Origin of the sequence: Acinetobacter sp. 'aerobic (ED)' (assembly GCF_904886855.1) — a bacterium.
GTDB lineage: Bacteria > Pseudomonadota > Gammaproteobacteria > Pseudomonadales > Moraxellaceae > Acinetobacter > Acinetobacter courvalinii.
In genome coordinates, this window is sequence record NZ_CAJHGI010000001.1 from 633,537 (window position 1) to 691,207 (window position 57,671).

54 protein-coding genes and 2 pseudogenes (2 of these 56 cut by a window edge) are annotated in these 57,671 nt (G+C 43.1%); 18 read left to right on the forward strand and 38 right to left on the reverse strand.

The features are described from left to right. The 5 genes from JO943_RS03075 to tsaA form a co-directional block, all read right to left on the reverse strand. On the reverse strand, window positions 1–519 hold the 5' portion of the coding sequence (locus tag JO943_RS03075; protein WP_005230911.1) for a sensor histidine kinase. It extends 813 nt beyond the left edge of the window; only the first 519 of its 1,332 coding nucleotides appear in the window; the start codon lies at window positions 517–519; the stop codon falls past the left edge of the window. A 1-nt stretch (window position 520) separates the two neighbouring features. Next, window positions 521–1,183, reverse strand: a complete 663-nt coding sequence (locus JO943_RS03080; protein WP_032873018.1) for a response regulator transcription factor — start codon at window positions 1,181–1,183, stop codon at window positions 521–523. A gap of 101 nt (window positions 1,184–1,284) precedes the next feature. After that, on the reverse strand, window positions 1,285–1,650 hold the full coding sequence (locus JO943_RS03085; RefSeq protein ID WP_005230915.1) for a NirD/YgiW/YdeI family stress tolerance protein: 366 nt from the start codon (window positions 1,648–1,650) through the stop codon (window positions 1,285–1,287). 87 nt (window positions 1,651–1,737) lie between these two features. Then, window positions 1,738–3,516: a GspE/PulE family protein gene (locus JO943_RS03090; RefSeq protein ID WP_005286383.1), complete on the reverse strand. Its 1,779-nt coding sequence runs from the start codon at window positions 3,514–3,516 to the stop codon at window positions 1,738–1,740. A 47-nt stretch (window positions 3,517–3,563) separates the two neighbouring features. After that, window positions 3,564–4,277 carry a tRNA (N6-threonylcarbamoyladenosine(37)-N6)-methyltransferase TrmO gene (gene tsaA / locus JO943_RS03095; RefSeq protein ID WP_202739997.1) on the reverse strand — a complete coding sequence of 238 codons (714 nt, stop codon included), beginning with the start codon at window positions 4,275–4,277 and terminating at the stop codon, window positions 3,564–3,566. 118 nt (window positions 4,278–4,395) lie between these two features. Here tsaA and JO943_RS03100 point away from each other — a divergent pair, with 118 nt between their 5' ends. Continuing rightward, the gene (locus JO943_RS03100) at window positions 4,396–5,175 is read left to right on the forward strand and encodes a ferredoxin--NADP reductase (RefSeq protein ID WP_004772583.1); all 780 of its coding nucleotides are present in this window, start codon (window positions 4,396–4,398) and stop codon (window positions 5,173–5,175) included. Window positions 5,176–5,291: 116 nt separating this feature from the next. On the opposite strand, the gene JO943_RS03105 is transcribed toward JO943_RS03100, so the two are convergent. Next, the gene (locus JO943_RS03105; protein ID WP_199948409.1) at window positions 5,292–5,852 is read right to left on the reverse strand and encodes a TetR/AcrR family transcriptional regulator; all 561 of its coding nucleotides are present in this window, start codon (window positions 5,850–5,852) and stop codon (window positions 5,292–5,294) included. Window positions 5,853–6,301: 449 nt separating this feature from the next. Here JO943_RS03105 and JO943_RS03110 point away from each other — a divergent pair, with 449 nt between their 5' ends. Both JO943_RS03110 and JO943_RS03115 read left to right on the forward strand, forming a co-directional pair. Beyond that, window positions 6,302–7,156 carry a hypothetical protein gene (locus tag JO943_RS03110; RefSeq protein ID WP_202739944.1) on the forward strand — a complete coding sequence of 285 codons (855 nt, stop codon included), beginning with the start codon at window positions 6,302–6,304 and terminating at the stop codon, window positions 7,154–7,156. 165 nt (window positions 7,157–7,321) lie between these two features. Then, window positions 7,322–7,777 carry a DUF441 domain-containing protein gene (locus JO943_RS03115; protein ID WP_005230925.1) on the forward strand — a complete coding sequence of 152 codons (456 nt, stop codon included), beginning with the start codon at window positions 7,322–7,324 and terminating at the stop codon, window positions 7,775–7,777. 77 nt (window positions 7,778–7,854) lie between these two features. Here the strand turns inward: JO943_RS03115 and JO943_RS03120 are convergent, their stop codons facing one another. Further along, on the reverse strand, window positions 7,855–8,775 hold the full coding sequence (locus tag JO943_RS03120) for a LysR family transcriptional regulator (RefSeq protein ID WP_005230927.1): 921 nt from the start codon (window positions 8,773–8,775) through the stop codon (window positions 7,855–7,857). 282 nt (window positions 8,776–9,057) lie between these two features. On the opposite strand from JO943_RS03120, the gene JO943_RS03125 reads away from it, so the two are divergent. After that, window positions 9,058–9,753, forward strand: a complete 696-nt coding sequence (locus JO943_RS03125; RefSeq protein ID WP_032881556.1) for an epoxyqueuosine reductase QueH — start codon at window positions 9,058–9,060, stop codon at window positions 9,751–9,753. A gap of 52 nt (window positions 9,754–9,805) precedes the next feature. Here JO943_RS03125 and JO943_RS03130 read toward each other — a convergent pair whose 3' ends face one another. Next, entirely contained in the window at window positions 9,806–10,597 is a 792-nt protein-coding gene (locus tag JO943_RS03130) for a DUF4198 domain-containing protein (protein ID WP_202739945.1), read from the reverse strand. A gap of 264 nt (window positions 10,598–10,861) precedes the next feature. On the opposite strand from JO943_RS03130, the gene JO943_RS03135 reads away from it, so the two are divergent. Next, a complete protein-coding gene (locus tag JO943_RS03135; protein WP_202739946.1) occupies window positions 10,862–11,767 on the forward strand; it encodes a nuclear transport factor 2 family protein in 906 nt (301 codons plus the stop codon). A gap of 230 nt (window positions 11,768–11,997) precedes the next feature. Next, the gene (locus JO943_RS03140; protein ID WP_202739947.1) at window positions 11,998–13,212 is read left to right on the forward strand and encodes an MFS transporter; all 1,215 of its coding nucleotides are present in this window, start codon (window positions 11,998–12,000) and stop codon (window positions 13,210–13,212) included. A 21-nt stretch (window positions 13,213–13,233) separates the two neighbouring features. Here JO943_RS03140 and JO943_RS03145 read toward each other — a convergent pair whose 3' ends face one another. From JO943_RS03145 to JO943_RS03170, 6 genes are all read right to left on the reverse strand, one after another. Continuing rightward, window positions 13,234–13,842: a DUF2238 domain-containing protein gene (locus tag JO943_RS03145; RefSeq protein ID WP_202739998.1), complete on the reverse strand. Its 609-nt coding sequence runs from the start codon at window positions 13,840–13,842 to the stop codon at window positions 13,234–13,236. Window positions 13,843–13,935: 93 nt separating this feature from the next. After that, entirely contained in the window at window positions 13,936–14,889 is a 954-nt protein-coding gene (locus tag JO943_RS03150) for a siderophore ABC transporter substrate-binding protein (RefSeq protein WP_202739948.1), read from the reverse strand. Between the two features lie 9 nt (window positions 14,890–14,898). Continuing rightward, window positions 14,899–15,663 carry an ABC transporter ATP-binding protein gene (locus JO943_RS03155; RefSeq protein WP_202739949.1) on the reverse strand — a complete coding sequence of 255 codons (765 nt, stop codon included), beginning with the start codon at window positions 15,661–15,663 and terminating at the stop codon, window positions 14,899–14,901. Then, window positions 15,654–16,610 carry an iron chelate uptake ABC transporter family permease subunit gene (locus tag JO943_RS03160; RefSeq protein WP_202739950.1) on the reverse strand — a complete coding sequence of 319 codons (957 nt, stop codon included), beginning with the start codon at window positions 16,608–16,610 and terminating at the stop codon, window positions 15,654–15,656. The genes JO943_RS03155 and JO943_RS03160 overlap by 10 nt, the downstream gene beginning before the upstream one ends. Beyond that, window positions 16,600–17,556 carry an ABC transporter permease gene (locus tag JO943_RS03165; RefSeq protein ID WP_199973075.1) on the reverse strand — a complete coding sequence of 319 codons (957 nt, stop codon included), beginning with the start codon at window positions 17,554–17,556 and terminating at the stop codon, window positions 16,600–16,602. Before JO943_RS03165 ends, JO943_RS03160 begins: the two co-directional genes overlap by 11 nt. Window positions 17,557–17,838: 282 nt before the next feature. Then, a complete protein-coding gene (locus JO943_RS03170; RefSeq protein ID WP_202739951.1) occupies window positions 17,839–18,822 on the reverse strand; it encodes an ion transporter in 984 nt (327 codons plus the stop codon). Between the two features lie 269 nt (window positions 18,823–19,091). Here JO943_RS03170 and JO943_RS03175 point away from each other — a divergent pair, with 269 nt between their 5' ends. Beyond that, the gene (locus JO943_RS03175) at window positions 19,092–20,549 is read left to right on the forward strand and encodes a DASS family sodium-coupled anion symporter (RefSeq protein WP_202739952.1); all 1,458 of its coding nucleotides are present in this window, start codon (window positions 19,092–19,094) and stop codon (window positions 20,547–20,549) included. A gap of 107 nt (window positions 20,550–20,656) precedes the next feature. Here JO943_RS03175 and JO943_RS18490 read toward each other — a convergent pair. From JO943_RS18490 to JO943_RS03220, 10 genes and pseudogenes are all read right to left on the reverse strand, one after another. Then, window positions 20,657–20,884, reverse strand: a pseudogene (locus JO943_RS18490) (hypothetical protein). Window positions 20,885–20,924: 40 nt separating this feature from the next. Continuing rightward, window positions 20,925–21,446 carry a hypothetical protein gene (locus JO943_RS03180; RefSeq protein WP_202739953.1) on the reverse strand — a complete coding sequence of 174 codons (522 nt, stop codon included), beginning with the start codon at window positions 21,444–21,446 and terminating at the stop codon, window positions 20,925–20,927. Between the two features lie 3 nt (window positions 21,447–21,449). Further along, complete coding sequence (locus tag JO943_RS03185) at window positions 21,450–22,151, reverse strand: ImmA/IrrE family metallo-endopeptidase (protein WP_202739954.1); 702 nt, start codon at window positions 22,149–22,151, stop codon at window positions 21,450–21,452. 51 nt (window positions 22,152–22,202) lie between these two features. Next, window positions 22,203–24,842 carry a bifunctional aconitate hydratase 2/2-methylisocitrate dehydratase gene (locus JO943_RS03190; protein WP_005230954.1) on the reverse strand — a complete coding sequence of 880 codons (2,640 nt, stop codon included), beginning with the start codon at window positions 24,840–24,842 and terminating at the stop codon, window positions 22,203–22,205. A gap of 259 nt (window positions 24,843–25,101) precedes the next feature. Further along, window positions 25,102–25,461, reverse strand: coding sequence for a hypothetical protein (locus JO943_RS03195; protein ID WP_005230955.1), 360 nt, complete (start codon window positions 25,459–25,461; stop codon window positions 25,102–25,104). 104 nt (window positions 25,462–25,565) lie between these two features. Continuing rightward, window positions 25,566–26,024 (reverse strand): DUF4124 domain-containing protein, encoded by a 459-nt coding sequence (locus tag JO943_RS03200; protein ID WP_202739955.1) that lies wholly within the window; start codon window positions 26,022–26,024, stop codon window positions 25,566–25,568. Between the two features lie 184 nt (window positions 26,025–26,208). Further along, a complete protein-coding gene (locus JO943_RS18495; protein ID WP_265102654.1) occupies window positions 26,209–26,463 on the reverse strand; it encodes a DUF4189 domain-containing protein in 255 nt (84 codons plus the stop codon). A gap of 272 nt (window positions 26,464–26,735) precedes the next feature. Further along, window positions 26,736–27,215, reverse strand: a complete 480-nt coding sequence (locus JO943_RS03210; protein ID WP_202739957.1) for a DUF4189 domain-containing protein — start codon at window positions 27,213–27,215, stop codon at window positions 26,736–26,738. A gap of 396 nt (window positions 27,216–27,611) precedes the next feature. Next, window positions 27,612–32,117 (reverse strand): translocation/assembly module TamB domain-containing protein, encoded by a 4,506-nt coding sequence (locus tag JO943_RS03215; protein WP_202739958.1) that lies wholly within the window; start codon window positions 32,115–32,117, stop codon window positions 27,612–27,614. Between the two features lie 48 nt (window positions 32,118–32,165). Further along, window positions 32,166–34,625: pseudogene (locus JO943_RS03220) on the reverse strand (autotransporter assembly complex protein TamA); the annotation flags it as partial. Between the two features lie 414 nt (window positions 34,626–35,039). Between JO943_RS03220 and JO943_RS03225 the strand changes: the two are divergent. Further along, window positions 35,040–36,359: an MFS transporter gene (locus JO943_RS03225; protein ID WP_202739960.1), complete on the forward strand. Its 1,320-nt coding sequence runs from the start codon at window positions 35,040–35,042 to the stop codon at window positions 36,357–36,359. A gap of 3 nt (window positions 36,360–36,362) precedes the next feature. After that, on the forward strand, window positions 36,363–36,998 hold the full coding sequence (gene coq7, locus JO943_RS03230; RefSeq protein ID WP_009509536.1) for a 2-polyprenyl-3-methyl-6-methoxy-1,4-benzoquinone monooxygenase: 636 nt from the start codon (window positions 36,363–36,365) through the stop codon (window positions 36,996–36,998). Between the two features lie 74 nt (window positions 36,999–37,072). On the opposite strand, the gene JO943_RS03235 is transcribed toward coq7, so the two are convergent. The 6 genes from JO943_RS03235 to JO943_RS03260 form a co-directional block, all read right to left on the reverse strand. Next, window positions 37,073–37,525: a hypothetical protein gene (locus tag JO943_RS03235; protein WP_005230965.1), complete on the reverse strand. Its 453-nt coding sequence runs from the start codon at window positions 37,523–37,525 to the stop codon at window positions 37,073–37,075. Between the two features lie 134 nt (window positions 37,526–37,659). Further along, window positions 37,660–38,211 carry a DUF2799 domain-containing protein gene (locus JO943_RS03240; RefSeq protein ID WP_202739961.1) on the reverse strand — a complete coding sequence of 184 codons (552 nt, stop codon included), beginning with the start codon at window positions 38,209–38,211 and terminating at the stop codon, window positions 37,660–37,662. A 41-nt stretch (window positions 38,212–38,252) separates the two neighbouring features. Further along, window positions 38,253–38,687: a 2-amino-4-hydroxy-6-hydroxymethyldihydropteridine diphosphokinase gene (locus tag JO943_RS03245; RefSeq protein ID WP_202739962.1), complete on the reverse strand. Its 435-nt coding sequence runs from the start codon at window positions 38,685–38,687 to the stop codon at window positions 38,253–38,255. Beyond that, the gene (folB, locus tag JO943_RS03250; protein WP_202739963.1) at window positions 38,644–39,024 is read right to left on the reverse strand and encodes a dihydroneopterin aldolase; all 381 of its coding nucleotides are present in this window, start codon (window positions 39,022–39,024) and stop codon (window positions 38,644–38,646) included. The genes JO943_RS03245 and folB overlap by 44 nt, the downstream gene beginning before the upstream one ends. Window positions 39,025–39,050: 26 nt before the next feature. Beyond that, a complete protein-coding gene (locus JO943_RS03255) occupies window positions 39,051–40,349 on the reverse strand; it encodes an ABC1 kinase family protein (RefSeq protein ID WP_004772617.1) in 1,299 nt (432 codons plus the stop codon). Between the two features lie 56 nt (window positions 40,350–40,405). Continuing rightward, complete coding sequence (locus tag JO943_RS03260; protein WP_413814523.1) at window positions 40,406–41,134, reverse strand: HesA/MoeB/ThiF family protein; 729 nt, start codon at window positions 41,132–41,134, stop codon at window positions 40,406–40,408. 529 nt (window positions 41,135–41,663) lie between these two features. On the opposite strand from JO943_RS03260, the gene JO943_RS03265 reads away from it, so the two are divergent. Then, the gene (locus tag JO943_RS03265; RefSeq protein ID WP_199948444.1) at window positions 41,664–42,554 is read left to right on the forward strand and encodes an alpha/beta fold hydrolase; all 891 of its coding nucleotides are present in this window, start codon (window positions 41,664–41,666) and stop codon (window positions 42,552–42,554) included. Window positions 42,555–42,714: 160 nt separating this feature from the next. On the opposite strand, the gene JO943_RS03270 is transcribed toward JO943_RS03265, so the two are convergent. Further along, entirely contained in the window at window positions 42,715–43,749 is a 1,035-nt protein-coding gene (locus JO943_RS03270) for a lipase secretion chaperone (RefSeq protein ID WP_202739999.1), read from the reverse strand. Between the two features lie 74 nt (window positions 43,750–43,823). Further along, complete coding sequence (locus tag JO943_RS03275) at window positions 43,824–44,840, reverse strand: lipase family alpha/beta hydrolase (protein WP_005286486.1); 1,017 nt, start codon at window positions 44,838–44,840, stop codon at window positions 43,824–43,826. A gap of 429 nt (window positions 44,841–45,269) precedes the next feature. Here JO943_RS03275 and JO943_RS03280 point away from each other — a divergent pair, with 429 nt between their 5' ends. Further along, on the forward strand, window positions 45,270–45,845 hold the full coding sequence (locus JO943_RS03280; RefSeq protein WP_202739965.1) for a flavin reductase family protein: 576 nt from the start codon (window positions 45,270–45,272) through the stop codon (window positions 45,843–45,845). Between the two features lie 44 nt (window positions 45,846–45,889). Here JO943_RS03280 and JO943_RS03285 read toward each other — a convergent pair whose 3' ends face one another. Together JO943_RS03285 and JO943_RS03290 are read right to left on the reverse strand one after the other, a co-directional pair. Beyond that, window positions 45,890–46,456 (reverse strand): hypothetical protein, encoded by a 567-nt coding sequence (locus JO943_RS03285; protein ID WP_202739966.1) that lies wholly within the window; start codon window positions 46,454–46,456, stop codon window positions 45,890–45,892. Window positions 46,457–46,618: 162 nt separating this feature from the next. Beyond that, complete coding sequence (locus JO943_RS03290; protein ID WP_005286495.1) at window positions 46,619–47,389, reverse strand: SDR family NAD(P)-dependent oxidoreductase; 771 nt, start codon at window positions 47,387–47,389, stop codon at window positions 46,619–46,621. A 143-nt stretch (window positions 47,390–47,532) separates the two neighbouring features. Between JO943_RS03290 and JO943_RS03295 the strand changes: the two genes are divergently transcribed. After that, window positions 47,533–48,594 (forward strand): AraC family transcriptional regulator, encoded by a 1,062-nt coding sequence (locus JO943_RS03295; RefSeq protein ID WP_202739967.1) that lies wholly within the window; start codon window positions 47,533–47,535, stop codon window positions 48,592–48,594. 13 nt (window positions 48,595–48,607) lie between these two features. Continuing rightward, a complete protein-coding gene (locus tag JO943_RS03300) occupies window positions 48,608–49,240 on the forward strand; it encodes an FMN-binding negative transcriptional regulator (RefSeq protein WP_202739968.1) in 633 nt (210 codons plus the stop codon). On the opposite strand, the gene prmC is transcribed toward JO943_RS03300, so the two are convergent. After that, window positions 49,237–50,055, reverse strand: coding sequence for a peptide chain release factor N(5)-glutamine methyltransferase (gene prmC, locus JO943_RS03305; RefSeq protein WP_202739969.1), 819 nt, complete (start codon window positions 50,053–50,055; stop codon window positions 49,237–49,239). The two genes, JO943_RS03300 and prmC, sit on opposite strands and share 4 nt — an antisense overlap. Continuing rightward, entirely contained in the window at window positions 50,055–51,143 is a 1,089-nt protein-coding gene (gene prfA, locus JO943_RS03310; protein ID WP_004772635.1) for a peptide chain release factor 1, read from the reverse strand. The genes prmC and prfA overlap by 1 nt, the downstream gene beginning before the upstream one ends. Before the next feature lie 239 nt (window positions 51,144–51,382). Between prfA and yiaA the strand changes: the two genes are divergently transcribed. The 4 genes from yiaA (at window position 51,383) to JO943_RS03330 (ending at window position 54,283) form a co-directional block, all read left to right on the forward strand. After that, a complete protein-coding gene (yiaA, locus tag JO943_RS03315; RefSeq protein WP_005286509.1) occupies window positions 51,383–51,850 on the forward strand; it encodes an inner membrane protein YiaA in 468 nt (155 codons plus the stop codon). A gap of 241 nt (window positions 51,851–52,091) precedes the next feature. Then, window positions 52,092–52,520 carry a hypothetical protein gene (locus JO943_RS03320; protein WP_005230980.1) on the forward strand — a complete coding sequence of 143 codons (429 nt, stop codon included), beginning with the start codon at window positions 52,092–52,094 and terminating at the stop codon, window positions 52,518–52,520. Between the two features lie 145 nt (window positions 52,521–52,665). After that, entirely contained in the window at window positions 52,666–54,033 is a 1,368-nt protein-coding gene (gene yegQ, locus JO943_RS03325) for a tRNA 5-hydroxyuridine modification protein YegQ (RefSeq protein WP_202740000.1), read from the forward strand. 1 nt (window position 54,034) lies between these two features. Continuing rightward, complete coding sequence (locus JO943_RS03330; protein WP_202739970.1) at window positions 54,035–54,283, forward strand: YfhL family 4Fe-4S dicluster ferredoxin; 249 nt, start codon at window positions 54,035–54,037, stop codon at window positions 54,281–54,283. A 50-nt stretch (window positions 54,284–54,333) separates the two neighbouring features. On the opposite strand, the gene glyA is transcribed toward JO943_RS03330, so the two are convergent. After that, a complete protein-coding gene (glyA, locus tag JO943_RS03335; protein WP_005286522.1) occupies window positions 54,334–55,587 on the reverse strand; it encodes a serine hydroxymethyltransferase in 1,254 nt (417 codons plus the stop codon). A 162-nt stretch (window positions 55,588–55,749) separates the two neighbouring features. Between glyA and JO943_RS03340 the strand changes: the two genes are divergently transcribed. Then, entirely contained in the window at window positions 55,750–56,577 is an 828-nt protein-coding gene (locus tag JO943_RS03340; protein WP_199973094.1) for a DUF695 domain-containing protein, read from the forward strand. 53 nt (window positions 56,578–56,630) lie between these two features. Here JO943_RS03340 and JO943_RS03345 read toward each other — a convergent pair whose 3' ends face one another. Continuing rightward, window positions 56,631–57,671: the 3' portion of an alpha/beta hydrolase family protein gene (locus JO943_RS03345; protein ID WP_199973095.1), read on the reverse strand. The gene runs 198 nt beyond the window's last position; only the last 1,041 of its 1,239 coding nucleotides appear in the window; its start codon lies beyond the right edge, outside the window; its stop codon occupies window positions 56,631–56,633.

Consider the following 57,671-nt stretch of genomic DNA (forward strand, 5'->3'; position numbering starts at 1 on the left):
CCGTTTAATCAGGAAATGCAACATGATCCATTGCATCAGCCATACCAGCAGCAAGATCAAGCTATAACCTGCGAAATGATTCAGCAAATCTTTAAAACGTTCTCCTAGGGGTTGTAGAAGCAATACTTGCATAGGGGCATGCTCATCTTCGCCCGCATAACTCCGCCATAACTGACCTTTTTGCCAAATCAGGCCAAAGTTACCTTGGCTTGCTGTAATCAAGCTGTGATGCTGTGGATCAAGCTGAAAATCTGTGGACTGGGTCAACACCTGCTGCGAATTGCGCAACTGGTATTGGATATCAAATTCATCACTCAGTTCATCAATCTGCTGTCCTGAGGATTGGGTTAAGTCGGTTATCTGCAACATATCTGAAATCTCGTCCATGATCTCATCTTGCATCTGCATGGTTTGATACACCGAAATTACCGCGAACAAAAGTAAGGCCACACATCCAGCAATGATTGAACTGATTAATGAAGTTTTAACCAGTCTGGTTTGTAATGACACGACTTTCATTCTATTCCCCCTGATGCATGCGATAGCCTAGACCGCGAATGGTCTTGATATATTGCCCGCCAATCTTTTTACGAATCTGATAGATAAACACCTCGATGGCATTACTTTCAATTTCATCACCCCATGCATACAGGGATTCTTCCAGCTGCTCCCGTGTCACAATATGTTCAGGTTGCTGCATTAGCTTATATAGAATCTGAAACTCTTTGGCAGTAAGATTCACCGCTTTCCCCTCCTGAATCAGGGTCTTGGCTTGGGGATCCAGTTGCAAATTGGCAAAATAAAGATATTGACCGGCTTGGGCTTGATGCTGACGCAATTGGGAACGAACCCGGGCAGATAATTCTTCCAGATTAAATGGCTTGACCAGATAGTCATTCGCCCCTAGATCCAGCCCCTCTACCCGATCATGGATATGGTCTTTGGCGGTAATAAAAATCACCGGGGTTTTGCTATTTTGCCGGCGAATGCTTTTAAGAATTTCATCTCCTGACGCTTGCGGTAAGCCCCGATCCAGCAGAATACAGTCGTATTGATGCTGTTCGGCTGCCAGAATCGCATGATCGCCACGTTCCACCCAGTCAACGCTATAACCATCCATTTCCAGCCAGGCCTTGATACTTTCCGCCTGCGAGGCATCATCTTCAGCCAATAAAATTCGCATAAAACAGCCCACTGTGTTGATCTTTCACATGATCTTAAAATAAATCATCAACAAAAAACCACATGATGATCATGTGGTTTTTTATATTGATTCATCAATCTTTAGAATTGAACCTGATCCACATCTACTTCAACACGTTTCGCTGGCTTATAGTCGATGTCGATTTCACCAATTAAGGTCACTGGTGTTTTTGCTGATACCGGCTTACCTTGCCACAAGTCATCATCAATATCGACCGTCATTGAACCCGTCTGGTCACTAAACTGATATTTCTCATCACCCGTTGCTTTAACCACATAACCTTTCAACTTGACTGGGGTATCATCTTTTAAGGTTAAGGCTTGTTTGACTGTGGTAATTTGAGTCGGCGCCAATGCTTGCTGATTTACCGCAGTGGTATTTGCTACGGCAAAAGTAGTTGCACCAACCAAGCCAGCAACGACTGCACATTTAGATAATACATTCATCTTGTTTCCCCTCATCGTGGTTTCATCATTTCGATGCAGTCATTAAAACAAACCAAGATGAGGTGAATCTGAAGATAACACTATAGCTTAATTTAATGGCACCACGCGCAATACTTCTTCTAAGGTGGTTACGCCCTCAATCACTTTACGCGCACCCGCGATCCGCAAGGGCTCAACGCCTTCTTTTTTGGCTTGTGCTTTTAAATCATTGAGTGTGCCATGCGCACTAATCAGTGACTTGAGCTCCAGACTAACTGGCATAAATTCGTAAATCCCGACTCGGCCCTTATAGCCAGTATGTCGACAAGCTTCACATCCCACAGCTTTATACATGCTGGTCGGCATGTCCATCATATAATCAAAGGTCAGATGTTCCCACTCTTGCTCATTAATTGGCGTTTCCTGTTTACAATGCGGACAAAGGCGACGAACCAGACGTTGAGCCAGAACACCTAGAATTGTTGCAGCTGTCAGGAATGGTTGCACGCCTAGATCATGTAAACGCGTCAAACTGGACGGTGCATCATTGGTATGTAAAGTAGATAATACCAGATGCCCTGTTAATGCAGCCTGAATCGCCATATTGGCGGTGTCATGGTCTCGAATCTCACCGACCATGATAATGTCAGGATCTTGACGCATTAAGGCACGTACGCCATCTGCAAAGCCTAATTCAATGTTTGGATTGACCTGCATCTGGTTAAAACTCGGCTCCAGCATTTCAATCGGGTCTTCAATGGTACAGACATTGACCTGTTCGGTGGCCAGCTGCTTTAAAGATGAATACAGCGTAGTGGTCTTACCCGATCCTGTTGGTCCTGTGACCAGAATAATACCGTGACTGTGCTGCGTCAGCTGCTGCCAGCTCTGCAATAGATGCCCTTCAAAACCCAGTTGCTGGAAACTCCGCACCAATACTTCCGGGTCGAAAATACGCATTACCAGCTTTTCACCAAAAGCGGTCGGCAAAGTCGAAAGACGTAATTCGGTTTCCTGTCCTTTCGGGGTACGGGTTTTTAAGCGTCCATCCTGCGGTTTACGCTTTTCCGCCACATTCATGCGGCCAAGAATCTTGATACGGGAAATTACCGCGGTCAGTGTATTGGCTGGCATGTTATAGATGGTATGCAGCACTCCATCGATACGGAAACGTACCTTACCTTTGTCTTTACGTGGTTCCAGATGAATATCGCTGGCGCCTTGCTCAAATGCAAACTGCAGCACCCAGTCCACCAGTTTGACAATATGCTGGTCATTGGCATCAGGATTCTGGGTATCGCCTAACTGTAATAAAGCCTCAACGCCTTTATTTTCGCGGTCATAGATACTGGCATTTTGTGAGGAACTGACTGCTCGGCTGACCTGATAGTACTCAACAATATAACGTTGTAACTGTTCAGGATTGAGCAAAACTTTTTCAATCTTTTTAGGTGCCAGACTCCGTTCCAGATTGTTCAACCATTCGCTGATAAATGGTTGATCGGTGCCAATCAGAATCCGGTCTGCATGTACTTCTACTGCCAGAATATGATTTCTGGCGGCAAATTCTTGTGACATGACACTTGTTAACGCCGCAACATCGGCTTTAAGCGGATCAATGATAAATAAGGGAAGATCAGCTTTCTCAGCCAGCCATTGACACAAACGATTCAAGGATAAGGTACTACCTGCATTCAGCTGGTCTTTGAGGCTGAAATTGGCAATCCACTGCAAAGGATGCCATTTCAACTGATCCTTTTGCCGATGTGTGGTCTGTACCAGCAGTTTGTCCCGTTCCGTGATACGGCCATCCTGCACCAATTGTTCCAGACACCAGGTCACATCGATCGTAAAAGAAAAGTTTGCGAATTTTGCCTGAGCTTGCATCACCGTTGATTCCCCAAATTTTTAACGAAATTTATATTTTTAAAGTTTTAACTTTGTTCCACTGCAACAATGGTGATATCCTGTTCACCCACCGTAAAACGTACATTCAACATGGCAAAGCGCATTCCATATACGCGTTCAGCATCATGCTGATAGGCAGGTCGAGGATCTAAAGATAACACTTGTTCAAGTTCATCGAATATCTTTTTATGCAAAATCCCCTGCTTTAATAACTGCTGTTGTTGCTGTTGTGCATTTTCCAACCAAACCACCGTTTTACGCTGTGGCTGCTCTTGGGCATAGCCACTGACCGCCTCAGTCACCGCATCCGAATATTGTATATACGGCTTGATATCTAAAATCGGGGTACCGTCCAGCAAATCACTGCCCGTGACATAGACCCGTACCGCTTTGCCATGCTTTTCAACGCGTAAAAACTGTACCACCGATAAACCAATCGGAGAAGGGCGATACATGCTCCGGGTCGCAAAAACCCCTATTTTCTGATTGCCTCCCAGCCTAGGCGGTCGTACTTGTGCACGAAATTTAGGCATTTGATTCAAGGCGTTATCTGGATTTTTATTCTCATGAAACTGCCATAGCAGCCATAAGTGGCTAAAATCTTCAATGCCTTCAAATGCCAGAATATCGCTATAAGCCGCCGTCATCTCTATATATGACTCGACCTGCACCAGATTTGGCTGGCGCGGGATACCGAATTTCTCACGATAAGGCGAACACATATGACCAATGATTGGCATCACTACTGAACTGTTCATCACTTTTTCTTATAAACACAATTAAATATATTCAGTTTATCGAGAATGATTTTAGATTAGAATAGCGATCTGTTTCTTTTAACTGTGATCGAGACCTTTAATGGCTGCTTTTAACGTTGAACGCATTACTCATGTTCACCACTGGAATGACACACTTTTCAGTTTTAAAACTACACGCGACGTCAGCTTACGTTTTAAAAATGGTCAGTTTGTAATGATCGGCCTTGAAGTGAATGGTAAGCCTTTAATGCGTGCTTATTCGATCGCCAGTGCGAATTATGAAGAAGAACTTGAATTCTTCTCTATTAAAGTACAAGACGGTCCATTAACTTCTATTTTACAAAAAGTACAAGTGGGCGACGAAATCCTGATTTCTAAAAAGCCTACAGGCACTTTGGTACACGACGATTTACTGCCAGGTAAAAATTTATATCTGTTATCTTCTGGTACTGGCCTTGCCCCATTCCTTTCTTTGCTTCGTGACCCGGAAACTTACGAGAAGTTTGAAAAAGTGATTATGGTGCATGGTACACGTTATGTGTCTGAACTTGCCTACCAAGATTTAATCTTGAATGAACTTCCAAATCATGAATTCTTTGAAGAGTTAGGCATCAAAGACAAGTTGATCTACTACCCAACTGTGACACGTGAACCGTTCCACACCCAAGGTCGTGTAACTACGGCAATTGAGACTGGCGAACTGTTTGAAAAAATTGGTTTACCACGTTTTAACCGTGAAACTGACCGTGCCATGCTCTGTGGTAGCCCGGCGTTCCTGAAAGACGTCGCTGCGTTGCTCGATCAACACGGTTTGGTTGAATCACCACGTATGGGCGTAATGGGTGATTATGTAATTGAACGTGCCTTCGTCGAAAAATAATATTGCCCTATAAAAAGAACCGAGGATAAATCCTCGGTTTTTTATTTTAAGTTTTATAAAAATGTAATTTTATTTATCTAAAGGTTATTATTTAGCATAACTACAATAATAAGTTATTATGCTGCATCTAAATGGATTAATCGCTCGATATAATACCAGCACTCTTCGATCTGGGCATGATCTTTATTTACTTTTGCATACGAGGTCATCCCGTCCAGAATATTAATATACATCGCTGTTAATACATGAGGCTGATAAACCTGTGCCTTTACAAACAGGTCTTCTACCAATGCCATTAACCACTCACGATATTCCATGATTGGACGAATAATGGAAGGATACTGTTGTAAAATTTCTAATGAAGCTTTTTGAAACATACAACCATGAAAATCATCTGAATTAAACCAGCCGAGATGCCAAAAATAGACGGCTTTAATTTTACCTAAATAATCATCTGCTGCTTTCAGGCTAATTTCGTTTTCGATAGACGCCTGGATACTTTTATTCCTTCGTGACAGACACTCTTCAATCAGATTCTCTTTAGAAGGGAAATACTTATAGAACGTCATTTTAGCAACGCCCGACTCACTGATAATTCGGTCCACACCTACAGAGCTGTAGTTATGACGGTTAAAAAGGTCTAGAGCCGTTGCAATAATATCTTCTTTTTTTGACATTTTATTATCCTTTTAGAATTCTATCAAAAAACTTAACGTATTATTAAGACATAGTTTACATGCTGGAAATTTCTGGCCACTATGTATGTTTATCTTATTTTTAAGAGCATTATAGAAAAGTCAAATTTTCTTTATTGTTCCTCTTATAGGGTATGAAAAAAACGGCTTATACACAAGCTCATTTGTAAAAAAATCTTTCTATTTTTTTATTAAAAAAATATACCGTGAATTACTTCACCTTTTATTTACAGTTAAGTTAAATAATAAGCTTTCTTGGCATTTTTTAGCCGGCTTAATAAATTGATTTCACAAAAAAATCATTTTATATTTAAATCATCCAATAAAAAGATGTTTGGTTGAAACAATAGTTATATTCATAATCAGCCAAAGAAAATCTAACTAAATAATTGGAAAAGCAATAATATTATTAATTCATCGAGTACAAGACTATGCCAAAAAAATTTGAAAACTTTAACAACCCGAGACAGAAAGCGATTGAGGGTATGAAAAACAGTATTTCTACGGATCTATGGAACAAGAACCTGGATTTTCTGAACAAACTACGAGCAGAAATTTCAAACCATCCTGTTTCACGGCATCCTGCCATTCAACTTTTAAATGACGGTGTAATTGACAAAGAGACTTTAAAACATATTCATCTTGAATATCGACATGCCATTGTGCAGGTATTTACCGATGCCTTGCTGATGGCTCAATTCCAGACCAAGCAGTTAGAACCACGTTTATTATCGGGTTCCAAAATGTTCCCGCGCTTTTTATTGAACCTGAACATTTTGGACGAATTTGGTTTCCGTCCAGGTCTGGATCAGGAAGGTTATTATTCCGGCAATCCTGAATATGCACATTACCCATTATTTGAAGATGTGCTCAATGACTTTGATTTGACCCAGTCTGAGCGTAATGACTATCAACCATCACTGATTGCACAACGGGTACGTCATTATCTGGAAAATTCGTTTAACAGCTATCAGGCAGTTTCTGCTTTGCTCGCCGTTGCAGAAGAAGAAGTGATTTTATTCAGTCCTGCACTACGTCAGGCCACCAAAGCGGTCGGTTTTGATGTGGATAGTGGTTATTATTATGTCCATGGTGTTTCACATGATGCAACTGCCGAAGCGGCTGATGACGACCATGAAGATGATTTATGGTTTGTACTGGCACAGGCCTGCGTTGAATCTGAATACGATTCAATCCGTCAAATCTGTCTTGAATACTGTGATTTATGGGAACAGTTCTGGGATGAACAAATTGCTTACTACGGAACCTTCAAAAAACTTGCCTAATTTTCTCAGGAAAAGCCATGTCTAATTTTAGAGATGGCTTTTCTCTCAAGATAAAATATCAACTCCTGCACTGTTCCACCTTTGGTATCCTATCCTCTGTCTTGTCTAATAAATGACAGTAATTTGCGGTATAATTCAACTTTATTCCCCTGTTTATACCCTGCGATGTTCTCTCAATTCGATATCAATTTAGTGGTACTGCTGGTCTTATTAGGTTGCGGTATCTTTAGCCAAAACACGGCGGTGACGGTAGCCGCAGCGTGTCTGATCCTGGTCAAACTGACTCCTTTAAACCAGTTTTTCCCTTATATTCAGAGCCACGGATTGAATATTGGTATCATTATTCTCACTATTGGCGTACTTGCACCGATTGCCAGTGGCAAGATCAGTGGCGAAAGCATTCTTAAATCATTTATCAGTATCAAATCTCTGGCGGCCATTGCCGTTGGCCTGTTGGTCGCATGGCTAGGCGGACGAGGTGTTAAGTTAATGAGTAATCAACCCGATGTGGTTGCCGGCCTTCTGATCGGTACAGTAGCAGGTGTCGCCTTGTTAAGAGGCGTTCCGGTTGGCCCCCTGATTGCGGCAGGGATTTTGTCGCTCCTTATCGGGAAATCTTAACGTCTATAACATCTGCCGGGTCATCTCATCAAAATAAAGGTAGCGCATGGCTACCTTTATCATAATAAGACCTTGTATTAATTTTCATAATACACGGCACGCATCTTGGAAAACTTTTCCAGTTGCTTGATGAAGCCTTCAAAATAGTTCTTCTCTTTATCCTCGACCCGATAACCCGCATACAAAGTACGTCTCAGACCTTCCGGAGCGACACAATCCAGACGGCGGCTGACCACCCAGCCTTTTTGCTCATATTCATTGACCACCCAATCCGGCAATGCCGCAATGCCGCGTCCACTTGCCACCAGCTGGATCAGCATTTGGGTCAGATCTGTAGTGCGGATGTGCTTCGGATAGACATTGGCTGGAATAAACAGATGCGCCATGATATCCAGACGATGCTTATCAACCGGATAAGTAATCAAGGTTTCTTCTGCCAGATCCTGCACACTCACCTGCTCGGCACGTGCCAAAGGATGTGTGCTAGAGAGAACCAAGCGTGATTCATATTTGAAAATTGGGAAATATTCAATTCCCTTCAATGCAATCGGATCTGCCGTGATCAATAGATCAAACTCGGCATTTTGCAGCAGTTCGTGAGGATTCGACTCAAACCCCGCAGCAAAGTCCAAATCTACATCCGGATACTGATGACGATACTGATTCAATAACGGCATCAACCAGTCAAAACAACTGTGACATTCTGAAGAAAAGATAATCCGTCCCGTCTGGCCGTGCACGATACGGGTAATATCAGTCTGTGCGATCTGAACTTGTGGCAATACATCATCTGCCAATTTGAGTAGACGTTCACCAACATTGGAGAAGCTGACAGGGCGACTACGGCGATTCACCACTTCTACCCCATACCAATGATCAAGTTCTTTTAATTGGTGAGAAATTGCAGACGGCGTCAGACATAAATCGGTAGCCGCAGCGACCAATGAACCATGTTCTCTTAGCGCAAGTAATGTTTTTAAATGACGAAGTTCTAGCACAACAAAAACCAAAATTGAATTTATTTCATCTTAACATAAAATTAATTAGCAAGCCTCAACATGAGTTTGATTTCAAGATTTTTCTGGTACGTGAAAGTCTCTCATATAAAAAATGTATTTTTTTAACAGAACTCACAAGCCTCATCTCAAGAGAAAAGTTCTTTGATAATCATATCTGTTTTTATGCTTTAAAATTTTTCAGCTCGAACTGAGAATATTTCAGTTAATTCAAACGTTTTGCCAATTTAAAACTTTTACAATATCAAATTATTTTTATAGACCATGTCGCCTATGACCCGTCAAAGTCAAAAGACGCTTGAACGCCAAAAACTGAGCTTACCCGAAGGACATGACAAGTTACTGCTGCACTCATGCTGCGCGCCATGTTCCGGTGAAGTTATGGAAACCCTGATTGAATCAGGTATCGACTTTTCGATCTTTTTTTATAATCCGAATATCCATCCAGTGAAGGAATACCTCATTCGTAAGGAAGAAAATATCCGTTTTGCCGAGAAACACAATATTCCGTTTATTGACTGTGATTACGATACCGACAACTGGTTTGCGCGCGCCAAAGGTATGGAGAATGAACCTGAAAAAGGCATTCGTTGCACCATGTGTTTTGATATGCGTTTTGAACGTACGGCGCTTTATGCCTATGAACACGGTTTTAGCCTGATCAGCAGTTCGCTGGGTATTTCGCGCTGGAAAAACATGCAGCAGATTAATGACTGTGGTCTACGTGCTGCCGCGCATTATCCGGACATTCAATATTGGGATTATAACTGGCGCAAACATGGCGGTGCAGTCCGCATGCTGGAAATCAGCAAACGTGAAGAGTTCTATCAACAGGAATATTGCGGCTGCGTCTATTCACTCAGAGATACTAACCGCTGGCGGATGAGCAATGGTCGCGACCGGATCCAACTGGGTGTGAAATTTTATAGTAACGCCATGGATGATGAATCCAGTCAATAACAATGCAGTCGAAATAAAAAGGCTAATTCTAGTGAATTAGCCTTTTGACATTTTAATGTACAGCTACACTGATAATGCTGTAGAATTGATTGCCCGGCTTTTGTTTCGAATCTACCGTTTCGCTGACTTCAATCAAGTATTCCGCTGCTTTTGGAAATAACAGTTCAGCATGACCATCCGCTTCCGTTTTCAAGCTTATCCCTTGCTTATCGGTGGCACCTTTAGCACGAATCACCACTTCAGCATTGGCTAAAGCTTTATTAGCCTTCGATACTTTAATTTTTACCGCCTGATTGGCTTTTAACTCATTTGGATGGGTGAAGAACTCCACCTGAATCGGCGCTGTGCTGGCCTGAACGGGGGTATGCTTTTCCTTACTCACATAAGTCAATAATGTCCATTCGCGCGTGATTTCAACTGGTTTGATATTCTTGCTGTTTAGATCGGCAGGAATCACAAAATCGCGCTCAGTTTTTGCAGGCGCTTTATCGGCCGGCATATCAAAAAACATCTTCCATTGTTTTTGATCCTGCACATACTTCAATGGATATGAAGCTTTGGTTTGAACCAGATAAGTCCCTGCTTCAGGCAGTTTCAAATCAAATACGGTCGCTGAGTCCAGTTTAGTATTCGCTTGAATGGTGGTTTTGGTATTATTCGGCGCAGTGATCTCAAATTTTGCATCTTTCAAGGCATATTCACTGTTTAAGGCTTCTTCTGCATAGCCAGAAATAATCGCCACTTGTGTTTGTTCAGTTGTATAGGCAATTGGTGCAACATAAGGTTCATGTGCAGCGCTATAGCCAGAAACAAGTAGCAATGAACTGATTAATAATTTTTTCACTTTTTCACCCCGAAAGTTGTCATTTAAAATGTATGACCTGCAGTATACACAAATGTAAATAATTATCATTAATATTATTATGATCATATATTAATTTCACACCCTCTGCTGGCTATTTAGAGATTGCAATACCTCCATTTTTTACGGTTTCAGTAGCACCGTCACCAGTTACCAAGTCTTTACAAAATATGTCGTGATTGTTCAGAAGCCAGTGAAGCTTAACCCTATGCTTATTATTCGAGTTCTAACGATGGATTCATAATAATGAAGAAACTTTTTATTTTAACCACGCTCCTGCTTCCTTTGGCACTCAGCGCCTGTAATGATGATTCAAATCCCGAGCAAGGTTCTCAAAATAGCAGTGATACCCAGCAACAACAAACTGAGCGTAATAAATCACTGGTCACCAGCTACTATGAAGGTGTATTTAAAGACAAAAAAGTTCGAGAGTTCTCTGAACGTTATATCGCCGAAAACTATATTCAACACAACCCCTATGTAGCCGATGGCAGACAACCCTTTATTGATTTTTTTGAGAAACGCCTGGCAGATAATCCAGACGCTCAATACAACATTTTACGCACCATTGCCGAAAATGATCTGGTGCTATTACAGGTCAAGGGTAAACTGAATGCAGATACGCCGACCAATGCCGGTTTCGATCTGTATCGGGTTGAGAATGGCATCATTGTAGAGCACTGGGATGTCAATCAGGCTGTCCCAGAGAATGACCGAACCAAAGCCAATCCGGACGTGATGTTTGATGGCCGCAATACAACGAATTTGTCGCCCGCAGAAACCGCTGCCAATAAACAGCTGGTCACGGCTTTTGTCAAAGGTGCCTTTGAACAACATCAGGTCAGGGAATTTTCCGACCGTTACCTTGCCGATCATTATATCCAGCACAATCCATGGATTGGAGATGGTAAAGAGCCCTTTGTGACCTTCTTTGAGCAGCTCTTCCAAAATGATCCGGCAGCACAATATGAAGTCAAACGGGTTATTGCTGAAGGTGATCTGGTAGCGGTGCACCTCCGCAGTAAGCAAAGTAATAAACCAGAAAATGCGGGCTTTGATATTTTCCGGGTAGAAAATGGCAAAATTGTAGAACATTGGGATGCCAATCAGTCGGTTCCAGAAAACAGTGCCAATAGTAATACCATGTTCTAAGCTTCACCCACACCACAACCCGATAACTCAGAATAAAGCTCATTCTCATAATGGGCTTTATTTACCTGTTATTCCTCTACATCGCTACACTAGCTACCCTATTCATGCCACGCCTAGCTTTTGTGCCGCTCCTTCTTAATTTTATTTGAAAATTCCACTTTCCTCTCTATCGGTTTTGACAGAGGTATGGAAAAATAATCCCTGCTCCAGATATTATTTTTTAGAGACTCATGACCTCTCCAAGTTCTCCCACACCCATAACATCCCACTATTCCTTATTTCTAGTGATTTTCTCACTCGCCGTCGGTAGTTTCTGTATTGGAACAACTGAATTTGTGGCGATGGGACTGATTCAGGAAATCGCCACTGATTTAAATGTCAGTGTCCCGCATGCAGGCTATTTTATCAGCGCTTATGCATTGGGCGTGATGGTCGGCGCGCCGATTATTGCCATCCTCGGCGCTAAGGTTCCACGTAAGACCTTATTGCTGGGCCTGATGCTGTTTTATGGTCTGGCCAATGCAGCGACAGCTTTTGCAACCACCCCCGAAGCCATGTTGCTGTCCCGCTTTATTGCCGGTTTCCCACATGGGGCTTACTTTGGTGTCGCGGCACTGGTTGCGGCTGAACTGGCAGGCAAACAACGCCGTGCCACGGCGATTGCCCAAGTGATGATGGGTTTAACCATTGCCAATGTGATTGGAGTACCCATTGCCACATGGTTGGGGCAACAATTTGGCTGGAAATCAGGCTTTGAATTTTCTGCCGTGATCGCCTTTATTACCCTGATTGGGGTCAGTTTATTTGTCCCGAATATTCCATTGCAAAAAACCGCGAGTATCAAGGCTGAACTGGCAGGTTTAAAGAATATCAATATGTGGCTGACCCTTGCCGTGGGTGCCATTGGTTTTGGGGGCATGTTCTCGGTATATAGCTATGTTTCCCCGATTCTCACCGAATATACCCATGCCAATATCAGTGTCGTGCCGATTGCTTTAGCGATTTGGGGCATAGGCATGGTCATCGGTGGCTTAGTTGCCGGCTGGCTGGCCGATAAAAACCTGTTTAAAACCATTATCGGGATTCTGATCAGCTCGGCCCTCGCCTTTGTAGCGGCTAGCTTTATGATGTCTCATCTGTATACCGCGATTGCAGCCTTATTCCTGATTGGTTTTACCGTGATTGGTCTCGGTGGTGCCTTGCAAACCCATCTCATGGACATTGCGGGTGACGCACAAACGCTGGCAGCTTCCCTCAACCATTCGGCATTTAATCTCGCCAATGCTCTGGGTGCTTTTTTGGGTGGATGGGTTCTGAGTCATGATATGGGCTGGTTAGCACCGATCTGGGTCGGCTTTGTCCTAAGTCTGGGTGGTTTAGCCATTTTATTGATTGCTCTGGCGTATGCCCGCTATTCACAGAGCAATCAATCTGCTGTGTCTTAACAGCAGATGCCGCTATTGATATTAATGCATTAATTTCACAATCTGTCGATCATGCCATTTTGATAAGAATAACAAGGCCGTGATCGACCCGATCAGGGCAAAAAACATATCCGATTGTGTATCCCACTCATCCCCTTGTGTTCCAAGGAATTCTTCTGCACCCTGTCCCAATAACAATGCGGCTGCCCATTCAATCAGCTCATAGCTGGCACTGATTGCCAGTACAATGCAAATCACAATAAAGCTCAGCATCTTAGCTTTAGCTAAAATATGCTTCCGAATCAGGATTTCACGCGCAACCATAGCAGGTACAAAGCCCTGCATAAAATGCCCGATCTTGTCATAAGGATTGCGGTCCAGCCCTAACCATTGTGCAAGTTCAAAACCCAGCGGTACACGCGCATAGCTGTACGCCCCACCAACAATCAATACAATGGCATGCAAGAAAATAAGCTTATATAACAACGGACTGAGTGGAAAAGCTTTATGTGTCGCATACAATATCGGTATCACAATCAATACCGGTGTGACTTCAAGCCACCATGTGGTCCGGTCAAAAGGCTGAATTCCTGAAATGATCAATAAAAAGGCTAAAATCGCTGTGCCCAAATACAGTAAAGAAATACGCATCATCTTATAAGGTCGTGTTTATTTCCCTTTATCATATAAAAAACCCGAAGCAGACGCTTCGGGTTTGTTGTTATCATGCGGACAGACTGGATTTTACTTCACCGCATCGGCCACTTCTTTCAGCATGGCTTTCATCCCATCCAGACCATTGTTCATCAAATACCAGTTACTCGAATCCAGATAGACAATGTTGCCGTTTTTAGCCGCTTTAGTCTGGTTAATGATCTGGTTATTTAACACCTGTTTGGCACCTTGCTGATTTTCAGTAATGGCTGCACCCCGGTCAATCACAAACAGGTAATCAGGATTTTTCTGGGCAATAAACTCATGTGACACCGCCATACCATGCAATCCCACCTTGATCGAAGGGTCTGCTGGGGTAAAACCATAGAGATCATGAATATTGCCAAAACGCGAACCTAGGCCATAGGCTGCAATCTTGCTGTTATTGACCAGAATCACCAATGCTGTTTTCCCTTTGGTCTTGGCTTTTAAGGCTGCGATCTCTTTTTCTAAAGTTTGCAATTGTTGCTTCGCTTCAGGCTTTTTGCCCACCATTTCAGCAATATTCAAGGTTTGCTGTTTAAACGAATTGAACTGGTCGTTGTAATCCACATCAACAAAGTAGGTCGGCGCAATCTGCTTGATCTGACCGACCAGATTTTCCATGCGTCCACTCATCAGAATCAGTTCAGGCTGACTGGCTGCAATCTTTTCCAGATTCGGCTCTTTCACCGTCCCTACATCCAGATATTTACCTTCACTGAAATTTTGCAAGACTTTCGGTAACGGCGTACCTTTTGGCAAGGCCACCACCTTATCATCCGCACCCAAGGCATGAATGGTATTTAGGGCGCTGGTATCCAGCACTGCTATACGGGACACATTCGCAGGAATGCTAATCTGGCCGGCCTTGCTGTTAAAACTTAAGGTATCCTGTGTAGCAGCAGTATGACTGTCCTGATTTGCCGAAGGTGTACTGGAATTACCACATGCAGCCAAGGCTACACTTAACATCATGACTGGCAATGTTTTCTTGAAAAGCATAACAAGCTCCTAACTAATAAAATACAAACCTAATTTATGTTGCTGAACCTGCTGGATCGGAATATGGAAATCGAAAATATCTTGCAGAATATGTTCATCCATCAACTGTTGTGGATGCCCTTGATACAGCAACTCACCTTCTTTCATGGCAATGATGTGATCGGCATAGACGGAAGTAAAGTTAATGTCATGAATCACCACAATGATGGATTTACCATGATTCTCGGCCAGATCTTTTAACACCCGCATAATCTGGGAAGAGTGCTTCATATCCAGATTGTTCAAGGGTTCATCCAGCAAGATATAGTCGGTGTCCTGTGCCAGAATCATGGCGATATAGGCGCGTTGCCGCTGCCCACCGGACAATTCGCTGATTTGTCGGTGGCGTAAGGCTTCTAAATCCATATAGGCAATCGAACGGTCAATCACTTGACGATCTTGTTCAGTCAGGCGTCCTTGTGAATACGGAAAGCGGCCAAAAGCCACCAGATCCTCAATACTGAGACGCAGCTCGGTATGGTTGGACTGCTTCAAGATCGCCAGTTTTTTGGCAATATCGGCACTTTTCATCTGTTGCAAGTCTTGACCATCGAGCAAAACCTGCCCCTGATCCGCTTCGATTAAACGACTCATCATGGAAAGCACGGTACTTTTGCCTGCACCATTCGGCCCAATAAATGCGGTAAATTGCCCTTTGGCAATATTCAGCGATAGGTCATTCACGACCCGCTGTTGCTGATAGCTTTTACTTAAATGCTTGAGCTCTATTGCCATTTTTTATTTTCCTTCAATAAAATCCAGAAGAAATAAATTCCACCGACAAAGTTAATAATCACACTGAGCGTGGTTTTGAAATTCAGCACATGCAGCACCATGAACTGTCCAAGCATCAGACACAGAATACTGACCAAAATAATGCCCAGCAGTAAGATATGATGTTGATGGGTCTTGAACAGTTCCAGAGTAATGTTGAGTACCAACAGCCCTAGGAACATCATTGGACCAGCCAAAGCTGTTGCAGAAGCCAGTGCCAATACCACCAGAATCAACAGCAAGCGGCTGATCTTGTCATAATCCAGTCCCAGATTCAGCGCATGATCGCGTCCTAGCGCCATCACATCGAGGGTGTGATAATGCTTTAAGCCATACAACAGAATCGGCACAATGGTGAGTAAGGACAAGCCCACCGTTTCCATCTTCACCACATTAAAGCTGGCAAAACCGGCATAGGCAGCAATCTGGAATTCATCCGGATCGAGCAAAACCTGAAAGAAAGTGCTCATGTTGTCGAATAAAGTCGAACAGATCAGCCCCACCAACAGCAGGAAATAAATATTTTGCTGCGCCACTTTCTGGAAAATAAAGCGATACAGTAGCAAGGCAAAAGTCACCATGAGCAGCAGACTGATCAGATAATCGGTCACAAAATTCAGTGACAATAACGTACTGGCACCAAAGAAATAGATAATCGCCGTTTTGGACAGTTCATATAATTTATCCAGTCCCAAAGCCTGCGGCGTCACCACTCGATTATTGACAATGGTATGGAAAACCAGGGTCGAAACACCGACTGCAGTTCCCGCTACCACGATGGCTGCAACAGTTTTTAAACGCAGATTCAAGGCATATTGCCAAGCCACACCCAGATTCCAGCCAAGATAGAGTGCAATACTTGCAATCACAGCTACAGCTAAAATCATTAACTTGATTTTATGTGGCATAGCGATATCTCCTGAGTAGCAGCCACAGGAAAATGACACTGCCCACTACCCCCATAATCAGACTGACAGAGACCTCATAAGGGAAAATCACCACTCGACCAAACACATCGCAAAGCAGAACCAGCAAAGCACCCAACAATGCAGTATGTGAAAGGGTCTTCCGGATATTGTCACCGAGGTATAAGCTCACCAGATTCGGTACAATCAAACCGAGAAATGGAATCGCACCCACAGTGACAATCACCACACCGGTAATGACCGACACTAGTAACAGGCCAATAAAAAGCGTCTGTTTATAATTCAGCCCCAGATTGGTGGCAAAATCCTGTCCCAAGCCAGCCAGAACAAAACGATTGGCAAAGAAATAAATCAGGATCAGAACGGGTACGCTGAGATAGATCAGCTCGTATTGCCCATTTAAAATGGTGGAGAAGTCGCCTTGAAGCCAACCCGCCAGGTTCTGTAATAAATCCAGTTGTAGCGCGATAAAGGTGGTAAAGGCTGAAATGATACTGCCAAAGATCATCCCCACCAGTGGCACAAAAACCGTATCACGATGCTTGAGCGTCGCCAGAATACTCATAAAGGCCATCGCACCAATAAGCGTTACCGCAATGGCAAAACCGGTTTTAATAAAAATTGAAGCACTGGGCAATAAAATGATTGAAACCAGAACGCCTAAACGGGCACAGTCATATAAGCCTGCGGTGGTGGGAGACACAAAACGGTTACGACTCAACGACTGCATGATCAGACCGCAGACACTCAGCCCTGCGCCCGCCACCACAATTGCCATCAGACGCGGTAAACGGCTGGTCCAGAACAGTTGCCAGTCTTGAGGGTTACCCGCCCACAAACCCGCGAGACTCATCTCGCCTACACCGACAAATAAGGAAACCATTGCCAGTGGAAGTAATAATAAAATCAGGTAACGCCGCTTAATCATGTTGGGAGAACTTCATAGGATGCGTAAACTTAAAATAAGCTTAAAAAATACAAATCAGATAATAAGAAACTATCACAAATGATAAAGATTATTGTTAAGTTTTTTAAATGGAATTTAATCTCAATGAAGTACAACTTAATACTGATCGAATTTTACTTTCTCGCACAAAAAGCGCTAAGCACTCACACACCGAAGTTATAGCGCATTAAAATTATTCAGTTTTGGAAATGATTAAGAACTTGAGCTTAACCCTGCTCTACATTTCTATAATAAATTTTTGAATTATTCAGGAAGCTTTTCACCACAATGCGGGCAAAAACGGTAATGCTTCTTTTCCTGCTCCTGATCTTCAAGCAATTTTTCCCTGACCAGTTGCATGATAATTTCATGGGTCTGCTCTTTGGGTAAACCGACTTTCTTGCGAATCCGTTCAATTTCCACCTGATCATGCAGCAAGTCCAGCCCCTTGGCTTGCAAGACTTCGCGAAACTCCTGTTCCAGTCGCTGATTTCGCATATTCAATTCATTGGCAAGACCCGAAGCCAGAATACCCGCGGGCAAAGCAGCAATACCGACACCGAGAATGGTAATAAATGCACCCAGTATCCGCCCCAAGTTGGTCACGGGGGTCACATCGCCATAACCGACCGTGGTAAGGGTGACCACCGCCCACCACATCGATTGAGGTATCGAACTAAAGGCTTCAGGCTGGGCTTTATTTTCAACCACATAAATCGCAGATGCAGTCATGACAATCATAATGACCAGAATAAAGATGACCGCCTGAAATGAACCTTTTTCACGCTGGATGACGCGTAATAGAATTTGCAGGGAAACAAAATAGCGCGTCAGCTTCAATAAACGGACTAAACGCAAGACCCGCAAGAAACGTAAGTCAATTGGCACAATAAAGTTGAGATAGGCAGGTAGAATCGCCAATAAATCAATAATGGCCCCGCCACTTTTCATCCAGCGAATACGTTGCTTCCAAGCCGCCTCTTGTGGCTCCTGCTCAATAATACTCCACAGCCTGAGCAGGTATTCGCCACTAAAAATCATGATCGAGAGATTTTCAAAGATATCGAAATACGGCTTATACAGTTGATAAAACTCGTTCACCGACTCCAGCAAAACGGCAGCAACGTTACCGATGATCAAGGCGATCAGCAGATAATTTACGCAGGTACTGACGGTACTTTTATAGTCATCATTATGCAGATTGTCATACACAAAACGTCTTAATTGCTGCCATGAAAGTTGAGTCATACCGTACTTATTGTCTGTTCAAGCAAGCTCAAAATGTAGCATGTTGTTTTCAAATTTGATAAGGGATTTTCACTTGAAGTCCTATTTTCAGGTTTAAAATAAGATCATTTGCCAATACATTGAGCTATCTGACGCTGTTTCAACAAAACTTTCTTTGCAGTTGAGCCTCAGCTTCAACCATAATAAAAGCTTCGTGGTTATTTCTTTAACGATTCATTCATAAAGAACTATAAATTTTATTAAACCCGTGACAACAAGGGGAAATTAATATGGGATTTAAAGCTCTCCCGACGCTGATCTCTTTATTTATTGCATTGATTATCTGGTTCGTGATTCCTGTACCTGCTGGCGTCGATCCTGATGCATGGCATTTATTGGCGATGTTTGTCGGTGTGATTGCCGCCATTATTGGTAAAGCCATGCCGATCGGTGCAATTGCGATTATTGCCATTACCTTAGTCGCTGTGACTGGTGTTACCAATGACAGTCCAAGTGGTGCCATTCAGGATGCGCTCAGCAGCTTTGCCAATCCATTGATCTGGTTGATCGGTATTTCGATCATGATCTCCAAAGGATTGCAAAAAACCGGATTAGGTGCACGCTTAGGCTATTTATTTATCGCGGTGTGGGGCAAGAAAACCATTGGTATCGGTTATAGCATGGTGCTGTCTGAACTGATTCTTGCACCTGTGACTCCAAGTAATACGGCACGTGGTGGCGGGATTATTCATCCGATTGTCCGTGCAATTTCGACCAGTTACGACTCTGACCCAGCCAAAGGCACCGAAGGTCGTATGGGGAAATACTTAGCCTTGGTCAACTACCAAGCCAATCCGATTACCTCTGCCATGTTTATTACCGCAACCGCCCCTAACCCTTTGGTGGTGGATCTGGTAGCAAAAGCAACCAACAGTCAGATTTCCTTGAGCTGGAGTACATGGGCACTGGCGATGTTATTACCAGGTTTAATTGCCTTGATCATCATGCCGTTAATCATGTACTGGATGTATCCACCTGAAGTCAAGGAAACCCCAAACGCAGCGCAGTTTGCCAAAACCAAGTTAAAAGAAATGGGGCCTGTCAGCAAAAATGAAATCATTATGCTGGGGGTATTTGGAATTTTACTGCTGTTATGGGCAGGTATCCCTGCCATGATTTTTGGCTCAGCTTGGGCGGTTGATCCGACGACCACTGCCTTTATTGGTTTGGGATTACTACTCATCACTGGCGTACTGACTTGGGAAGATATTCTGACGCAAAAAAGCGCGTGGGATACCATTACCTGGTTCGCAGCGTTGGTGATGATGGCGACTTATTTAAATAAGCTCGGTTTAATCACATGGTTCTCAGGCGTACTGGAAACAGGAATTGGCCATTTGGGTCTCAGCTGGATGCCTGCCTGTTTATTGCTGATGCTGGCCTATCTCTATGCACATTATATGTTTGCCAGCACCACGGCACATATCACTGCCATGTTTGCAGCCTTTTATACAGCTGGATTAGCGTTAGGTGCACCACCGATGTTATTTGCCTTAATGATGGCAGCAGCGTCAAGCATTATGATGACCTTAACCCATTATGCAACGGGTACATCGCCTGTGGTATTCGGTTCTGGTTACACTACACTGGGTGAATGGTGGAAAGCTGGCTTTGTCATGAGTGTCGTTAATATCATCATCTTTGTGGTGATTGGCGGACTGTGGTGGAAAATGTTGGGTTATTGGTAGAATTGTTTTAATTTTAAAAAAGCCCCTTATGATGGGGCTTTTTCATGTAACAAGTTTGAAGGATTCTATAATTATAAACCTACCCAGCGAATAAAATGATATCAGCGTCATTGATAATCAGGCTTGATGTCATAAACCCAATTTAGTGCTTGTTCATCCGTCGTCGATTCGCAGATGTAGTAAACTTGATGCTACGAGTCTTGATGGAAAATTTCCTTTCTGTGGTAGCTGACTTGTTTGCCATTTTCGAAACAGATAAAACGGTCACCTTGATCTTTCACCGCTGAACCGTTAAAAAATCCACTAATACATAATTTCAGGCAATTACGAAACAAAACTATCTATTTAGTTACTTAAGAGTAAACCTAATTACTATTAAAACTGAATTAGTTCACGCCCAACACAATAATAATTATTATTTTTTTCCATATATAGATATATTTTTTTAATTCTATCAACTGGAATATCCCCTATAACTGCCGCTTCTAATCCTGGTAAAAACTGTAAGTTAATTTCTGATTTAATATCTTCTGACCATTTAGCATACAAACTATTTCTATCAATAAAATCAATACCATCAACATCAACTTCCAACCATATGCAACCACCCTCTACCATCCTACTATTGACTATATTTTTAACTGCATTTCTAGGTGGATCTATCCTTTCCAAATATTCAGAATAATTAAAATCAATTAAATCAAAAACACTAACTCCATTTATACTTTGTACATAAGTTTTACCTGATTTAACAGCAAAGTTACCCCACTTATCCTGAAAAAGTAAATCATCATTAGGATTAGCGTAAATAAAACCCTTACTATAAATATTTTTTAAATGATTTATAGAAGTCATATGCCAGACTTTACCCAATAATATATTAGGAAATAATTTCATAACTCAATCACTCTTAACTCTATTGATTAAATTTAGAGCTAGATCTTCTATTCTTCTTAAATTTTTAAAAGTCTTTCCACATCTTACAATTTCCATAACATTTAAAGAATATTCTTTACTCAATAGCGAACAATCCACATCCATATAATTTCCATTGAATTTACTTAAATTATTTTCAACTTCCTTAAAAGATAAAAATAGACTTTTCATTTTAGCTATTAGCTCTTCTCTTGAAGAACCAGTATAAAACTCATCAATTGTAAAGGGGAACTCATGTGTAATTTCCGTTTTTAAAATTTCACTATGGTAAAGCTGATTCGACAATTGATTTTCAGTTAAAATATCATCTATTAATAAGTGCTGTAAAAAATTAAAGATCTGTACTTTTAATAAATTAAAATCATAAGGATACGTAATTCTTTCTATCTGATAGCATAATTCATTTGTATCACCTAAAAAATTTAATTCTACATGAGCTAATTCATGTGCAATACAAGATATTTTTTCCTCATAATTTAACGATGTACTTATTCTTATCACACCACTTTCGCCTTCATCCAAGAAGTAACCTAAATTTGGCATTAAGTCATTAAGTGACTTATATTCTAATACAAGTTGATAATTATAGTTATCGCATAATCTCAAAATTAATTGGTAATAATCATTCAAACTTTCATTACTATGTATAATATCTAATATATTCATAAATAAATAAGGGCTGATTAATCAGCCCTTATTTTTAGCAAAAACAATCGATTAGGTCAATTGTGCAGCCTGAATTTTCTTGGTATCAACTTGATCAGCTTCTTTTGTATATTCGCTCATCTTGTCGAAGTTCAAGTATTTGTAGATGTCAGCAGAAGCGCTGTCGATTTGCGACGCGTACTGTTGATATTCTTCTGGGCTTGGTAATTTACCAAGAACCGCAGCGACTGATGCAAGCTCAGCAGAAGCCAAGTAAACGTTTGCACCTTGACCTAGACGGTTCGGGAAGTTACGTGTAGAAGTCGATACACATGTCGTGTTCGGTGCTACACGTGCCTGGTTACCCATACACAATGAACAGCCCGGCATCTCGGTACGCGCACCAGCACGACCGTAGATGTTGTACATGCCTTCTTCCATCAATTGATGCTCGTCCATACGCGTTGGTGGAGCCAACCATAAACGAGTAGACAATGAACCACCAGGTACTTTGTCAAGTAACTGACCCGCTGCACGGAAGTGACCAATGTTAGTCATACAAGAACCGATGAATACTTCATCAATCTTGTCACCTTGAACGTCAGAAAGAAGTTTCGCGTCATCTGGATCGTTCGGGCAGCAAAGAATTGGTTCTTTGATGTCAGCAAGATCGATTTCGTAAACTTTTAAGTATTCTGCATCAGCATCTGCTTTTAACAGGCTTGGGTTGTCTAACCACTTCTGCATGTTTTCAGCGCGGCGTGCAAGTGTACGTGCATCGCCATAACCTTCAGCGATCATCCACTTCAACATGGTGATGTTAGAACGTAGGTATTCAGCAACTTTCTCTTCAGAAAGCGTGATTGAACAGCCAGCAGCAGAACGTTCAGCAGACGCATCAGAAAGTTCGAATGCTTGCTCAACAGTCAAGTCATTTTCCATTTCTGAAAGATCGATCTCAAGGATACGACCAGAGAAGATGTTTTTCTTACCTTTCTTCTCTACAGTCAAGTCACCCGCCTGGATTGCGTAGTAAGGAATTGCATGTACAAGGTCACGTAAAGTGATACCAGGTTGCATTTTACCTTTGAACTTAACAAGTACAGATTCAGGCATATCCAGTGGCATAACACCAGTCGCAGCTGCGAACGCAACAAGACCAGAACCCGCCGGGAATGAAATACCGATTGGGAAACGAGTATGTGAGTCACCACCAGTACCAACGGTATCTGGAAGTAGCATACGGTTTAACCAAGAGTGGATAATACCGTCACCTGGACGTAGAGAAACACCACCACGGTTCATGATGAAGTCAGGTAATGTATGGTGCGTTGTTACGTCAACCGGTTTTGGATACGCAGCAGTGTGACAGAAAGACTGCATCACCAAGTCAGATGAGAAGCCCAAGCATGCCAAGTCTTTTAACTCGTCACGAGTCATAGGACCAGTTGTATCTTGAGAACCAACAGTCGTCATCTTAGGTTCACAGTAAGTTCCTGGACGGATACCTTGACCTTCCGGTAAACCACATGCACGGCCAACCATCTTCTGAGCTTGGGTGAAACCTTTGCCAGTGTCAGCAGGTTGTACTGGAGTACGGAACAATGTAGAAGGTGCAAGACCTAATTCTTCACGTGCTTTCGCAGTTAAACCACGACCAATGATCAGGTTAATACGACCACCCGCACGTACTTCGTCTAAAAGTACAGGTGTTTTAAGGTCAGCTTCTGAAATTTGAGCGCCGTCTTTGAATGCAGTTACTTTTGCAGCAGCGTGATCAATTTTCAATACAACTTCGTCGCCCATGTTCATGTTGGCAACGTCGATTTCTACAGGTAATGCACCTGCATCTTCCATTGTATTGAAGAAAATTGGCGCGATTTTAGAACCTAAGCACACACCACCGTCTTTTTTGTTTGGAATGTGTGGAAGTTCGTCACCGAAGAACCAAAGAACCGAGTTAGTTGCAGACTTACGGCTTGAACCTGTACCAACAACGTCACCTACGTACGCAACCTGGTTGCCTTTCGCGATAAGTTCTTTAATTTGGCTTAATGGACCAACTTCACCTGGTTTTTCAGGGTTGATGCCATCACGCTCGTTTTTCAACATAGCGTTTGCGTGTAACGGGATGTCCGGACGGCTCCAAGCGTCTTGAGCTGGAGACAAGTCATCGGTATTGGTCTCACCAGTTACTTTGAACACAGTGATTTTGATTTCTTCTGGAACGTCTGGACGGCTTGTGAACCATTCAGCATCAGCCCAAGATTGTAAAACAGCTTTAGCTGCTGCATTACCTGCTTTGGCTTTGTCTGCTACGTCATGGAATGCATCAAATACAAGAAGTGTTTTCTTTAACGCTTCAGCAGCAAGCTCAGCAAGTTCAGCATTATCAAGAAGCTCAACAAGTGGCGCTACGTTATAACCACCAAGCATCGTACCGAGTAAGTATACTGCGCGCTCTTTGGTTACGAGTGGAGAGGTTGCTTCGCCTTTTGCAACGGCAGCTAAGAAAGCAGCTTTTACATATGCAGCTTGGTCAACACCTGCTGGAACACGGTTTTCTAGCAAATCGACCAGGTATGCTTCTTCACCTGCTGGTGGATTTTTTAATAGGGCTACAAGTTCAGCAGTTTGAGCATCATCAAGCGGCTTCGGTGGGACTCCGAGTGCGGCACGTTCTTCAACGTGTTGGCGGTAAGCTTCTAGCACAGTGTTATTCCTCTTTTTTAAAAAATTACTTGTAAGTTCCAGCTTTGTACAAGCTTTACAAGCAATGTGGACAGCAAAATTTTACTAGACTTCGCGTCAAATGTTAATGCAACTACCGTATTTCTACGTGATGTCCATTATTTTATAGCGAAATGATCCCCTCTTTTAAATACCGCTTTGGTCTAAGGTTAATGTCTAATAAAACAATAAATTACATCTATAAAAAAAGACAAACGATGTTGTCTTTTTTATGAACACATTAAAAAAGTTTATAGTTCGGTAGCTTGTCATGTGGTGTAGCCAAGCATTCGTCCATAAATTTTTTCTTTAAATTTTCACGTAATGCTTCTGGATCTTTTTTCAGTTCATCAACCGGGATTGCATAAACTTTATCCAGAATATTAAAGATGAACTTACGTGTCATTTCATCTTCAATTTTGCCCGCATGTTCCGTTGCTTGCTTCTGGTCAATTCCATTTTGACGATCTAAAGTGATTGAGCGCGCAGCATTCCCGACACTGACACAGTAACCGTGCCATTGTTCTTCAGGGGTTAACGGCTTTTTCTCAGCACAACCAGCCAAAACTAAACCTAGTGCAATCAACAAAACTTTTTTCATCTTCATACTGCGGCTAATTTGATGCCCACCATCATACTGAAACTTGTTTATTTTGCAAAAAGGAAGCAGCTAAAAGCTTGCTTTCCGTAATAAAAACATACAAATCATTTATTACATTGCATGTTATTGGCGATCTTTTGACACTTCCCTCCATGTGCTGAAAGATAAGTTGTGCCCGCCACTAAATTATAAGACTTGCCTTTTGTATCCCAGCACCTTACGCCATTGCAGTTTTTTACGGGAATGAGGACTCCACTTGCTGCCGTCAGATTGCTGGCTGTGGCATTGCTTACAGGTTTAGATATTGTTGTTGGAGTTGCAGTCAGCGTGGTCGCTTTTGGCTCTTTAGGTGCAGTTGACTGCTGTGCTGGGGTATTGCTGTTGTTCTTAACCGGATCGAGTTGCGGTTCGGTTTTTTGTGCAGGTGGTGGCGTTGCTGAATAGGTGGTAACGCCTTTGGCATCGACCCATTTATAGTATTCCTTGGCATTGACTTGGAGTGTGGAACTGAGCAGTATCAAGCCAAGCACTGCCCAAAGCTGACCGAAAGTGACAGTTTTCATGTATTTCCTCCAAAAAATGTCTTAAATTCATTTATTATCAATGTCTTATAAAAATTCTATCATATTTTTATTTGCTAAAATAACGTCTTTTAGAAAAACTGCCTTAACGGATTAAAGCAGTTTTGTATTACTGGTAATTAATACTATGTATCGTTCAGACTGGTTGATAAACACCACAAATTAATCAATTCACACGGACTGGCATGCTACAGCCAGAATAATGTACCCAGCATTCGCCCGTGTTTGTGGCTGCACAATCCTGCTTGCCTATCTCCAACGCCTCCTCTTTTGTAGGAGCGTTCGCATATGCCGACCTCGTCTCGCTTAAGACAACCGCAGCGCATTGATTGTAATATTCCCGTTTTACGATACAGCCTCCGCCCCCTTGACTCTTACACGCTGCAATAGCGGCATTCTGCGCCTTCCGCTTGCTCGGCATGTCATTAACAATGCCGAAGACACCATTACCATCAGAAGCAATCGCTCCCCAACGCGTCGCCCAAACTGGCGGTGGTGGTGATGCAGATGGTAGATTATTTAAAGGAGAGTTTTGATGATCTGGTGGGAGGCAAACTCCTCCCGGCAATTCAACCATGCCCGCAGGACAAGCATAAATAGAACTACTTACTCCTAGAAATATCACGCTCAATACTATTAATCGCTTTATAAATTTGTTCATTTCATCTCTCCTGAACAAAAGCCATCACGTGATCAGTTCACACGGACTGCTGTGCTACAGCCAGACCAATAAACACTACAAGCATTATCACCATTCTCACGGCATGTTTTCTTTCCCAGCTCAACAGCCTCTTCTTTCGTTGCCGCACTCGCCGTTGCTGCCGCCTTACTACCAGCCATTACAACTGCGCATTGATTGAAAAATGCAAGCCTCACAGAGCAAGCTCCTCCTCCGTCTTTCTTACAGTCTTCAATAGCGGCTTTTTCTGCTCTCCGCTTACTCCTCATGTCCGTGACAAATCCGTAAGTGCCATTACCATCAGAAGCAATCGCTCCCCAACGATCTGCCCAAACCGGTTGTGGAACAGCATATTGCTGGGCTCCATCATTATAGTAAGGCGAGTTTGTATTATGTCGCGCGTGAAACTCTGCCGAATTAGGGTTTTCCTGAGCAGTGGTAATTGTGGACAGCATCAATAAAAGTCCAGCTAGCAGTCTGATATTGAATTTCATAATAAAAACTCCCTTTAAACACATCCCTCTATTGTGCAGTTGTACAAACATCACAACAGATGCACTCAAAAAGTGGATTGATAGATTCCACTATAGAAATCAACACGATTCGGAACAATGATTTTAATTTCGAAGCAAGGGCTAAAACGTCCTAAACGACAGGATTAAAATTTTAAATTATAAAATAAAACAATAACTTGAAACCTATATTTCCAGCATCACCCTTAGCATAGCCACTAAAAAATTGGCATAGACTGTTAATATATCTGTCCTCATTGTTTCTTTGTAATAATCAGATCTTAAAGATTTCAGAAGTTGTTTTAGCCCACAAAAAAAGAGGAACTATTTCAGTGAAATAATTCCTCTTTCCTGTTCTAAGCCTAGCTTAAAGAAAGCTTAGAACCGCCAGTTATAGAATACGTCAATTGCACGTTCTAAGGACTGACTTGCTTCCAGATATAAACGGCGGTTCATCTGATAACGCAAGGTCAACTTATTCACTGGGGTAAATACACCAATACCATAACGAATAAACAGATCTGGCGTGATATAGCCTGTCAGGCTGACCTGCGTATCATCACCGGTACCCTGTGCATCCAGCGCCAGACCACTTAAACCAAAGGTTCGGCCAATCTGGTTGGTCAAGGCACGAGTACCACCCAAGCCCATACTGATCCCTGCGGCAGCAATGGTATTGTTTACATCCGACTTAAAGCCTTCAGTATTACTTAAACCGCTGTTACCTTCATTAATACGGCCTGTCAGCAAGGCATTCAGTGCTTCCTGTTCAGACAAACCAGCATCGTTATAAATCTGAATGTTCGGCACGGTTGCGGTACCTGTCACACGGACACCGACCATGCTGCCCTGAACCGGTTTATTGGCATCAATATCCAGCGTCGGGTTCGCCAACGGTCCGTTAAAACGCGCAATCGCACGATTCAGGTCAAGGCTTTGACCATAGGCTTCAATCTTCACTTTCTGGCTGACACCAATGGCACCATTGGCACGCATGGCTGTTTCCAGACCACGTTGCGATAAATGTAAACGTCCGACCAGTGGAATGGTACTTTCGAAGCCTTGGAAGATCACCTGATTTCCAAGTGTCACGGTCATATCTGCACGAATATCCCAAGGCTTGGCCGCTTTCAGGGTAGCCAGCAAGTCTTGTCCCTGTTGGACTACACGCACATCCGGTGAAAGATTGACGACACTTTCAGAGGTTTCTGGCATGGAAATACGCGCGCGCGGAACATCCACTGTACCTTTCAGACTTAAACGCTTGTCAAATGGATAAACATCCAGACTCAGATCAGGCTTCACAATTGCCGTAATCATAGGCGCCTGACGCACCAGCAAATTATCGCCTTTCAAAGTCAGGTTTAAATGTGGATCATTCTTCCAGTCAAAGTTACCCTTTAAGCGCCCCACACCTTGTCCGCTGTTAAATGCGCCATCAATCGTGGCATAGTCTTGGCGAATCGATGAATACAGCTGGATGTTGCTTAAGTTGACCGGCAGTGAAATCATGCTGATCGCACCATTTTTCAAGCGCATCTCACCAGTAATCTGTGGCTGGGTCAAAGTACCGTTAACTTTTCCGGCCAAGGACAAGGTGCCCGCCATCGAACGCACATCCTTGATAAATGGCTTGAATACTTTGAGCTGTACATCATCAAATGCTACTTCACCACGCATCGGCATATTGTTCTGGAATGGATCAATAATCACATTGGCATAACCCGTTCCGATATCCGGTGTCTTCATATCGACACGGAATAACATGCCTTCGCTGATACTTTTGGCAATCAGGCTTAGTTCATCATAAGTCACTGTCGTGGCAGGATCTTGCGGATCATCTGCTGCCAGACCAATCTCACCTTTACGTGTGACTAAACGCGCATCCAGTTTTGGATGACTGCCATTCGCCCAGGATGCTTTGGCATATCCATTCAACTGGCCTGTAACCGCCAGACCCTCTGGCATAAAGGCGGTAAAGTCTTTTAGATCCAGATTCTTGGTAATCAGCGAGAAGTTACCTTTGGCCTTACTGATGCGGGCCGGCTGATCCAGACACAACTGACTGTTTGAACTCTGCCAGCAGTGCTGCCCAATATAGAGTTGCTGTTGGGCTGCGGTATAGATAATCGGCGCATTCTGGTTTTGCACCAGACTGATATTACGCGAGGTAAAGTTACCTTTCTGAACCAGTCCCAACCAGTCATTGTTTGGATTAAAACCACCCGCCAGTTGCACATAGAAATTAGATTGTCGGTTTTTACTTTCAACCTTCAATACATGTGCTTTACGCGTTCCAGCTAGATTTACGGTGGCATTCTGGATTTCACGATTACCGTTACGTAAATGGGTTAAGGTCGCCGTTAACTGGGTTGGAGTGGTTTCAGATGTCGGCAGTTCACCTTGTACACGTAATGACTTGATACTGACCAGATCATTAAAGGCAAAGTTATCGACCGCCATGTTCGCGGTTGCTCTTAAACGCGGTTGTGACTGAACGTTTAGACTACCATAGGCACGGCCACGTAAGCCCGGATATAACTCATATAATGCAGGAGCATTGAGTTTAATTCTCAAGCTTTGTGCATTGCCAGTGGCCTGTAACTGGTTCTGTGCATAAGCCAGGAACAGGTCGTTGGCCTCAAATTGCTGCGGTAAAAAACCTTGCTGATTTGAATCAAGTAACAGACTGAGATTACCACGACCGCGAACTGGCTTATTGTTGATGAAACCGGCTGCGTTAAGCTGGCGAATATCAATCCGTTTCAGCTTGTCTGACCAGACCCCTTGTGTTTTCACATGTCCGGAGACTTCACCTTTAACCGTAGAAACAAAGTATTGCGGTTTAAAACGTACCAGTGAGGCATCAATATCCCAGCCCAGCTTGTCTTCCAGATTCACTGAACCGGTCGCAAATACCTTACCTGCGACCCCATCGTGTTTTAATTCTTTAATATTAATGTATTCAGGCGTTCCGGCTACATTAATCTTTAATAAGCCATCTCCCTGATTTAAGGCGTTAAGCGAACCGTCATAGTCCACTGCAAAGCTCTTGAATCCGCCACCCGCTTTTTCATCATGGAAAATTAAAGCGGCAGTACTTTTACCTTTCAGCGCAATGGTTTCTTTCTGGTTGGCCTGTGCCAGCTGACCTTTTAAATCAATCTGTTCAAACTTGATCACTTGCTGATTCGGTTTGGCAAAACCATTGGCTTTGATTTCACCATTGAGTACATTGACCGGTGCAGCTGCCGCAACCGTTTGCGGATTAAAATCTTGTGCCTTAAGCTGCGCTTGCCAAGACAGCTGCTGCTTTTCGGTGGGTAATTTTACTTTGGCTTGACCAGACAAACTGCCTTTTTCAGCCAGATAACGGAAATTTTCGACATTTAACAGATTGTCTTTTAAATCCAAACGCGCTTCATATTTACCCGTTGGCAATAAACCCTGTTCATGCGGTCGTACCGTGGTCGCAACATAAATATCCTGTTGACCCTCTTTTAACGCCACATTGGTATGACCTTCTTCACTGCTTAACCAGCCGATATAAGGCATGGCACGGTCAATGCCTTTCCATGAAATATCCAGCAACATAGGCTGAGCTTTGTTATTTTTTTCTTCGGCCTGATCCAGCTTGAGTGCCCAGCTTTCATATTTGTCAAAAGCCACTTGAGCAGTCAGCGCCAGACCTTTTTGCAAGGAACCTGAAGAACTGATATTGGCATCCAGTTTCGGCGGTAAAAAGTCCTGTGCGATCTGCGGTACCGTGGTATTTTCAGGATCTAAATGGTCCAGACGTCCTTTCAGATCCCAGATGACATGCTCATGCCAGTTTACAATACCGTTCAGGCTCACAGCACCTTTCATTAGCTGACCATTTAAATCACGGATATTTAACTGATGTGTTAAATCGGTATCCATCAGTGCCGTATATTTACCTTCCGGAATCTGTTCACCTTTTAAATCCGTATCAAGATTCAACACCAGCTTTTGTATATCGCCGTTAAACTTGACCACACCATCTTTGGCAAACAGCTTCTGGTCTTTCAATAAAGGCAAATGATAATTTTTTAATAACAATTCGCCCTGCATCGGCACATGTTCACGGACCGGATGCAGAATCGCCCGACCTGTGAGCAAATCAGGAGTAGTGGTCGCAACCCCCAGTCTTAAGGTATCTAAAGAACCGCGCGCTGCCACCTTAATGGTTTCGATATCCAGACTTTTTAATGCAGGAATGATCAGATCAGCCTTGGCATTTAAAGGATATTTCCCACTGAAATCCATATGACCTGAAGCATTCTGGACAGCGAGATAACCCATGTCCATGCGCGAGTCTTCAAACTCCAGCTTGGTCTCAGACCATAAGGCATCTTTCAGATAGACATCGTTAAAATCAACTTTTGAAGTCGCGGTCTGGATTTGCAGATGATCCAGACTGGCTTCATCAATCCGTAAGACAAAAGGCAGCTTGATCGGCTCGAAACCAAAAGGTTCATCCGAAGGCGGTTTCTTATTGATAATTTTTAGATTACGGACATCGGCATGGCTTAAATGTACTTCTTTATTTAGAATCGCGCGCCAGCCCAAAGAGACATCCGCCCGATCTAAAGAAACATCTACCGCCTGTAACTGCACTAGAATATTTTTCAGGATAATACCCTTAAGCAGATTACCGCCTTCATATTCATATTTAATAATTTTCTGGCTTTGCAATACGCGATCCAGTAGAAAGCGGCTACCTTTATCGGTAGACATCATCACAATTAAAGAACTGACCAATAACAAAAGAATGATCAGCACGATCAGCGCAATATTACGACCAATGTGCCGTTTTTTTCTTGGTCCAGCGGGAGGTGTCAGTTGCTGTTCTACTTCCGTCATAATCAACCTGAAATTGTTTTGCCGCGTTAGCAGGCTAAATAAAAGTTTTTAAAGTTGTGGACCAATAAAGAAATGCAATCGAATCGGATGATTCTCATTGGAAATACCTGAAGCAACATCGAGACGAATTGGCCCAATTGGTGATCTCCAGCGAATACCGACACCCACGCTATATTCTGTTGGATTGCTAAACTGTTTGTCATAAGCATTACCAAAATCCGAGAACACGGCTGCACGCCAACCATCTTTAAACTGGTAGTTATATTCAAGCGAGCCAACCCCTAAAGCCTGTCCACCCAATTTATAGCCGTTTTCTTCTGGTGATAAGCTCTTATAGTCGAAGCCCCGTAGTGACTGATCCCCACCGGTAAAGAAGCGCAAGTTATAAGGTACTTTATTAAAATCATCGGTAAAAATATAGCTGGCATCGCCACGACCGACAAACTGGTGATTGTCATTTTCACCCAGTGAATAGATAAAGCGCCAGCCGGCACTCACAATCGCCATATTGGCATCAGACAGCAGCGATTCTGTGCCCAGTTCAACTTTATAGGTCTGTTTAAAGCCTCGGGTTGGATTCAAACGGGTATTACTATTGGTTTTAGAAGCTTCGTATCCCAACAGCAAAGACTCTTGTTCCGAATCAATTCCGGAAACCTTGAAGGCATCCGGTAACTCATCGATATCGACATCGCCTTTTTGAGTTAAACGGTCTAGGCGGTAACGCAGGCCAAAGGTATGTTGCCAGTCACCCAAAGGATTCTTGATGACACGTTCGCCACCCAGTACGGCCGACTCGATCAGCAAGTTGACATCCGGGCCAATGTCATCACGCGTTTCACGCTCATAACCACCCACAAGGTTGAAATAGTCATTTAACGGATGTTTATAAGGAATGCTGTAACGACCATCAATCGACTGACGAATTTCGGAAACCTCGACGTTGGCATCAAAAGAATGACCATATTTATTGACAATAGCACGACGGTACTGGCTACGAATACGCGCCCCGGTATCGGTCCCATAACCAATACCTGTTTCCAGACTGTTTAAACGGTCAGCATTCAAGGTCACCACTACCGGAATTTTCTGGTCAATACGCGCTTGCTCTTCCTGCTTCTGACGTGTCTCGTCATCATCCTCATGCGTTGGCATTGGCATTGAACGGGCTAAAGAATAGGTCTGTGCCTGTTCGCCCCCCGAGAATTGCGATTCGTCTACAACATCCTGAGTGACTTCTTCAGCAGAGGTAATTTTCGCACGGGCAAGATCCGCCTTTTGCTGGCTATTTAACAGCTGGGACTGTTCAATACGTTGCTGGTCGACCAAAGCTTGCAGATCAGGCGGCAACTCCAGCGGAGGCTGGATAGCATCCGGCTTGATGGTATCCACCAGCGTATAGTTAAAATAACGGGTATTGGTTAAGTTATTTGCCAGGGCATTTACACGCCAGAAGGCATAATCATCATCTTCATTCCACGGTGCCAGACTATCCAGCACTTTTTGGGTCAAAGGCAATGGCTTGCTCGGATCACTCATCCGGTATTCGACTTTCTTGAGTTTGTAACGCTCACCGGTTTCATATTTCAGGTTAATATCGGCGGTCTTTTCCGGCTGGCTGATCTTCACGTCATGCAGACGCCAGAACGCATCAAAATAACCGTTATCTGAGGCGACTGTGGTAATTTTGTTCTTGGTTTCTTCATATTTGCCGTGGTTAAAAATATCACCTTCATCTTGTTCCGGAATCAAACTAATGACCTGGAACTGCGGAATGTTAGCCCCTGCACCGGTAAATTCGATATTTTGTTCTTTGATTTTTACCGGTTCATTCGGCACCACAATCACCTTGACCTTGTTGTCACTTTCTTTGACAAAGGTGTAAGTGGCATTGTAATAACCGACAGCCTGTGCTGCCTGATTGGTTAAAGCACGCAATTGCGGTAAGGCGACATTGAACTCTTCAAAAGATTCCTGTGTAAAGCTGGATAATTTGGCCTTGATATTTGCGGCCAGAACAGGTGGTGCACCTGTCACATCGGCGGTAATACGTGGCACCTTATCTGGATTAAGCAAATTCTCTGGACGGAACCGATGCCAGATACGTTTAAAGAAACCTTCTTTTTCAGCATCCTGCTCAGTTTGGGTCTGAAATTCAGGTAAGGTCCGGCCAGCCTCGTTGGCTTCAACAACAATTTTACTGTCGGTCTGAATGTCGTGCATTAACTTGTCAATATTGACGGGTGCACTTTTAATCTCGGTCAGTTCGGTTTGAGAAACATCGCTCACCGAAACTTCAGGTGTTCTGGCGGTATTGTCACGATAATTTTTTGCTTCGTTTTTTGCATCTTCTGCTACACGGAAGATTTCATTGGCCATGCCTTGATCCACCGGAATCACCGGCAGATCTTCCAGATTATCGTCGAGCTGAATCGGTTTTAACTCGTCAATCTGGTTGGCCGCCTGCTCCTGATGCTTTAAGGCAGACAAACTGTCCTGCACAGACAAAGGATTCTCCGGGCTATTGAGAAGCGCTTGCCGTTGTTTCATCAGTGCAGCTGCTGCATCCGCCTGTGGTTCAGTCTGATCCGCTGTCTGATTTTCAGGCGAGTCCGGAATTTGCTCTTGTGCACAAGCAACTGATATACAAGAACTAATTAAGAAACCGCTACAAATAAGTTTAGGAAAACCCTGCATTTTAAAGATTAAATGCATAGAATGAACCAGTGTTGACTGTTTAAACTTCGATTTAGATGGCATGTAGAACTCTAAACTTATTTTTTAATTTATCGTTTTTGATGGCTGAAATAACTTCAAATCTTTGATTTTTCATCCAATCAGACAGGGATATCATACATGCATTTCATCACATTTTTACAGTTCGTCACATTTTTTTATAAAACACAATGAAGTGAACACACGATGAAACAAGATGAGCGCTTAATGACATCACGTCGGTTTGCACCGATGTTTTTCACGCAATTTTTTGGAGCACTGAATGATAATGTTTATAAACAAGCGCTCTTATTGGTCATCACTTATGGCTGGATACAACAACAAAGTGCGCCAGTCAGTACTTTAAATAATTTAGCAGCGTTACTGTTTATTCTGCCTTACTTTTTCTTTTCGGCTACAGCTGGGCAAATTGCGGATAAATATGAACGTTCTCAATTGATTCGCTTCATTAAAATATTAGAAATCGTCATTATGCTGATTGGTACTGCAGGTTTCTTGCTGGGCAATCTGTGGTTATTGTTATTTGCGCTGTTTTTGATGGGAACGCATTCCACCTGTTTCGGGCCGATCAAATATGCCATTTTACCTGAGATTTTAAAGCCACAAGAGCTAATGTCTGGTAATGCCTTATTCCAGTCAGGTACATCAATCGCGATTTTACTGGGCATGATTCTTGGCGGTGCGGTAATTGCTTCTTCTGAAGGCAACCTGCTCTGGATCAGCGTAACTGTGGTGACTATTGCTTGCTTAGGCTATTTATGTAGCCGTTTTATCCTGCCGCAAAAAGTTGCTGCACCTGATTTAAAAATTGACTGGAACTTTTTCCGCACCAGTTTCCAGACCATTGGCTATGCCAAAAGCATCCCGGTTGTGTTTGTGATTCTGTTAGGTAATTCTTGGTACTGGTTTTATGGTGCAACCTACCTGACCCAGATTCCGCAACTGACACAGCAAAATTTACATGCTTCAGAAAATGTGGTCAGTCTGCTGTTAACCTTCTTCTCGGTCGGAATTGGCGTTGGTTCTTTGTTATGCCGACGTATTGGCGGTACGGAGATCAATATCAAGATGGTGCCTTATGGTGCAATTGGCCTGACGGTTTTTGCCCTTTATCTCGCTGCCAGTATAGCATTTGTACCTGAACGTACAGGTGACCTATTGACATTGAAAGATATGTTTAGCCAAGGTGCAGTTTACTATCATGTGATGCTTGCCGTGACCTTATTGGGCATCAGCGGCGGTTTTTATATCGTACCGCTTTATGCCATAATGCAGGCCTATTCACCACGTTCTCATCGGGCGCGTGTGGTGGCAGCAAACAATATCCTGAATGCTGTATTTATGGTCTCTTCGGCAATTTTTTCAATTTTAATCTTAAGCATTTTAAAAATTGATATTAAAATCTTATTCACTATTACTGCTGTTTTAAGCGCAATTTTTTCGTTCTGGTTATTAAAACGACTCAAACCGTTACTGCAAAATGCGCCCAATACTCTAGAGGATTAATATATGCGTCAATACACAGGTCTCGATAAAGTTATTAATTCTTTTGATCAGGCTTTACGTAGTCTGGTACCGGGCGCGACCAGTGCCCAACGCGCCAATCCAGCCAGCGATGAACCTTCACAGCTGTGTGTCAGCGATGCACGCCATGTTGCAGGTTTGATGCGCGTTAACCATAGCGGCGAAGTGTGTGCCCAGGCGCTTTATCACGGTCAGGCATTGACTGCAAAACTGCCCCATGTGCGTGAAGAAATGCAGCAGGCTGCAATTGAAGAACAGGATCATCTGGCCTGGTGTGAAGATCGTTTAAAAGAACTGGATAGCCATACCAGTGTCTTGAACCCGATCTGGTACGGCTTGTCTTATGGCATGGGTGCAATTGCAGGGATTGCAGGCGATAAATACAGTTTAGGTTTTGTTGCAGAGACAGAACGACAGGTCAGCCAGCACTTACAGGAACATATCCAGCAATTGCCAGCGCATGATGACCGCTCCCGCAAGATCCTTGAGCAGATGAATGAAGATGAGTTGCATCATCGTGATACTGCATTAAATGCAGGTGGTGTGGATTTACCGGTGCCTGTGCGTATTACCATGACCGCGATTTCAAAATTAATGACAAAAACCAGTTATTATCTATAAATCATTCAAGGGAATTATGAATTTTTAATTCCCTTTTTTATTTTAAAATCTTCATAAACACGCTTGTTCAAAGATCAGCGAAACACAATTTTTCCTTTATCTGTTGAATAACGGTCCGACCAGAAACTTTGTGGCTGCTTTTCCAGATCAGTAAAAATCGTATAGTTAATCTTGCCTTGTCTAAACTCAAACTGGCCATTTTTCTGAGTGGCTGCCACTCGGGTATCGTTCACCCAGACACGTTGCTGCGGATCAATTCGGATGGTTGCCAAGGTCGAGCCATCTGACCTTTCAGCAATCCATTGCGGTTGATTGACCGCAGGTTCCGGCGTTGCAACTGCATCGGGTATGCTAAAGCCAGCCTTGATATTTTCTTCTGCGGTCTTATTGATGTCACAACCTTGCGCTTCACTGATTTGCGTACAGCCTGAACGTTCGAGTTGTTCTCTATATTTGGCATCAATGGCATAAGCGGAGTTCATGACTACATAGGCCATCACTCCAACCGTAATAAATTTGATGTGCATGCTGCATCCCTTGCGGTTGATTCAATTGAATATTTAAACATTGATCTCGGCATGGGTCTGTAATTTAAATGTTTAATCACAAAACAAAAAAGCCTGTAAGAAAAATTACAGGCTGTTCCAATCAATATTTTAACTTAATTCAAGCCATGCTCAGCCTTAAAGCGCTCCATATTGCGGACTGCATTATGATAACGCGACTGGACACTGCTGCTATTGATACGTAGATCATATAAACGCTTCTTATAATCATCTCGAACTTTAGAGGAAAGATCGGTGCGTTCCAGCTCCTTTAAGTAACGGTTCATCTCACTCTGTGAGCGACTGAACTCTGAATCAGCCAGATAATATTCATTGGCAGCCTGATAATAAGGTCGTAAAGTCTGGCGCTTTTCCGCCGGACAGACCCTGTAATCACCCCGTCCATCCAAGGCTTCACTAAAGATATTCTCAGGCTGGCAGTAATAGCCCAGACCTTGTTGATAGCCTTTTTCATACAGGCTTTGATTGGGAACAATATTGGCTTTCTGGCAAGAAGAATAATACTTATCTAGACGCGATTCATGCCCGGCCGAACCGTCTTTTTCACCCACGATCAACCAGTTAGCCGTTTTACATTGCTCAACACTCATGGCTGCACAACCGGAAAGTAATACCGTCAAAGCCGATAAAATTAAAATACTTTTCATGAACAATGGTCCTAATTATTATGAGATTACATTCAAACAAATTACATTGTAATGACAGGATAGTTTATCTTTTGATCATAGCTTAAATCAGCATGTGGCCATAAATCAAATAAAGGAATTTTCACATCCAGCGCCAGAGGTAACTTCTTAGGATTAAACTGCATAGTGTCTAAATCCTTTCCCCAGGCAATTACATCAATATCTAGCGTGATCTGGTGTGATGGACGAATCCGTCCCGATTGTTGTTCCAGCCTTTTAAGCAATTCAATGACTTCATCAACGCCGAGTCGACTGCTTAACAGACATGCCGAGTTCCAGTAATCTGCCCCGATTCCATCCCGACAAGGAATTTCATAAATCGGAGAAAACACCCCTCTACCGAGCTGGGCAATCTGCTCATAAGCAAAAGTGAAATTTTGTTGCTGCTGAAGATTACTCGCCAGTGCGAGCGCAAAAACTGTGTCTGTTGCGTTCAAGGCGAATTCCTACTGCATTAGCTTGAGCAATAATGGCGGGTTTGCGAATGGTGATAGTGATCGATTCGATCGAAGGAAAAGTGCTAAACAAACACTCAAGCACCAGTTGAGCAGCATGCTCAATCAGTTTAGGTTGCGCGTCTTGAATGACTTGAGCTGCAAGCTCACAAATTTGAGCATAGTTGAGCGTATCTTCCAACTCATCCGAGTGCGCAGCTTGGGATAGATCATTATGAATGGTGAGATCTAGCATTAAAGGTTGAATAATCTGGCGTTCCCAGTTGAAACAGCCAATGACCGTATCCACCTTTAACCCTTCAATGATAATGGCATCCATAATGACCTATTGAACCGATAAATAAATTAATGCTTTAAAAACGAAGCAGGTTCAATATTGTGAACCATTTTCAAACGCTGGTCAGCATAAATATCGGTATAAGGTGCGAGAACACGCATGAAACGATCAAAATATAACATTTGCTTGAATAATAACGCGAAGTCACGCGGGAACTTAATGCCATGACGTTCACCCACAGCCACCATATCCATCATGATGTCATTCAGATCTGCCGGATTCGAACTTAGAATTTCTTGCGGATCTGCCAGTAATACTCCACTAAACAAACGCTCCAGATCATCTGCCAATACCTGAGTATCAATTTTCTGATGGGTCATCCCCATCTTGAGCATATTCTCAGCCATTGCCACATAGTTGGTATGTTGTAACGCATCCATAAAGGCCATACATGCCGTCCAGACTTCCGGCTTTAACTGACCGACAATACCGAAATCGATAAAGCCAATACGACCATCTTCCAGCAGCATCAGGTTACCGGCATGTAAGTCTGCATGGAAACTCTTGCACAACATCAAACTACCAAACCAGGTATTCATGGCTGTAATCAGGACTTGGGTAGGATCTTTGGCATACTGCTTAACCACATCAAAGTCGGTTAATGGCACGCCATATAAACGCTGCATGGTCAGTACACGACGGGTCGAAAACTGATGATACACTTTGGGTGCAGTCGCAGCCTGATTGCCTGAAATGTTCAGGTACTGGATAAAGTCATCCAGATTTTGTGCTTCTTCAATAAAATCAACTTCACGTACCATGCGTGTCTTGATCTCATCCACAATTTCAGAAAGCGATGCAAACTTGATTTTTGGCACGGCTTTTTCCAGTAATTTGGTTGCCCAGTGCACGACATTCAGATCGGTATACAGAATCGTTTCCACACCCGGTTTCTGTACTTTTAAAACCACGTCTTCACCGGTGACCAGTCTGGCCGGATGCACCTGTGCAATTGAGGCAGACGCCAACGGTTTTTCATCAATAAAACTGAAAATTTCATTGAGGTTGCGGCCTTCAAACTCTTCTGCCAAAACCTTTTGAATATAGCTAAACGGTAAAGTCGGGGTTTGATCTAGACAGCCCTGAAACTCCTGTACATATTCTCGCGGGAATAAAGACGGCGTACTGGCAATAAACTGACCCAGCTTGATATAAGTCGAACCAAGCGACTCAAAGGTTTCACGCATGAGTTTGGCATTGCTTGGTTTCTCAGTTGCATACTTCACACCTGCTTGTGCTGCAACCACCACTGTTTCACCGATACGTGCAACAGAGCGTAATCCATCGAATAAAATATTTCTTTTCATAATCTTTCTTGCCTCACAGATGGCATTAGTTTAGCAAATTTTGCTCATTTTACCGATCAAGTTGCCTGACAAACTGGACAATTTACATCTTTTTCAAATTTAAGAATGCGTTGCGACAGGTTTAGGCCATTCCAGAGCAACAGTTTTTGCTTCAGTGGTGTTAAACCTAATCCTAAAAATAGCAAAGTGTGATGTGCTTGTAATGACGCTATCATTACAGGTGTAGTTGCCAATACACCAGACTCAGCACAGCGTAGCCCTTCATTGGCATGCTCTTCCTTTGGAAATAAGCATTCATAACAGGCTGAGTCTGACTCAACCATAAACATTTGCCCTTCAAAGCCAATGGCTGAAGCACTAATTAACGGAACCTGATATTTTTTACATACTGCATTGACCAGATAACGGGTGGTAAAATTATCACAACCATCTAACACTACATCCTGATGCTGTACGAGTTCATGCGCATTTGTTGCATCGAAACGTATATTTTGATAATTGACTTGTATATATGGATTAATGGCTTGGAGATGTTTTGCCAATATTTCAGCTTTATATCGACCTAAATCATTAGAGGTAAATGCAATTTGTCGTTGTAGATTACTGATCTCAATGGTATCCGCATCGATAATCGTAATTTTACCTACCCCGGCACGTGCCAACAGTTCGGCACTGGTACAGCCGATTCCCCCTGCACCGATGATCAGTACATTGGCAAGTTTTAGCCGTTCTTGTGCCTCGATATCCCAACCATCCAGTAAAATCTGACGGCTATAGAGATGCATTTCCTCATTGCTTAGCTCAAATTCGTTTTCTAAATGGTCTGACACGTGGCTTACTTCTTTGTTTAAGGGAATGCTGATTCTAAGTCGATGGAAGGATGGAGGAAAGTAGTAAATTAAGTCGAACACTGTTTTCTTTTGGCGCAGCTTTATTTTTATCTCGCTAATTTCTACTTGTCTTAATGAAACTAAAAAGATTAATACTGCAAAATACATTTTTATTAACAGTTCATTCCATTATTCCACGTCCACTAAAGTAGATAAAATTGGGACCAACTCGCTATAGCATCTGGGTAAATCATCTTAATGTCCAGTTGCCGCAATTCTTTTAAAATCATATTTAATTATTTAAAAACAAAAGCCTAACTGTTATAGAAAACTATTATTTATTACTCAACCCAGTTGTATCCAGCACGAAATTATTCCGTCTTAAACAGCTGATATCCCAGTTCAACGCTTCTGCTCCAATTGACAAGCCTTCTCTCAATTTCTGTAATAAAGAATCATTTTAAGACCATCATGGAGTTGATATATGTCTTTACTTAGGAATACTGCCTTTTTAATCTTGCTATTTTTGGCATTCGATTGCAGTGCAAAAATAATTCCAATCCCTACACAAGAACAATGGGTACATGCCAAGAAAAAAATACACCTCGATAATGGTATCAACCTGTCTTATATCGAAGCAGGTAACACTGACGGTAAACCGTTATTATTCATACACGGCTATACCGACAGCAGCCGCACCTGGTCTTTAATCATGCCCTATCTCAAAAACAGACATGTTTATGCGATTGATTTACGTGGCCATGGCCAATCTGACGCGCCTGCATGCTGTTATGCATATACAGATTTAGCCAGTGATGCCAACCTGTTCCTTAAAAAATTAAAAATTGCCAAAGCCGACGTTGTTGGACATTCATTAGGTTCTTTAACGACTCAAGTATTGGCTACGGCTTATCCAGATCGCGTGAATAAAGTCGTCCTGATATCCTCTACATTGAATATTGGAATAAATGGGCCAGGTAATTGGTTATGGGACAATATACACTCTCTTCAAGTGCCGATTGATCCCCATGGGAAGTTTATGCAGGAATGGAGATGGAACCCCAATCCGATTGATTCAAAACTTGAAGAAATATTAAGTCAGGAGAGCGCAGTTGTACCGCTGCATGTATGGAAAGGTGTATTGAGTGGAGCCATGTATGGAGATTTGAGCAATGCCGCAAAGCTGATGTCCGCTCCAATGCTGATCTTATGGGGTGATCAGGACCAACTGTTCGGCATCCAGCATCAAAACAAACTTCAAGCGGCCTATCCTAAAGCCAAATTTATTGCTTTTAAAAATGTAGGCCATAATATTAATTTAGAGCAACCGAAACAGACCGCCGAACTGATCGAAGACTTTTTAAATACTCGTTAGAATGACTTTCCTATAAAAGATAAAGTGGAATGTTGATTCTGCCCAACTTAACTAAGCCTATTATTTGTATAGGGCCTAAACTGCTTTAGGCTCTATAAAACTCTCTCTAACCTCAATCTTGAATGGCTGATTTCAATACAGGTTATTCAAACGAGCTATTTCATTTGCGATCATGCATCATTTCATAAGATTGCGCTCTCAGTAACTCCTCCTTGGTGGCAAAAGACTGAGTTCTTAACTGATTAATCGACTGCTGTTTACTGGCATCACTCGCATTACTTTTTAAAATCTGGTCACGCTCAGCCAGATATCCATTGACCTGTGTTTGCCAGCCAGCTTCTTCCTGATCAACCTTTTCCAGACGGTCCGCAGCCTCTGGCCCCAATAAACTTTCACGCATGTTGCGTAGCTCTTGCGCAGAGCCACCTTTGTCACGAATTTCTTGGGTCAATTGCTGTAATTCAGTAAATTGCATGGAAACCCGAACACCATCCGCCATGGTGGTAGGAAGTTGATCAATCAATTTTGCCAGTTCAGCCGCTTTTTGCTGTGCGGTTAAGGTCTTATTGGCATGAATACGCATCTGCTCAATATTAAACTGGTTCAGCTTACGTTCATTACCAAACAAGGCATTGATCTCAGCCGCATTAAAAAACTGCTGCTGGACTTTATACATCTGATCAAGAACTTTCTGAAAGCCCTCAATATCACCCGTCTTAAAATTACCATTGGGTTTTAAATTTTTGAGGGTATGGCTGTACGCCACATATTGATCCAACAAATAAATGGCATAACCTGAAGCCGTCTCTGGTAATGTCGCAGTCAGATATTGACGAATATCAGCGATCAGCTCAGTTTCTGTTTTTTCACCCAGACTAGAAAAGAAATAATCAAAACAGCTACGGATACCAACCGTCAGTATCAGTTTACCGTTGGCATCCACCTGAATTGGACAATCAATTTCGGTGCCTTGTAATGAAGCCGCCAGAACAGGTAATTTTCCCTTTTGATGATCTTGTGTAGCACCACCTGCAATATTGCTCTGTGGGGGCTGTTGTTGAGCCTGCTGCCCTAAAGGATGTGAAACCGCTTGAGCATCTGGTTTAAAGATCCAGTAGATCAAAGCCAATATCAGCAACAAACCGATAATGACACACAAACTGATGGTTTTATTATTTAAAAATTTACCGTTCATCATCCCTTGCTCTATTGATCCTTTTTTAAAATCATCCTGGCTAAAGGAGCACAGATGCCCCTTTAGCGCATTGATTATAGTCCCTGATTTTTTAAACGGTTGGCTTGTGCACGGAACGGCGTAACCGGATTTTGCAAGAAACCGACCAAACCTAATACCTGATTCACCTCATCCAGATGGTTAAATGCATAGTTATCACGAATGACCGTGCCTAAATGGCTTGAACAACGCGGTACCAAGCCATCATTTTCACCTGAAATGAGTAAAGAGGTTGCCGTTAACGCATAGTCCATCGGGTCAGCCGCATTGGTAAACGGGCTGGTACCACTCCACGAATAATAACGGACACCATTGACCAGTTCGGCACCTGATCCACAGGCTGTGGTGGGTACACCTGCCGGGAAACGCTGGTTAAAGTCTGCAGAACCCTTGGTTGTGAGTGAGTTTAACCCTGCAAGCGCATCCTGATCATAATAATGACCAGAGCCAATACCGACCAATGAGAAGAACGCATTAACGCCTGCTGCAATAACCGGTGCAAGTGCTGGACCAACAGGTGATTTCACCACTGAGTCGACCACATCTGCAACATCTGAACCTTTGGTTGGACCTCCTACTGCTGTTACTGAAGCAATCTTATTCGGCAATAAGCTTGCCACATAACGAACCGACTGTGAGCCATGACTATGGCCAATTAAATTGATTTTTTCAGCACCGGTAATTGCCAGTACCTGTTTTGCCTGTAACAGTAGCTGTTCACCACGTACTTCAGATGAGTTAAAAGAAGCTTGCTGTGCCACAAATACACTGGCCCCGTTTCCAACCAGATCTTCAGTAATCCCGTTCCAGTATTGCAATGGGCCAACCGCGGAGAAGCCGGCCATACCATGCGCCAGCAAAATCGGATATTTGGTTTTTGCATAACTGGAAGTGATGTTCGTACTACCGCCGACTGAGCAACCGTTCACATTACAGTTTTGCCATGAGGCCTTGGGTGATAGAAAATCAAACAAACCTGCGTGAACCACGGTACCACTACTCACAAACATGCCTGCCATTAAAGCCATAGCATTTAAATATTTCTTTTTCACGTTTTTGCTCCGAGCATTTTTCATTTTTATTACAAAGTGTTAGTCCTATACTTTTGTATGTGGAATCATTCCTACCATACAAAAACAATGTAAAATTTTCCCTCCTTGTATATTGTTTAATTTTTAGACTAAAGCAAACTGCGCCAAAATCATAACAGTTCAGGCCAAAATTACGATCGATTAATAAAATTCCGATGAATGTACATGCGCAAAGCTGCAATAAGGGCGGTGCTCATCTGGACTACCGCATAAAAATATAAGCTGTGATAGGTATGGTAATGAATTATCTGGCTGAATGTTCTAGACCGGAAAATCTGAATCACGCTTCCATTTTTGTTGCGCTTAACGTTATAAATACCGTAAAAATAAACCTTACTCCCTCAGAGATTATGCAACAATAATCCGTGTTATCTCCTTTCTGGATCGCGTATGAGTGCCCAACATATTACCGCCGTTGAACTTTCCAAAGCCTATCGTCTACTCAATCACGGCCCAACCGTACTGGTATCGGCTCAACATGAGCAGGATACGGATGTCATGGCAGCAGCATGGGCATGTGCACTGGAATTTAGCCCAGCCAAGGTCACGGTTGTGCTTGATAAAAGCACCAAGACCCGTCAACTGGTTGAACAAAGCGGCTACTTTGCGCTACAAGTGCCCTGTTACGCGCAAATTGACATGGTGCATCAACTCGGTACGATTAGTAAATTTGACCAGCCCACCAAACTGGCAGATTGCAAAACCGAACTGTTTTATCAGGACGCCTTTCCTGTACCGCTGGTCACAGGTAGTCTGGCATGGTTGATTTGCAAAGTGATTCCAGAGCCACATAACCAGCAAGCACACGATTTATTTATTGGCGCTGTGGTTGCAGCCTGGGCAGATTCTCGCGTGTTTCGTGATGGGCACTGGTATTTTCAGGACGCTGCAAAAGAATTACGTAGCCTGCACTATATGGCAGGCGGAACCTTTTATTTGATTGGTGATGAAGTCAAGGCCAAATAATCGGCAAAAGCTCAGGCAATGATTTTCAGCATTGCCTGTGTTGTTTATTCAGCTTTCATCATTTCACGATACAAGGTATTCAGAAACTGCTGCTGTTTCTGGTTATGCTTAAAATAACGTTGATAATTGACACTACAACTTTCTACATTTGCAATATTGGCCTTGTTAAAAGACCAGTCGCTGGCGTCTTTGACAGTAATCCCGAGATCATCATCGCAACTCTGCCACAATTGCGCAAATCGACTGCGCTGACTGGCATCCAGTTGCTGAAAGTTGGCATAAATAGAAAAGCCGTGCATCTCTGAATTAAAAAATTTCGAAATCATGCTGACAGGCACACCGCCCCAGCGCATGGGTTGATCTTCCGGAAAACGAATATCAATAAGTTTATCTTCCGGCATGATCTTATCTTGTTCACCTTCCTTCAAAAACTGGGTGTCATAGACCAGTGTAGTACCCGCAGGGACCAGAATTTTTTTCACCACACGGGCTTCACGGGTTTTGTAATAGGGATAATTCGGTGTTGAATTTCCACCCGTTGGATTCATATTGCCAACACAACCGCTCAGACACAGGCCCAAGCATGCGGAGAGAATCAGTCTATATGTCATATCAATTCCTTTTAGTACGTTTATTTTTATCAAGCCACGGTCTATTACCTTAGAAGCAAAGCTGTTCACAGAACATATAAAATTTGAGCAAAAAAGAAAAAACAGTTGTGAAGGCAAAGTCCACAACTGTTCTATGGCGTAATTGAATACTTTTAGCAAGGCTTATTTTGGTGCCATACGAATCGCTCCATCCAGACGAATCACCTCACCATTCAGATATGAATTCTCGGCGATATGGGCCACCAAGCGTGCAAATTCTTCTGGACGTCCCAAACGTGAAGGATACGGCACCATTTGGCCTAACGCATCCTGTACGTTCTGTGGTAAACCTTTTAACATCGGGGTTTCCATGATGCCCGGCGCAATGGTCATGACCCGTATGGCATGGCGGGCCAGTTCACGTGCAATCGGCAAGGTCATTGCGACCACAGCACCTTTCGAAGCAGAATAGGCTGCTTGCCCGATTTGCCCGTCAAAAGCAGCCACCGAAGCGGTATTAACGATCACCCCGCGATCTTCATCGCCTTCCGCAACGCTATTCTTGCTCATGGCATCCGCTGCAAAGCGCAGCATATTAAATGTCCCTGTGACATTAATCTGTAAGGTTTTCGAGAACATCGCCAGATCATGCACGCCCTCTTTACCCACAACTTTTGCAGAGGGGCCAATGCCGGCGCAATTGATCAGACCATAAACACTGCCATGTTTGGCAAGTACATCTTTAAAAAACTGTTCCGCAGCAGCTTCATCGGTCACATCCAGTTTTACAAATTCTGCCTGAGCTCCCAATGCCTGTGCCTGTTGTTCTCCCGCTTCAACATTCATGTCAACCAAGGTGACTGATGCACCTTTTTCAACTAAATATTCAGCTGTTGCCGCACCTAGACCAGAGCCACCGCCTGTAATAACAAAATGTTTTCCCTGAATTTTCATTTACGTTTCCTATCAAATTAAAGATATAAATTTTTATAACCAAGCCTAAAGGCAACTTTTTTCCGATACAATTTCAAAAAGTAGCAAATTGAATGCGACTTTTGAGCAGTCGATCTATTTATTCTCCTGTATATCATGGGCCTATGACCAAAAACTACACTCCCGATCTTAATGCGGCCAAGGATACAATTTCAAATGCTTTAATTCGGGAAGCATTAAGCGTTGCTGCCAGTCGCGGCTTAAATATTGTCAGTATTGCCAATCGGGCAGGTATTTCAGCTGAACTGTTAAGCTCAGGCAAAGCACGCGTTCCCGTTACCCAGTGTGCGCAATTATGGGTGGAGCTGGCAGAAAGCATGAATGATGAGTTTCTCGGCATGGATACGCACCCCATGCGCCGTGGCAGCTATCAATTACTGGCAAAACTTGCCTTTAATACCGAGAATCTGGAACAGGCCATTAAAGAAATTCTCAAGTTTCTAGCCCTGATTCTGGACGATATTCGCGGTGAACTGGTTCAAAAAGGCAATAAGGCCTATCTGGTCCTGCATGATCGTGAACAACCGAAGCGGATGTTTACCTATTCAACCTTTCTGATGCTGGTCCACAGCTTGATGTGCTGGCTGAGCGATCAACGTATCCATTTTCATAAAATGAGCTTTAGATGCCATGCTCCTGTTGAGCTACAGGATTATCGTGTGCGTTTCTGTGAAAATATCCAGTTTCATGCTGCACAAAACAGCATAGAATTTGATGCACATTATCTGAAACATAAAATCAAAAAAGACAAACAGGCGCTCAATGATTTCCTGAGACATACCCCTTACAACCTGATCGTACGTTTTAAGAATGAAAATTCACTGAGCCTGCAAATACGCCGACAATTACTGCTGCAAGCACCTTCAGAATGGGCAGAACTGAAAGATATTGCCCAACAGTTGAATATGTCGACTGCGACCATCCAGCGTCGTTTAAAACAGGAAGGTGTCAGCTACCAGCAACTGAAAAATGACATTCGCTGTGATATCGCGATTGAACGACTGAGCAAAACGGATGATTCGATTCAAAGTATTAGCGACGATCTGAACTTCCATGACCCCAGCGCTTTTCATCGTGCCTTTAAAAAATGGAGCGGTGTAAGTCCGGGCAGTTATCGAAAAAGCTCACCCTTGAAGAAAAACAGACGCAACCTCGTCGATGAGTAAAAGGAATTAAGCCATGTACCTTCCTGAAATATTTGAAGAAAAAGACCCTCAAAAACTTTATCAACTGATTCAGGAATATCCGTTTGCAACGCTTATCAGCCACAGTAGCGAAGGACTGGATGCCAATCATTTGCCTTTTAAACTGATACCGGATGAACAAAATCAAACGGCGACACTGCTTGCGCACATTGCCAGAAATAATCCATTGCACATGCAAATCCCAAACGGCACAGAAGTCCTGATTATCTTTCACGGTGAACAGGGTTATATTTCACCGAACTGGTATCCCAGCAAACAACAGCACCATCAGCATGTACCGACATGGAACTATCAGGTGGTACATGTCAAAGGTAAAATTAATTTCTTATCTGATGAAAAAGCATTACGCGGCATTTTGGCGAAGCTGACACGGACACATGAAGCCAATCAGCCTGTTCCATGGAAAATGTCCGATGCGCCTGCCGAATACATTGCTCAGCAACTGCAAGGGATTGTGGGTATTGAAATTCAGATCACCGGGATCACGGGTAAATTTAAACTCAGCCAGAACCGGGGAAAAGTCGATGCCTTAGGCGTAGTGGATGGGCTGGAAAAATACGGCAATCCCAATCTAGCAAAAGCCGTACAGCACTACATAGAAGATTAAGCAGACTTTTGGGCTAAACTGACCCGATCATTGCCGCCATAGTCCTTGATGGTCTGGATTTGCTCAAAACCCTGCTGCTCAAAAATTTGACGAACAGCCTCACCTTGGTCATAACCATGTTCCAGCACAATCCAGCCCTCTGGTTTGAGCCAGTCCTGGCCTTGCTGGATAATGGTTTCAATATCTGCCATGCCATGGTGATCTGCAATCAGCGCACGCTCAGGTTCAGACTTGAGCTTTTGCATATGCACATCTTCTGGATCAATATATGGCGGATTTGAGACAATTAAATCAAACTGCTGCTGATCCAGTGCTTCAAACCAGGTACCACAGGCAAATTTCACCTGCATGAGACCATGCCGAAGCGCATTTTCCTGCGCAACCGCTAAAGTAGGCGCATAAATATCAGTCGCCATGACCTGCCACTGCGGACGTTCACTCGCCAGTGCCAACGCAATTGCACCGGTACCTGTACCTAAATCAACAATATTGGCCTGTTGATCCAGCGGCAGCTTTAATACCGTTTCTACAAGAATTTCAGTATCTGGACGCGGTACCAAAGTATCATGCGTCACTTTCAGGTCTAAGGTCCAGAATGGCTGTGAACCGGTGACATAGGCCAGTGGTTCACCCTGCTCGATACGGGCCAGTCCTTCCAGAAAAGCCTGCTCCTGCATGTCCGTCAATTCTTGCTCAAGGCGAAGTTTCAGTTCTAAGGCATTAATCCCCAAAAGATGCTCAAGTAGCCATGCCGCCTCTTGGCGCTCATAGCTATCAATTTCACCTTTAATCTCTAACGCTTGAGCAATATTCATTAGCCGCCATTTTCCTGTGCAAGCATTGCCAGCTGATCGGCCTGATATTCACGATGCAAGCTATCTAGTAATTCGGTTAAATCACCTTCCATAATCGCATCTAACTTATACAAAGTCAGGTTAATACGGTGGTCGGTCATACGCCCTTGCGGATAGTTATAAGTCCGGATACGCTCTGAACGGTCACCTGAACCGACCAGATCACGACGCATTTCTGAGGTTGCTGCATCGGCCGCTGCACGTTTGGCATTTTCCAGACGCGACACTAACAAAGCCATCGCTTTGGCTTTGTTCTTATGCTGTGAACGCTCTTCCTGACATTCCACCACCACACCTGATGGGATATGGGTAATACGTACCGCAGAATCGGTTTTGTTAATGTGCTGACCACCCGCACCTGATGCACGATAGGTATCGATACGTAAATCGGCAGGATTGATTTCCACGGTGGTATCGACATCCACTTCTGGAAGAATCGCAACCGTACATGCCGAGGTATGGACACGGCCCTGTGATTCCGTGGCAGGGACACGTTGCACACGATGCGCGCCGCTTTCAAATTTCAGGCGACCATAAACCCCTTCACCATCAATCCGGCAAATGATTTCTTTATAACCGCCGTGCTCACCTTCATTTTCAGAAAGCACTTCTATACGCCAGCCTTGGGTTTCAGCGTATTTACTATACATACGGAACAAATCACCCGAGAAGATCGCAGCTTCATCACCACCCGTTCCGGCACGAACCTCAAGATAAGCTGCATTGGCATCGTTTGGATCTTTTGGAATCATCAACACATTCAGCTGATCTTCAAGCTCAACCAGCAGTGCCTTATTTTCTTTAATCTCTTCTTCTGCCATATCCTTGAAATCAGGATCTGACTTCATCATTTCAGCAGTTTCAATATCTTCTTCCGCCTGACGATACTTACTCCAAACTTCGGTGATTTCAGTTAAATCATTATGTTCACGAGACAATTTACGGAAACGTTTATTGTCCGAAATCACTTCTACATCAGCGAGTAATGCAGTCAGCTCTTCATGACGATCACAAAGTTGATCGAGTCTTAAACGGAGTGATGCTTTCATGGGTGGAATATCTCAAAAATCTAAAGACTCAGTGCAGATGAAGCATGAGTAAAATCAAAAAATTGCGCATAGTTTACAGACTCTGCCACTTAAAAGACATAGTGAAATAGTGGAACTTACCATTCCCCCATCATTTCATCACAAATTGTTCAGTTTTAGTTTTTACGACTTGTTCTCTGCTCAGCGCTTGGCTATAAATAATACAGGACAAATAGAATGATAAAACAACAGGATAAACCATGAATAATTTTATTAACCGCCCCACATCGGCCTTTATAGCAGCAAGCTGGGTGGCCTTACTTGCCGGTGCTGTCGGCTTTATGATTGGGTTGTGGAATGCCAACATGCCCTTGCATGAAAAAGGCTATTATCTGGTGATTTTACTTTATGGACTTTTCTCGGCAGCCTCCCTTCAGAAAACTGTCCGTGACCAGCTCGAAGAGATTCCGGTAACGGCCATTTACTATGGACTGTGCTGGGCCTCCATGGCAGTGTGTATTGTGCTATTACTGATTAGCTTATGGAATGCTGAACTGAGCATGAGCGAAAAAGGCTTTTATATTATGTCTTTCCTGCTCAGTTTATTCGGTGTGGTCGCCACTCAAAAGAATATTCGTGATCTTAATTATTTGCGCCTGCAAACAGAACCTCATCCCCGTCAACTTAAGCTGGATGAGGATTCTGTAAAAGATCAGCCACAGGATTAATACATATTTTTCAATAAAGGCTTAAAAAATATTTAAGCCTTGCTTTTAACATTATCCATCTAAATCACTGTTTTTGAAAACTTATACAGTTTTAAAAAAGGTAATCTAAAACAAAAGATTACAATCTGGACACCAAAGAGTAATACTTCTGGCATGCTTCTCCACACTTTCATTCTCAAACTTTGTTACATTTGCAGCCATTACAAAGAGGTCCGATTTTTTGGCGGACACGGAGTCAAAAATGAAATTAAACGCTTGGTTATGTGGTGCAATCTTTGCAACTTCATCACTTGTTACTGTCGCTCATGCCGATAACGGAACTCGTGTGGCAGCAACATCTGCTCTCGGCAGTGTCGTGGGTACGGCACTCGGTAAACAAATTGGTGGCAATAACGGCGCAATGATTGGCTCTGCGCTTGGTGGTGCTGGTGGTGCAGCTGCTGCAAGTAGCAAACGTACACGTACTGAAGCTGCGATTGGTGGTGGTCTAGGTGGCGTGGGTGGTTATACCGTAGGACGTAACCTTGGCGGTACAACAGGCGGTTATATCGGTGCTGCTGCGGGTGCCGCAGGTGGTTCAGCCTTAGGCCGTAAAGTAGGTCAAGACCGTTACTATGACAATCACCAATCTAAAAAATACAAGAAAAAGAGAAAGCATCGTCATCACTAATTTCTTAGAAAGCACCTTCGGGTGCTTTTTTATGGGCTGTGCTTTCTCTACACGACAATAAAATCCTGAGCAAAATGCTAGGTTGAATCCTGTTCCTGAACTTTTTAGAATAATTCCCTATTTTTTATATGCCTTTTTTTGCATGATGAATACCGAATTACTCTCTCCTGCCGGTTCGCTTAAAAATATGCGCTATGCCTTTGCCTATGGCGCAGATGCGGTCTATGCTGGCCAGCCTCGCTATAGCTTACGTGTACGGAATAATGAATTTGACCATGACAATCTAAAAATCGGGATTGATGAAGCGCACGCCTTAGGCAAAAAATTTTATGTGGTGGTGAATATCCAGCCGCATAACAGCAAGCTTAAAAATTTTATCCGTGACCTTGCACCGATTATTGCCATGCAACCGGATGCATTGATTATGTCTGATCCAGGCTTGATCATGATGGTACGCGAACATTTCCCTGAAATGCAGATTCATCTTTCGGTACAAGCCAATGCCATTAACTGGGCCACAGTAAAATTCTGGAAAGATTACGGTCTCAGCCGCATTATTTTGTCTCGTGAATTGTCAATTGAAGAAATTGAGGAAATCCAGACACAGGTACCAGAGATCGAACTGGAGGTTTTTGTGCATGGTGCCCTCTGCATGGCCTATTCCGGACGTTGTCTGTTATCTGGCTATATGAATAAACGCGATGCTAATCAAGGTGCCTGCACCAATGCCTGTCGCTGGGAGTATAAAATCCATGAGGCACAGGAAGATGCCAATGGTGATGTGATACCTGTTCAGCAACTTGATACCAAAAATACCTGCTGCGCTCAGCGCCCTGATACGGCGATTTCAGCGCAAACCGTTCTGGTACAGCGTAATGATGAAGACATGTTTGCGGCTGAAGAAGATGAGCATGGCACTTATTTCATGAATTCAAAGGATTTACGTGCAGTACAGCACGTGGATCGACTTACTAAAATTGGAGTAGCTTCACTCAAAATTGAAGGTCGTACTAAATCCTATTTTTATTGTGCCCGTACCGCGCAGATTTACCGTAAGGCCATAGATGATGCACTTGCAGGCAAGACATTTGATGCAAGCTTAATGAGCCAACTGGAAGGCTTGGCTAATCGAGGCTATACCGAGGGCTTCTTACGTCGTCATGTGCATCAGGATTATCAAAACTATGCAGATGGTTCATCTCACTTTGACTACCAACAGTTCTGTGGTGAAGTGATCGGGCGTAATGGCGACCATATTCGGATTGAAGTCAAAAACCGCTTTCTGGTCGGCGACTCACTGGAATTGATGACACCCAAAGGCAATATCAACTTCAAATTAGAACAGATGCGCGATCTTAAAGGCAATGCCATTGAAAATGCCAAAGGTTCAGGTCACATCGTCGAAATTCCCCTCTCTCCAGAGATTGATATTGCTTATGCGCTGCTGATCCGTCATTTATCTGATGCCACTGAGCAATTGCATTCGACAGCTTTAGCCTATTCGGCAGATTAATATGGCACTGTTAATTACCAGCGCTTGTATCAACTGTGACATGTGTTTGCCTGAATGTCCCAATCAAGCGATTAATGAAGGTGCAAAAGTCTATGAAATCGACCCACTCCGCTGTACCGAGTGTGTCGGTTTTTATGAAGTAGCCACTTGTGTGGCGGTGTGTCCGATTGACTGTATCAGACCCGATCCGCACTACCCTGAAACCCAAACTGAACTTTTACAGAAGTTTAATCGCCTACAAATTGCATAAAACACAGCGATAAAAAAAGCGCCTGACGGCGCTTTTTTCAGCTATACAAATTAGTTTGCATATACCGGGAATTTTGCACAAACTGCTTCAACTTTTGCTTTTACATCAGCGATAACTTTCTCATCACCTTTGCTATCGATCACATCAGCGATCCAGCCAGCAAGTTCACGCACTTCAGCTTCACCAAAACCACGTGTGGTCACTGCTGGCGTACCAATACGGATACCAGAAGTCACAAATGGAGAACGTGGGTCATTTGGAACCGCGTTTTTGTTTACAGTAATATGTGCAGCACCTAACCACGCATCCGCATCTTTACCCGTTACGTCTTGTTTGATCAAAGACAATAAGAATAAATGGTTTTCTGTACCACCAGACACAACATCATAACCACGTGCGATTAATACTTCAGCCATTGCTTGAGCATTCTTCACAACTTGTTGCTGGTAAGTTTTGAATTCAGCAGACATTGCTTCTTTGAAACAGATTGCTTTTGCAGCAATCGCATGCATCAACGGACCACCCTGGTTGCCCGGGAATACAGCCGATTGAAGTTTTTTCTCGATTTCTTCGTTTGCTTTAGCAAGGATCAAACCAGAACGTGGGCCACGAAGCGTTTTATGTGTCGTTGTAGTGGTTACGTCTGCGATTTGTACCGGGTTTGGATATACGCCAGCAGCAACAAGACCTGCAACGTGAGCCATATCAACAAAAAGGTACGCACCTACTTTGTCAGCGATGTCACGGAAACGCTGCCAGTCTACAACTTGGCTATATGCAGAGAAACCGGCAACGATCATGCGTGGCTTATGTTCTAAAGCTAAACGTTCAACTTCTTCATAATCGATTTCACCCGTTTCTGGGTTTAAACCATACTGGATTGCATTATATGTCTTACCAGAGAAGCTTACTTTAGCACCGTGAGTCAAGTGACCACCGTGCGCCAAGCTCATACCCAATACGGTATCGCCCGGATTAAGAAGCGCAAGGTAAACAGCCGAGTTCGCTTGAGAACCAGCGTGTGGTTGAACGTTTGCGTAATCAGCGCCGAATAATTCTTTTGCGCGATCAATTGCAAGTTGCTCGATCACGTCAACATATTCACAACCGCCGTAGTAGCGTTTGCCAGGATAGCCTTCTGCATATTTGTTAGTAAGTTTTGATCCCTGTGCTTCCATCACAGCTGGTGAACAATAGTTTTCAGATGCAATTAACTCAATATGCGCTTCTTGGCGTACGCCTTCAGAAGCAATCGCTTGAGCTAATTCTGGATCAAATTCAGCAATAGAAATATTGGCAAACATTAGCGGAGGGTCCTATAAATTAGGGCTTTTAAGCCGTGCTAAAGATTGGTGCGTATTGTAGCACGAAGTTTGCCTTTTCACAGATTGATATTGATTAAATTCTTGCTGAATTTTACTGATCTTGCTTGGTATTCTATCAATCAAATAAAAAAGGATATGCAAATGGGATTTATTGACAAATTTCTTTCGAAGAAAAATCGTACACCAAACAACTCCGCTGAGAAACAGATATTAGAAGTTCCTGAAAATTGGAATTTTTATATGTGCCAAATAGAAAAACAGCCGGCCAGTTATTTCTTAAATCTCGCTTTAGCAGATGTGGCACCGCTACCAGAAAGATCAACCTTAGTATGGGTGGAAATACAAATGAACCACTCCAGAGAAGACGGGTTATCTTCCAGTGAAGAGTTCGATCATCTGGCCGAGATGGAAGATCAAATCATTCCCGCACTCACAAATCACCATCCGATACTTTATGTAGGACGTTTAACCCATAATCACTTGAGAACATTTTATTTCTATGCTCAGGATGGCGTAGATGTCGAACATAGCATTCATCACATCATGCAAAGGTATCCAGACTATAGCTATCGACTCAGTAAAGAGAACGATTCAAGCTGGTCAACCTATTTGAATTATATGTTTCCCAGTGAAGAAATCATGCAAACGATTTCCAATAGAGCGGTCATTGAGAACCTTCAAAGTCACGGAGACAATCTTGAGCTTGCCCGACCTGTAGATCACTGGATTTATTTTCAGAATGAAAATGACAGTACAAATTTTTTGAATGCCGTTAATGGCTTAGGTTTTGAGATAGTGAATCAAACATACCTTGCTGAGCCAGCACATCACCCCTACCAATTACAGATTTCCAGAATTGATCACGTAGACCTACAGTCTATCGATGCATTTACCCTACAACTCTGGAAATTAGCCCAGCAATTTAATGCCAAATATGATGGCTGGGAAACCCAGATCATTAAAAACTGATGAAACAAGCCCAATCATCGTGATAAACCGATTGGGCTGGTCAGGATACTGACTTAATTATTCGCAGGCATCGCAGTTTTTACATCATTGACAATATTCCCGATATTCAAGACATAAGCTGTACCGTGATCCCATTCGGCACTAGTAAGATATTGGATTTTGGAGCCTTTATTCTGAGCGAGCGCAACAAGAGTATCCGTTGCCGCTTTAGGAACGGTAGTATCTTGTGCACCTTGATAAATCGTGACAGGCTGATTCAACTTCACTTGAGCGGGTTGCGAATCCTTTTCCAGAAATGTTTTCACCAATGGCACAGCCATAAAATTGGTTTGTGTACGAGGATAATTGGTTAAATTACCATTGCTCAGTGCATATTTCTGCATGGCGGCTCCAAACTTTTTACCTAGCACATCAAAGCAATCCGTTTCTGCATTGTTAGCGATCCCATCCGTTGGCGACTGGAATACATTGGTATAGCTAAAGCTTGGTTCAAGGTTTCTTAGTCCAGCGGTAATTAAGGCAGTAAATGTATCTAGTTGCGCATACATTTCAATTTTTTGTGGTAATGGTGCATTTTCAACGGATGCATTACCATTAACCAAAATAGCCGCCAAATTAGATGCAGGTGCAACAGCAATCGTTCCTTTATAATCCAACTTGGCACGGCTTTGATATTGTGCTGCCCCTAATGCCGCTTGCCCACCTTGTGAATGCCCTACGGTCATCCATTGACGAGATACAACTTTACCTTGTCCTGCTAAATAATATCGTGCAGCAACTACTGCATCGGTAATAGAGAATGCCTCACTCTTAACATTCAAGAATGGATGCAATTCTCGGCCACTTGGTTCTCCCAAGCCTTCATAATCAGGCGCAACCACCACGTAACCAGCAGCAAGTAATTGCGTAATCATACTTTGAATGTAAGGGTTAGTTACATTACGACTTGGCGCACATTGATCTGCCACCCCTGTTGTACCATGTGCCCATGCAACAATTTTCCATCCGCCTGGAGGTGTTGGCCCGCCTGGAACAAACAACAGGCTAGTTGCCATCGTTTCCTTACCATTCTGCCCCAACATCTTATAGGTCAA

What these genes read in the sequence shown, in the direction of transcription:
- JO943_RS03330 (WP_202739970.1), top strand. Translation starts at nt 54,035, where the DNA reads ATGGCACTGTTAATTACCAGCGCTTGTATCAACTGTGACATGTGTTTG.
- JO943_RS03090 (WP_005286383.1), bottom strand. Translation starts at nt 3,516, where the DNA reads ATGCAAGCTCAGGCAAAATTCGCAAACTTTTCTTTTACGATCGATGTG.
- JO943_RS03100 (WP_004772583.1), top strand. Translation starts at nt 4,396, where the DNA reads ATGGCTGCTTTTAACGTTGAACGCATTACTCATGTTCACCACTGGAAT.
- JO943_RS18495 (WP_265102654.1), bottom strand. Translation starts at nt 26,463, where the DNA reads ATGCCGAGCAAGCGGAAGGCGCAGAATGCCGCTATTGCAGCGTGTAAG.
- JO943_RS03180 (WP_202739953.1), bottom strand. Translation starts at nt 21,446, where the DNA reads ATGAAATTATTTCCTAATATATTATTGGGTAAAGTCTGGCATATGACT.
- prmC (WP_202739969.1), bottom strand. Translation starts at nt 50,055, where the DNA reads ATGAATATTGCTCAAGCGTTAGAGATTAAAGGTGAAATTGATAGCTAT.
- prfA (WP_004772635.1), bottom strand. Translation starts at nt 51,143, where the DNA reads ATGAAAGCATCACTCCGTTTAAGACTCGATCAACTTTGTGATCGTCAT.
- JO943_RS03160 (WP_202739950.1), bottom strand. Translation starts at nt 16,610, where the DNA reads ATGCCACATAAAATCAAGTTAATGATTTTAGCTGTAGCTGTGATTGCA.
- JO943_RS03215 (WP_202739958.1), bottom strand. Translation starts at nt 32,117, where the DNA reads ATGACGGAAGTAGAACAGCAACTGACACCTCCCGCTGGACCAAGAAAA.
- JO943_RS03080 (WP_032873018.1), bottom strand. Translation starts at nt 1,183, where the DNA reads ATGCGAATTTTATTGGCTGAAGATGATGCCTCGCAGGCGGAAAGTATC.
- JO943_RS03150 (WP_202739948.1), bottom strand. Translation starts at nt 14,889, where the DNA reads ATGCTTTTCAAGAAAACATTGCCAGTCATGATGTTAAGTGTAGCCTTG.
- JO943_RS03255 (WP_004772617.1), bottom strand. Translation starts at nt 40,349, where the DNA reads ATGAAAAGAAATATTTTATTCGATGGATTACGCTCTGTTGCACGTATC.
- JO943_RS03210 (WP_202739957.1), bottom strand. Translation starts at nt 27,215, where the DNA reads ATGAAATTCAATATCAGACTGCTAGCTGGACTTTTATTGATGCTGTCC.
- JO943_RS03085 (WP_005230915.1), bottom strand. Translation starts at nt 1,650, where the DNA reads ATGAATGTATTATCTAAATGTGCAGTCGTTGCTGGCTTGGTTGGTGCA.
- yiaA (WP_005286509.1), top strand. Translation starts at nt 51,383, where the DNA reads ATGAATAATTTTATTAACCGCCCCACATCGGCCTTTATAGCAGCAAGC.
- coq7 (WP_009509536.1), top strand. Translation starts at nt 36,363, where the DNA reads ATGCGTCAATACACAGGTCTCGATAAAGTTATTAATTCTTTTGATCAG.
- JO943_RS03270 (WP_202739999.1), bottom strand. Translation starts at nt 43,749, where the DNA reads ATGAACGGTAAATTTTTAAATAATAAAACCATCAGTTTGTGTGTCATT.
- JO943_RS03300 (WP_202739968.1), top strand. Translation starts at nt 48,608, where the DNA reads ATGTACCTTCCTGAAATATTTGAAGAAAAAGACCCTCAAAAACTTTAT.
- JO943_RS03295 (WP_202739967.1), top strand. Translation starts at nt 47,533, where the DNA reads ATGACCAAAAACTACACTCCCGATCTTAATGCGGCCAAGGATACAATT.
- JO943_RS03175 (WP_202739952.1), top strand. Translation starts at nt 19,092, where the DNA reads ATGGGATTTAAAGCTCTCCCGACGCTGATCTCTTTATTTATTGCATTG.
- JO943_RS03140 (WP_202739947.1), top strand. Translation starts at nt 11,998, where the DNA reads ATGACCTCTCCAAGTTCTCCCACACCCATAACATCCCACTATTCCTTA.
- yegQ (WP_202740000.1), top strand. Translation starts at nt 52,666, where the DNA reads ATGAATACCGAATTACTCTCTCCTGCCGGTTCGCTTAAAAATATGCGC.
- JO943_RS03135 (WP_202739946.1), top strand. Translation starts at nt 10,862, where the DNA reads ATGAAGAAACTTTTTATTTTAACCACGCTCCTGCTTCCTTTGGCACTC.
- JO943_RS03105 (WP_199948409.1), bottom strand. Translation starts at nt 5,852, where the DNA reads ATGTCAAAAAAAGAAGATATTATTGCAACGGCTCTAGACCTTTTTAAC.
- JO943_RS03320 (WP_005230980.1), top strand. Translation starts at nt 52,092, where the DNA reads ATGAAATTAAACGCTTGGTTATGTGGTGCAATCTTTGCAACTTCATCA.
- JO943_RS03145 (WP_202739998.1), bottom strand. Translation starts at nt 13,842, where the DNA reads ATGCGTATTTCTTTACTGTATTTGGGCACAGCGATTTTAGCCTTTTTA.
- JO943_RS03115 (WP_005230925.1), top strand. Translation starts at nt 7,322, where the DNA reads ATGTTCTCTCAATTCGATATCAATTTAGTGGTACTGCTGGTCTTATTA.
- JO943_RS03260 (WP_413814523.1), bottom strand. Translation starts at nt 41,134, where the DNA reads ATGCATCTCTATAGCCGTCAGATTTTACTGGATGGTTGGGATATCGAG.
- JO943_RS03235 (WP_005230965.1), bottom strand. Translation starts at nt 37,525, where the DNA reads ATGCACATCAAATTTATTACGGTTGGAGTGATGGCCTATGTAGTCATG.
- JO943_RS03200 (WP_202739955.1), bottom strand. Translation starts at nt 26,024, where the DNA reads ATGAAAACTGTCACTTTCGGTCAGCTTTGGGCAGTGCTTGGCTTGATA.
- folB (WP_202739963.1), bottom strand. Translation starts at nt 39,024, where the DNA reads ATGGATGCCATTATCATTGAAGGGTTAAAGGTGGATACGGTCATTGGC.
- JO943_RS03340 (WP_199973094.1), top strand. Translation starts at nt 55,750, where the DNA reads ATGGGATTTATTGACAAATTTCTTTCGAAGAAAAATCGTACACCAAAC.
- tsaA (WP_202739997.1), bottom strand. Translation starts at nt 4,277, where the DNA reads ATGCCAATCATTGGTCATATGTGTTCGCCTTATCGTGAGAAATTCGGT.
- JO943_RS03125 (WP_032881556.1), top strand. Translation starts at nt 9,058, where the DNA reads ATGTCGCCTATGACCCGTCAAAGTCAAAAGACGCTTGAACGCCAAAAA.
- JO943_RS03280 (WP_202739965.1), top strand. Translation starts at nt 45,270, where the DNA reads ATGAGTGCCCAACATATTACCGCCGTTGAACTTTCCAAAGCCTATCGT.
- JO943_RS03165 (WP_199973075.1), bottom strand. Translation starts at nt 17,556, where the DNA reads ATGATTAAGCGGCGTTACCTGATTTTATTATTACTTCCACTGGCAATG.
- glyA (WP_005286522.1), bottom strand. Translation starts at nt 55,587, where the DNA reads ATGTTTGCCAATATTTCTATTGCTGAATTTGATCCAGAATTAGCTCAA.
- JO943_RS03185 (WP_202739954.1), bottom strand. Translation starts at nt 22,151, where the DNA reads ATGAATATATTAGATATTATACATAGTAATGAAAGTTTGAATGATTAT.
- JO943_RS03265 (WP_199948444.1), top strand. Translation starts at nt 41,664, where the DNA reads ATGTCTTTACTTAGGAATACTGCCTTTTTAATCTTGCTATTTTTGGCA.
- JO943_RS03240 (WP_202739961.1), bottom strand. Translation starts at nt 38,211, where the DNA reads ATGAAAAGTATTTTAATTTTATCGGCTTTGACGGTATTACTTTCCGGT.
- JO943_RS03110 (WP_202739944.1), top strand. Translation starts at nt 6,302, where the DNA reads ATGCCAAAAAAATTTGAAAACTTTAACAACCCGAGACAGAAAGCGATT.
- JO943_RS03285 (WP_202739966.1), bottom strand. Translation starts at nt 46,456, where the DNA reads ATGACATATAGACTGATTCTCTCCGCATGCTTGGGCCTGTGTCTGAGC.
- JO943_RS03195 (WP_005230955.1), bottom strand. Translation starts at nt 25,461, where the DNA reads ATGAAAAAAGTTTTGTTGATTGCACTAGGTTTAGTTTTGGCTGGTTGT.
- JO943_RS03290 (WP_005286495.1), bottom strand. Translation starts at nt 47,389, where the DNA reads ATGAAAATTCAGGGAAAACATTTTGTTATTACAGGCGGTGGCTCTGGT.
- JO943_RS03155 (WP_202739949.1), bottom strand. Translation starts at nt 15,663, where the DNA reads ATGGCAATAGAGCTCAAGCATTTAAGTAAAAGCTATCAGCAACAGCGG.
- JO943_RS03170 (WP_202739951.1), bottom strand. Translation starts at nt 18,822, where the DNA reads ATGACTCAACTTTCATGGCAGCAATTAAGACGTTTTGTGTATGACAAT.
- JO943_RS03225 (WP_202739960.1), top strand. Translation starts at nt 35,040, where the DNA reads ATGAAACAAGATGAGCGCTTAATGACATCACGTCGGTTTGCACCGATG.